The following is a 56,282-nucleotide window of genomic DNA, read 5'->3' on the forward strand; positions in this document are numbered from 1 at the left end:
CTCCTGAAAGCTCACAGCTAGGGCCGACGTGGGTGCGGCATGGAAGGCACCTCGTGGGAAAGCCTGAAGGGCTCCACGACAGCGGGTCAACATCAGTCTTGCCGAAGCGAGCCTTGATGACGCGACACAGGTCCGGCAGGGTCCAGCTGGCGGGTCCGCCGCGGTCGGGATCGGGACCCCGCAGGATGTGGTGAACCAGCACCGCCTGCTCGCCCTCGCTCAGACGCTCCGGTCGACGGCCGGGCGGGCGGTCGACCAAGCCGGCGAGCCCCTCGGCGTTGAAGCGCTTGACGGCGTCGCAGAGCGCCTGTCGCTCGATCCCGGCCGCCCGCCGCCTCGGCCCGGCTCATGCCGTCGAGGGCGTTGGCCACGGCCAGCAGGCGCAGGGCGGTCCGCCGGCGCGGCTCCCGCTTAGCCTGCCGTCGCAGGTCGGCGGCCATGGCGATGTCGCTCCGGATCTCGACGGCACGCGTCACAGGCTCCTCCCCGGTTCAGGGAAGCAGCGAATCACACGCACACGCCGGTGAAAACCCTCCACGAGTCAAAAGCTAAGCGCGGCGGTATGACATTGGCAGAATGCCCGACCAGGGAATGCGACCGACCCTCGGCATCGCGCTTTGCCCAGAGAACGTCCTGCGAAAGGCCAGCATGGATCGCCTCTCGATGCTCATGTGGGAATGCGCATCGTGGTCAGCCTCTGCCGGATCACGCCGCCAAGCGGCACGAACCGCCGGTCGAACTCGAGATCCCCGAATCGAAACGCTCGGCGCCGCCAGGGGCATCGGCTGGGCGAGCGGAGAGCAAGGCAGCGCGAGGAGAGACTCGTGTGCCCGTCGCGCCGGCACTCGCCGGGCCGCGCTGCACGACCCACCCGCTGCGCAATGACACGGAACGCGCGATCAGGACCGTCGTGCGGTCGTCGGCCTCGCCCGCCATGCCAGGTTGCCACCTTGTTCAACAAGTCGGAAGCAACGTATAGCTTAGTGGTGGGTCATTTTCTCTCTGCCAGTGAGCGCGTCGATGATGGGCAGAATGATTGGCTCGCAGCCGTCGCTGCTCTCAATCACCAGAACGCCCTCCGTCCACGGAATCCTGCTGTCGGCGAGCTCAAGGAGCGCCCGGGCGACTTGATGTGCTTTCTCTCGTGCGGCCTCACTGCCGACGAGCTCAAGACATTCGCTATGGTCTAGAAATTGACCGTGGAGTCTCAGTCTGAAGTGATAGCGCGGCATAAGTCAAGGATGTCTCGGCACCTGAAGGGCAAGTTACATGCCCAAGCGTATTGAATTGAACAACAAGCATATGGCCGGGGCTATCGACTCCTTGATTTTAGGGACGCTCCGCACATTTTTTGAGACATCTAGCGCGTGCGGCAGGGCGCGACCTGCTCACCTCGGGCCTCCCACCGCACAAGGCCGTCTCAGCCTCTGCCGGGCTCTCCTTGATCTGAGATGGATGACCCCTTGGGCAAGGAGCGGCCTGCCCTTTGACAGAGGAGTTACACTCCCCTCCGACGTCATGATACACGACAATGACCAGACCTTGCCGGAACGGCAGTCCAGCCAAGCTCCTCACTCTGTCCCGGATGATTGCAGCGGAGCGGAAGGAGATCCCGGATCCGGCAATTAGATTTCACGAAGCGACCGTGCGTCTGCAACGTTGTAGATATGAAGCCGCTTCGCGGCACATCCTGTGCCGGGTCCCGGATCTCCTTCCGCTGACGCTGCAGTCGTCCGGGAAATGGGTAAGAGCCTGACAAGTAGCGTCTCGCCGGTTCAATCCGGATGCCGCCAGTGTCGTGTACTGTGCGCAGACTTACAAATCCAGCAAAAAGGTCTTCCAATGATCAGGGTTCTGCCGCCCTCAAGGTATTGATTTTGCAAAACTATAGCCGTCCGCCCTTTCCGCGGGGCGCATCGACGCGGGACTTCGTCCATTCAGCGCAGGGGTGCCTGAGAGACTCGCACCCACCGGTCCGGCTTCGCCGCCCGGCCGAGGCCCGACGGCGCCTCGCCCGTATAGGCTGTCGCGCCGCGGCTGGTGTAACGAGTCCGCTGCAGATCTCACGCGTCGGACCGGGCGGATGGGCAGGGCTGTTGACGGGTTCAGGATTGTCGATGGCGTCGTGCGCGTCTCCGGTTGGACGAGCGGGTGGGCGCCGCGTCTTCTCCTCGACGGCAAACCCCTGAGGGCGCTCGTCGAGGTCGTCGCGCGCCAGGACCTCGTCGCCCTGTTCGGCCCGCGCGCGGCGCGGTGGGGCTTCCGGCTCGTGGCCTCGGTGGCGGCGCCCGACCTGCGGCCGGAGCGTCTCGCGGTCCGGTTCTCGCGGCGCGACGTCGCCTGCCTGACCGAGGCCGTCGACGAGGGGCGGGCGCTGCGGACGGTGAGTGTTCGCGACGGGGCCCCGCTCAGCGACCTGGACGGGGCGCTCCGGCGCGCCCGCGGCTACGTCCGATGCGGCGGGCCGGCCCTGCCCACGCAGAGCCTGCCCCTCCTGGCGTGGGGCGGCATGCCCGAGCCGGACGACATCGACGCCGTCAACGGCCGGGCCTACGAGATCCCCTCCGTCGGCTGCCGGATCCTGGGCGGGGCGAGCGTGTTCGGCCCCGGCCACGTCCTCGACCAGGGCGCCCTCGTGGTGGAGGGCAATGCCCTCGACGACGTACCCGTGACCTGGGCCCACGCGGCCTATCCGGGCCTCGGGCAGCGTCGGCGGCGCCGCATCGACGAAACCTGCATCGCCTTCGCGGGCCCGGGCCATCGGATCTACGGCCACTGGCTGGTCGACTTCCTGCCCCGGCTGCACGTCGCGCGGCTCACCCTGGGCGATCGCTTCGCCGACACGGCGCTGCTCTGGCCGGCCGATACGCCGGACTGGGCGGGCGAGCTCGTCACCCTGCTGTTCGGGCCGTGCCGGCGGATCGCGTACGATCCGGAGGCTGAGATCCTGGATTGCGGCCGGCTCGTCGTGCCGACCTACCCTCTCTCCTGCGACCACCACTTCCACCCGTGCGTTCAGAACCTGTATCGGCCGCTACGCACCACGAAGCCGGGCTGGCGGCGGCTCTGCATCTCGCGAAGCCGGATCGAGGGCAGGACGTCCGGCGCCCGCAAGGTCTTCCCGCAGCGCGCGGCCTTCGAGGAGGCCGCCCGGCGTTACGGCTTCGAGATCGTCCATCCCGAGGAGATGCCGTTGCGGGAGCAGGTCCGCCTGTTCAACCAGGCGGCCGTTATCGTGGGGGAGTTCGGCTCGGGTCTGCACGCCTCGGTCTTCGCGCCGGAGGGCACGGTCGTCGCGGCCATCGGCTGCTTCAACACCATCCAGTCGCGCCTCTGCGCCCTGTACGGCCAGCGCTGCGCCTACCTGCTCCCGCGCGACGTGCGGGTCGAGCCCGGCACCGTGTCCTTCTCCTGCGAACTGCCAGAGATCGAGCGCTTCCTGCAGGCCCTGCGCGACGGCGAGGCGTGACGCGGCCCGTCCGCGGCCACGGGGCGGTCGTCCACCGGGGCCTCGGCCTCCGCCCAGGACCGAGGCGACCGGACGTGTCTCGGCCGTCCCGCTGCCGCGCGCTCGGCCGAGCAGGCATCGTCCGGCGGCACCCGCTCGACCGGTGCCGTCCGTCGCGCCACGATCGCGGCCGGCCTCCCCTGCGCGATGGCGCCCGAGATGGCGTGGCGACCAGCGCGCCGGCGCCGGAGCGGCGCGCGGAGTCGGGGGCTCTCAGCCGCCGAGGGGCGAGGGCACCGGGGACACGCCCTGCTCCTCCGCCGCCCGCCGCTCGGCGGCGAGCGCCCGGGCGTAGGACGGCTCGGCCTTCAGGCCCTCCCAGTAGGCTTTTGCGAAATCCGGCAGCTGGTCGCCGAGGCCTGCGAACTCGGCCAGCATCAGGGCGTAGCCGACGCTGATATCGGCGGCGGTGAAGCGCCCCGCGCAGATATAGGACCGCCCGCCCAGAACCTCCCCGAACCCCTTGAGCCGGGACAGGAACCAGCGCGTGTAGTCCTCGACGATGCCGGGCGCGCGCCGCTCCGGCGGCTCGAAGCGGCCGTAGCGCAGCACCAGGGTCTGCGGGAAGGTCAGGGTCGCCTCGCCGAAATGGAGCGCGTTGAGGTAGCGGCCGTACTCGGCCTCGTCCGGCCGCACCCCGAGGGTGCCGGCACCGTGGCGGGCCGCCAGGTACTCGCAGATCGCCGCCGATTCGGTCATCCGCGTCGCGCCGTCCTCGAGCAGCGGGATCGTGCCGAGGGGGTTGAGGGCGAAGTACTCCTTGGCGCGGGCCCGCGGCGGGAAGGGCAGCATCGCGAGCGTGTAGGGCAGCTCCAGCGCCTCGAGGGCCCAGAGCGGGCGGAACGACCGCGCGCCGACGCAATGATGGAGCTTCATGGGCGGGACCTCAGGGCGATACCAGCGGGCAGTTGCCGGCCTTCAGCGGCCGGAAGGCCTGGTCGGCGGGGATCGTCGAGACCAAGCGGTAATAGTCCCACGGCCCCTTCGACTCGGCCGGCTTCTTGACCTCGAACAGGTACATCGGGTGGGTCACCCGCCCGTCGGCCCGCACCTCGGAGCGGCCGAACAGCGGGTCCTCCGCGGGCGTCCTCCGCATCTCGGCGGTCACCGTGGCCGGGTCCTTGCTGCCGGTCGCCTTCACGGCCTTGAGGTAATGCATCATGCCCGAGTAGACGCCAGCCTGGACCATGGTCGGCATCCGGCCCTTGTGGCGCTCGGCGAAGCGGCGCGACCAGGCGCGGGTGCCGTCGTTGAGGTCCCAGTAGAAGGCCTCCGTCAGCACCAGCCCCTGCGCCACCTTGAGGCCGAGGGAGTGGACGTCGCTCAGGAAGACCAGGAGGCCGGCGAGGCGCTGGCCGCCCTCGGCCACGCCGAACTCGGCCCCCTGCTTGATCGTGTTGATGGTGTCGCTACCGGCATTCGCCAGCCCGATCACCTTGGCCCGCGAGCCCTGCGCCTGGATCAGGAACGACGAGTAGTCGGTGGCCGCGACCGGGTGGCGGACCGAGCCCAGCACCTTGCCGCCGTTGCGCTCGACCACCTCCGAGACGTCGCGCTCCAGCGCCTTGCCGAAGGCGTAGTCGGCGGTGATGAAGAACCAGGTGTCGCCGCCGCTGCGCACCATCGCGCCGCCGGTGCCGTTGGCGAGCGCCCAGGTGTCGTAGGTCCAGTGAATCGTGTTAGGCGAGCACAAGGCGCCGGTGATCTCCGAGGCGCCGGCACCGGAATTGATCATCAGCCGGTTCTTCTCGCGCACGATCTGGTGCACCGCGAGCGCGACGGAGGAGAACGGCACGTCGAGCACCACGTCGATGTCATCGCGGTCGATCCACTGGCGAACGACGCCCGCCCCGACATCCGGCTTGTTCTGGTGGTCGGCGGACAGGACCCGGATGTCGAACCCGGGATTCTGCGCCTTGAAGTCCGCCGCCGCCATCTCGGCCGCCACCACCGAGCCCTCGCCGGCGAGGTCCGAGTAGGGGCCGGCGCGGTCGTTCAGCACGCCGAGGGTGACGCGGGTCGGGGGCGAGGCGGCGTGGGCCTGGGCGAGGGAGACGAGGGACGCGGCGGCGAGCGCCAGCAGGCGGAACGGTCGGCGGAATTGGCGTGTCGGCATGGTGTCCTCCCGGTGTCGTGGTGGCATCCGGTCGTTGGTCGCCGGATGTTCGATTGTTTTCGATCGGCATCCCGGGGCCGCGGAGCGGAACCCGGGATCCATAACCACTGATCCATGATGAAGCGGAACGTTGGTCGCCTGTTCCGCAACCGTCAGCGTTTATGGATCCCGGGTTCTCGCCTTTCAGGCGAGCCCCGGGATGACGACGTGTGTCTGATGCTGTGCGATTGTTCGATCGGCGGTCGAGAGAATCTTCACGCCCCTCCCCGTTCCCTGAGCGCCCGCCGGATGATCTTGCCCGTGGCGGTCATCGGCAACTCGTCCACGAAGGCGACGTGGCGGGGGTACTCGTGGGCGGCGAGCCGCGTGCGCACGAAGTCCTGGATCTCGCGCGCCAGCTCCGGCGTGCCCTCGACGCCGGCTTTCAGCACGATGAAGGCCTTCACCGCCTCGGTGCGGACCGGGTCCGGCACGCCGACGACGCCGCACATCGCGACGCCCGGGTGGCGCAGCAGGCAATCCTCGATCTCGCCGGGGCCGATGCGGTAGCCCGCCGAGGTGATGACGTCGTCGTCGCGCCCGACGAACCACAGGAAGCCGTCCGGGTCGCGCCGGCCGAGGTCGCCGGTGATCAGCCAGTCGCCGATGAACTTGCGCTCCGTCGCCTCCGGGTTCCGCCAGTAGCCGAGGAACATCACCGGGTCGGGCCGGCGCACCGCGATGTGGCCGGTGGTGCCGTCCGGCACCTCCCGGCCCTCCCCGTCGACCATCCGCACGTCGTGGCCGGGCACCGGCCGGCCCATGGCGCCGGGGCGGGCCGGAAACAGGTCGGCGCAGGAGGAGACGACGAGATTGCACTCGGTCTGGCCGTAGAACTCGTTGATCGGCACGCCGAGCACCGCCTCGCCCCAGGCCAGCATCTCCGCCCCGAGGCTCTCGCCGCCGCTGCCGACGGAACGGAGGTTCAAGCCCGGATAGGGCGTCGCGCGCATCTGGCGCATCAGCTTCATGGCGGTGGGGGGCAGGAAGACGTTGCGCACCTCCTGCTCGGCCATCAGCCGGAACGCCGCCTCCGGGTCGAATTTCTTCGCGCGATGCGACACGACCGGGACGCCGTGGTGCAGGGCCGGCAGCAGCACGTCGAGCAGGCCGCCGATCCAGGCCCAGTCCGCCGGGGTCCAGAACCGGTCGCCCGCCTGCGGCAGGAAGCGCTGGGGCATCTCGACGCCCGGCAGGTGACCGAGCAGCACCCGGTGGGCGTGCAGCGCCCCCTTCGGGTCGCCGGTGGTGCCGGAGGTGTAGATGATGACCGCCGGGTCGTCGGCGGCGGTGTCGACCGGCGCGAAGGCGTCCGAGGCGCGCGCGCAGAGGGCGTGGAAGTCCTCGGCCCCGTCGGCGGCCCCGTCGATGCAGTAGATCCGCTCGAGGTCCGGCAGCGCGTCGCGGATCCCGGAGAGCAGCGCGGCGCCGGCCCGGTCGGTCACCACGGCCTTCGCGCCGCTGTTGCCGAGGCGGTAGGCGAGCGCATCGGGCCCGAACAGCACGAAGAGCGGGATGGTGATGAGCCCGGCCCGGAAGCCGGTGATGTGGGCCACTGCCGTCTCGGGCGCCTGCGGCAGCAGCACGCCGATCCGGTCGCCGCGGGCGAGCCCGTGCGCGGCGAGCACGTTGGCGAAGCGGTTCGACAGGCGGCGCAGGTCGTCGAAGCCGTATCGCCGCACGCTGCCGTCGTGGTCGAGGTGGATCAGCGCGAGCGGGTTGCCCGGGGCGTGCCGGTCGCAGACGTCGGTGCCGATGTTGTAGCGCGCCGGGATCCGCCAGCGGAATTGCGCCACGAGGTCGGCATAGGTGTCCGCACGCTGCAGCATCGGCGTTTTCCACCCGTGATGTCGTTCTTGCCGGGGACCGTCAGGCGGTCCTTCGATTGAAACGATCGTTCATTTGTTTTTGAGTGTCAACAACGGCGCGGCGACCTCGCCGCGCCGTCGTGAAAGAGCGTCAGCCCCCCTTCACTGCCCCCGCCGTCAGCCCGGCGACGATCTGGCGCTGCGCGAACACCGTCAGCACCAGGACCGGCAGTGTGACGATCAGCGCCGCAGCGGCGAGCGGGCCCCAGCTCAGCTGGTCGAACGAGATCATGTTGTAGACCGCGACCGGCAGGGTGCGGGTCTCGCGCCCGGCGAGCACGATGCCGAACACGAAGTTGTTCCACGAGAAGATCACCGCCAGGATCATCGCGACCGCGATGCCGGGCTTGGCGATCGGCAGCGCCACGTGGCGGAAGACCTGCCAGCGGCTCGCCCCGTCGATGACAGCGGCCTCCTCCAGCTCCAGCGGCGTGGTCTCGAAGTAGCCGATCATGATCCAGATCACGATCGGCACGGTGACGACGAGGTGGATGATGATCTGCGGCCAGAGCGTGCCGAGGAGCCCGAGCCACTGGAACAGCAGGAAGAGCGGGATGAGGTAGGACAGGCCCGGCGTGATGCGGGCGACGAGGATCACCACCGCCGCCTTGGCGGCGCGCATCCGGGCGATGCCGTAGCCCGCCGGCACCCCGACGAGGAGCGCGAGCGCCGTGGCGGTGCCGGTGACCAGCAGGCTGTTGACGAAGTAGGTCGAGAACCGGTTCGACTCGAGCACGTCGAGGTAGTTCTTCCAGGCGAAGCGCTCGGGGATCAGGATCGGCGGGTAGGCGGCATTGTCGATCTCGTACTTGACCGAGAGCGACAGCATCCAGACGAAGAACAGGATCACCGGCGAGACGATCACCAGGACGGCGAACAGCAGGGCGGCCTGCTTGAGGAGCCAGCGCCCGTTCATCCGACGGCACCCTGCGTGCGGCGGCGCACCACCAGCAGGGCGGCGGCGAGCGCGATGATCAGGAGGAAGAACACCACCGCGATCGCCGAGCCGTAGCCGACGTCGTAATAGGCGAAGGCGACGCTGTAGAGGTAGATGTTGATCGTCTCCGACGCGGTGCCGGGCCCGCCTTGGGTGATGGCGAAGATGATGTCGAAGCTCTTCACGGCGTCGATCATCCGGATCATCGCGGCGACGAACAGGAACGGGGCGACGAGCGGCAGGGTGATGTGGCGAAACACCTGCCAGAGCGACGCCCCGTCGATCTGCGCGCTCTCGTAGGGCTCGGTCGGGAGCGCCGCGAGGCCGCCGAGCACGATCAGCATGACGAGCGGCGTCCACTGCCAGGTCTCGACCAGGACCAGGGACGGGATCACGGTGGAGGGATGGAACACCCAGAGCTGGGGCGGGATGCCGACGAGGGAGAGAAGGTAGTTCAGTACCCCGAGCTGGGGGTGGAACATCATCGTCCAGACCAGCGCGATCGCGACGGGCGTCGCCATCATCGGCAGGATGAACACGCCCCGCAGGAAGCCGCGCAGCGGGAACCTGGCGTGGAACACGCAGGCCGCGAGCGTGCCGAGGATCAGCGGCAGCACCACCGAGAGCGCGGTGTAGACGAGCGTCTGCCACACCGCGTCGAGGAAGCGCGGATCGGTCGGCAGGCGGGAATAGTTCGACAGGCCGACGAAGGCCGGCGCCGCGCCGACCTTCCACTCGTGCAGGCTCATCCACAGGGTGAAGGCCCAGGGAAAGACGATCACCCCGACGACGACGACGAGGGCCGGCAGCACGAAGGGCCAGTAGCCCGGCGGGCGCCAGCGGGCGGCCGGCGCCTCCTCGGCGGGCGCCCGCTCGCCGGCGGAGACGCCCGGCGGCGCGAGACCGGCCCGCGCCATCACGCCTTCTCGCTGCGCTCGAGGATCGGCCGGTACTGCTCGGCCGCCTTCTTCAGCTCGGCCGCCGGATCGGCGCCCGACAGGGTGGCGGTGATGGCGGAGCCGACGATGTCGCGGAACTCCGCCACCGGCACCACCACCGGCAGGCCGAGCTTGCTGATCTTCGCCGAGCCGATGGCCGAGTCGAGCCACTCGCGCGGCATCTTCACACCCTGCTGCACCTCGGCGTCGTTGAGGATCGAATCGCGGAACGGCACGCCGCCGCCGGCCTGGAGCAGGCGCGCGCCCATCAGCTTCGAGACCGCCCACTGGCAGTAGAGGTAGCCCGCCTCCTTCTTGGTGCTCGCCGCCGCGACCCCGATGCCGTCGCCGTAGGTGGCGGCGGCGTGGTCCTTCGGCCCCTTCGGCACCACGGCGTAGCCGACCTTGCCGACGACGCGCGACGCGTTGGGATCCTCGAGCGGCGGCGCCCAGCCGACGCCGTCGAGCCACATCGCCGCCCGCCCCTGCGTGAACGCCGCCATCGACTCCATCCAGTTGAAGCCGACGACGCCGGGAGGCGCGGTCTTGGTGAGCAGGCGCTGGTAGAGCTTCGTTGCCTCCACGGCCTCCGGGCCGTCGATCAGCAGGTTGCCCTTGTCGTCGAGGAAGCGACCGCCGTAGGCGAGGAAGAACGAGCCCCACAGCGCCATGTTGGCGTTGCGCAGGCCGCGGCCGACGAAGCCGTAGGTGCCGGCCTTCGGGTCGGTCAGGGTCTCGGCCGCCCGCATCATCTCGTCGAAGGTGGCGGGATACGCGACGTTCTTCTTCTGGAACAGTTCCTTGTTCCAGTACAGGATGAAGTAGTCGACCGAGAGCGGCAGCGAGCGCATCTCGCCGTTCGGCGTCTTGGCGTATTGCAGGCCGGCAGAACTGAAATCGGCCTCCTTGAGGGAGGGCTCGGTCAGATTCGGGTCCTTCATGTAGCCGGACAGGTCGGCGAGCCAGCCGGCCTTGTCGAACTGGCGCTTCTGCACGTGGTAGCTGAGGTGCACCACGTCGAAGCTCGGCCGGCCGGAGGTCAGCTCGATGACGATCTTCTGGCGCTGCTGCTGCTCCGGGATCACCTCGGAGGAGACCTTGATCCCGGTGAGCGCCGTGAACTCGGCGGCGCTACGGTGGAGCAGGTCGCCGCGCGGCCCCTTGATCAGGTTGACCTCGAGGGTGGTGCCCGCGTGGCGCTTCCAGTCCACGGCCGCGAGGGCCGGGCGCGAGCCCAGAAGGCTCCCGCCGGTCAGCCCGAGGCCGGCCGCGGCGGCGCCGGAGGCCAGGATGCGGCGGCGGGTCGGGCCGCCGCGGGAGAACTCGCCCATCGTTTCCACCCCTGCGGATCCGCCCGGATCTGTCGCCCGGGCTCCTTCGATGCGGGGCCGGTTCTCCGGTCCCCGCCGCGCTGCGCCGCTGATTGGCGTCGCGGAGCGGCAGCGCTGCCGCAAGCGTAGTGCAAGTCGTGAGGCCGTGGGAAGCGGGTCGCCGCGACGACCCCGAAAAATCCGCCGGCCGGGGTGCTTACGCCCGCTCGAGATCCAGCCTCAGGGCGAACCGCGCCCCGGCCCCGCTCGACACCGCGAGCTCGCCGCCGAGCTGGCGGGACAGGCCGTGGATCACCCGCATCCCGAGGCTGCCGCGGGCGGCGCCGGCGTCGAACCCCTCGGGCAGGCCGACGCCGTCGTCCGAGACGCTGAGCAGCACCCTGCTCGCACCGTCCGGGACCGCCTCCACCCGCACCGGGCCGTGGCGGCCCGGATAGGCGTGCTTGACCGCGTTGGTGACGAGCTCGTTGACGAACAGCCCCAGGGGGATCGCGAGGTCGGCCGGGATCGGCATCGCGGGGGCCGTGCAGGTGATGGCGTGGCCGGGGGCGCTCTCGCGCAGCTTCTCGCACAGGCTCTCGAGGAAGCCCGCCAGCTCCACCGCCGCGAGGTCGGGCTGGCGCCAGAGCTGGTCGTGCACCTGCGCCACCGCCTCGACCCGGGAGCGGGCATCGGCCAGGGCCTCGCGCACGTGGGCGCTCTCGGTGCCGCGCGCCTGGAGCGAGAGCAGGCCCGCCACGGTGGCGAGGCTGTTCTTGACCCGGTGGCTCATCTCGCGGGTGAGCAGCTCCTGCCGGTCGAGGGCGGCCTGGAGGCGGGCCTCGGCGCGCTGGCGCTCGATGGCGCCGCCGAGCAGGTTGGCGAAGCCCTGCATGAAGGCGATGTCGGCCTCGTCGAACTGGCCCTCGCGGGTGTCGTCGACCTCGAGCACGCCGAAATCGCCCTCGCGGTTGCGGATCAGCACGTTGAGGGCCCGGCGCACGCCGTGATCGGCCATCAGCTGCGGCGTGCGGAAGCGGCGCTCGTTCTCGAGGTGGTTCGAGATCACCGGCTGCCCGGTCTTGAGGGCGTAGCCCGCCGGCGAGGCGAGGTCGGCCCCGACGAGGGCCTGGCCGACCACGTTCGGTCCCCAGCCGACGCCGGCGATGACGAGGAGCGTGTCGTGGCCGGGCTTGTACTCCAGCGCCTTGCAGAACTGGGCCGACATCCCCTCCGCGCACAGCTCGGTCGCCCGCTGCAGCAGCCGGCCGAGGTCGTCGGCGCGCAGGGCCTCGACGCCGAACTCCGACAGGATCTTCTGCTGCTTCAGGCGGTAATCGAGGTCCGAACGGCTGAACTCCGCCATCGTCTGAGATCCTGTCCTTTCCCTGCGGAGGTGCGGGGTCTTCCGTGAGCCACGACCGGCCGCGTTGCCGGGGAACCAGTGCACGAGTGGGTTCACGTCTGCCGGAGCGGGTCAAGCGCGCCGGAGAGCGGAGCCAGGATGCCGCACGGTGCCGCCCCGAGGGCATCCCCCGTCAACACATCCCCCCTCCACCGAAGGCGGGTCTGTCGGCGCGCCGCGCGGGCCCCATATGGTGCGGTGCAGTGCACACAGGAGTACGGATCCGTGCTGCGCCTCGTCGCCCTCGGCATCATCCTGACGGCCACCGTGATGATCGGGGCCGCCATCCTCCGGCCGCCCGCGTCGCGGGCCCAGCAGGAGGGCTATTGCCGGCCGCCGCTGAAATTCGCGGCCGGCGCCTGCGTCGCCTCCTGCCCGGCGGGCTACGAGGATACCGGCCGAACCTGCGTCTTCCGCAACATGTCGCGTTGACGCGTCAGGCCGCCTCCGCCGCCGGCCCCGGCATGGCGTGGGTATCGCCCCAGGCCTTGAGCGCCCGGATCACGGGCTCGAGGGTGCGGCCGCGCTCCGTCAGGCGGTACTCCACCCGGGGCGGCACCTCGGCGTAGACCGTGCGGTGGACGAGGCCGTCCGCTTCCAGCTCCCGCAACTGGTTGGTCAGCATGCGCTGTGTCACGTTCGGCAGGCGGCGGCGGAGCGCATTGAAGCGCAGGGCGCCCTCCGGCGCCGGCACCTCCGCCAGCAGGTGATAGAGGATCACGCCCTTCCACTTGCCGTCGATCAGCTGGAGCGTCGCCTCGACGGCGCAGCCCGGGCTGCACGCCAGGCTGCGGTGCCGGATGCGGGCCATGACGGTATCCTTTTCGACACTATGGGCGCGAAATGTGCGTTCTTGCGCGCCGGGAGAGTAGCGGTCATCTCGGACTTCGTCACTCCCGAGCAAGCCTGCCCGTGCAGGTCGGCTCGGCCTCTTGTTCTTGCATCACTGCCTTCGCCGAACCGGTGACCACGTCGGCGACTGATGCAGAGGAGCCCGCAGATGCGCGCCGTCGGTTACCAGACCTCCCTGCCGATTGAGGACGAGGCCTCCCTGCAGGACATCACCCTGCCCCGCCCCGAGCCCACCGGGCGCGACCTCCTGGTCGAGGTCCGGGCGGTGTCGGTGAACCCCGTCGACACCAAGGTGCGCCGCCGCGCCGCCCCCGAGGCGGGCGGCTGGAAGGTGCTGGGCTGGGACGCGGCCGGCATCGTGGTGGCGGCGGGTCCCGAGGCGACGCGCTTCCGCCCGGGCGATGCAGTGTTCTATGCCGGCGCCCTGGAGCGGCCCGGCACCAATGCCGAGTTCCACCTCGTCGACGAGCGCATCGTCGGGCACAAGCCCGCCTCGCTCTCCTTCGCCGAGGCCGCGGCCCTGCCGCTGACCGCGATCACCGCCTGGGAGACGCTGTTCGACCGCCTCGACGTGCGAAAGCCCGTGCCGGGCGCGGCCAACGCCCTCCTGATCGTCGGCGGGGCCGGCGGCGTCGGCTCGATCGCGACCCAGCTCGCCCGCCAGCTCACCGACCTCACGGTCATCACCACCGCCTCGCGGCCGGAGACGCAGGACTGGAGCCGGGAGCTCGGTGCCCACCACGTGGTCGATCACGGGCGGTCGCTGGCGGCGGAGGTGGCGGCCCTGGGCCTCGGTGCCCCGGGCCTGGTCTTCTCGACCACGCACACCGACGCCCATCTGACGGCGATCGCCGAGTTGCTGGCGCCGCAGGGCCGGCTCGCCCTGATCGACGACCCGGCGACGCTCGACGTGTCGCTCCTCAAGCGCAAGAGCCTGTCGCTGCACTGGGAGTTCATGTTCACCCGGCCGATGTTCGGCACAGTCGACATCGCGGCGCAGGGCGCGCTGCTGGACGAGGTCGCGGGGCTCGTCGAGGCCGGGCGGCTGCGTACCACGCTCGCCGAGCATTTCGGCCCGATCACGGCCGCGAACCTCCGCCGCGCGCACGCGCTCCTCGAGAGCGGGCGTGCGAAGGGCAAGATCGTCCTGGAAGGGTTCGCCTGAGCGGGGCGCCCGTTAGAGCCTGGTCTGCTGACTCAGGCTTGAGACTCAGAGCCTGCCCGGCGTGCCCCAACAGAGCTGAAACCCGCCTCGTCATCCCGGGGCCGCGTAGCGGAGCCCGGGATCCAGACGCTCGGGTGGGACACACTGGAGCGGAACGCAGCCCGCCTCGTTCTTGAGCATCCGAGGTTCTGAATTCCGGGTTCCGCAACGCAGCCCCGGAATGACTTCGCCGGTGACGAAGACTCTCGTGCGAGCCTTCACACCCTCAGCGCATCACCTGCCGGTGGGTCCGGTGCACCTTGGTCCGGGCCTGCTGCCGGTGCTTGTAGATCTGCTTGGTCCGGGCGGTTCGCGCCCGCGGTGCGTAGGCCGGCTCCTCGTCGTAGCCCGGCTCGTAGGCGCGCACCGGCCGCAGCGGCCGCTGGAACGCCGGCCCCTGGACCGCGTCGTAGGGGCCGTGCCCGGTCCGGGCCCGGTAGGCCGCACCGGCGAAGTCGCCGGGTGTCGGCGGGACGCCGGGCTGGGAGAAGCTGGTCTCAGGCCGGTAGGCCGGGCCCCAGCCGATCCCGTCGTCGTCGGCCGGGTCCTTGCCCGGGAAGCCGGTGACGAAGCCGACGCTCTGGGCCGCGGCCGGTACGGCCGCCCCGAGGGTGACGAGGCCGACCAAGAGGCTGGCCGCGATCGTGCTCGCGCGCATGACGTTGATCCTCCGATCTGGTCAGTAGGCCCGGCTGCCGAGGATGTAGGTCGCCACGCGGCGCCCACCGTTGAGCGGCCCCTCGCTCACGCTGTCGCCGTAATAGCCGAACCCGGTCGGCCCGAAGCCGCCGCCGTTGGTGACGGCGGCGACCGGCACGGCGCGGATCGCCACGAGCCCTGCCCCGCCTGCCGGAAGCGGCCCGACGATGGCGCCGGGCGCGACCTCCAGCACGGTCGGGCCGCGGGCGGCGGCGCGGGCGTAGATATCCTGCTCGGCGGCGACCGGCGGGCGCACCCGCACCGTCAGGGGCGACTGCGCGAGGGCCGGGCCCGACAGGCAGGCCAGGGCGGCGAGGGGCAGGAGGAGACGGGGGCTCACGCGGGGCATCCTCTGGTGAACGGATGCCAGTCAACGCGCGGGCGGCGGCGCCCGGTTCCGGGGCGCGGCGTGCTGTCCGGGATGCGTGAGGCGCGGGGCCGCGATGGCTCCTCCGCGCCCGTCGTTCAGCCCTTGGTGCGGACCACCACCTCGGTCTCCCGGCGCACCCGCTCGCAATCGGCCCAGTAGCCGTTGAGGAGCGCCGGGGTCGAGCTGCAGCGATAGGCGACGTCGGGGCTCGGGGCCGGGACGGGGTCGCGGGCGATGATCGGGTTCGGCGCGCAGGCGGCCGGCAGGGTGGCCGCGGCGGCGAGAACGACGAGCTTCAGCGAGCGACGCATCGGATACCCAGGGTGGAGCGTGACCGTGGCTGCACCCTGACGCCGCGCACCGCCCGGATCAACCCGAAGCGGGACCGGGGGGCGACGGGACGGCACCTTTCCGCCCCCCTGTCGCCCCCCGGCCACAAGCCGCGATCCGTCGGCCGCGCCCTCATGGTCGAGGGCGCGGACGCGATCAGCCGGCCTTCTGCATCGGCACGATGTTGTGCAGGGTGCGGTCGGCGTTGTCGAAGAAGCGGCGGATGTTCCGGGCGGCCTGCCGGATGCGCTGCTCGTTCTCGACGAGGGCAATGCGCACGTAATCGTCGCCGTGCTCGCCGAAACCGATGCCCGGCGCCACCGCCACGTCCGCCTTCTCGACCAGGAGCTTCGAGAACTCGAGGCTGCCGAGGCTGCGGAAGCGCTCCGGGATCGGCACCCAGGCGAACATCGAGGCCGACGGCACCGGGATGTCCCAGCCGGTCTTCTGGAACGCGTCGACCATGGCATCGCGGCGGCGGCGATAGGTGGCGCGCATCTCGTGGATGCACTCCTCCGGGCCGTTCAGCGCCGCGGTGGCGGCGACCTGGATCGGCGTGAAGGCGCCGTAATCGAGGTAGGACTTCACACGGGTCAGCGCCGCGAGCAGCCGCTCGTTGCCGACCGCGAAGCCCATGCGCCAGCCGGCCATCGAGAAGGTCTTCGACAGGGAGGTGAACTCCACCGTCACGTCGATGGCGCCCGGCACCTGCAGCACGGAGGGCGGCGGGTTGGCGTCGTCGAAGTAGACCTCGGCGTAGGCGAGGTCGGACAGCAGGATCAGCTCGTGCTTCTTCGCGAAGGCGACGAGATCGCGGTAGAAGTCGAGGGAGGCGACATAAGCCGTCGGGTTCGACGGATAGCAGACCACCAGCGCCACGGGCTTGGGGATCGAGTGCTGCATCGCCCGCTCGGCCGCCGGGAAGAAGGCCGGGGTCGGCTCGGCCGGGACCGAGCGGATGACGCCGCCGGCCATCAGGAAGCCGAAGGCGTGGATCGGGTAGCTCGGATTCGGCACCAGCACCACGTCGCCCGGCGCCGTGATGGCCTGCGCCATGTTGGCGAAGCCCTCCTTCGAGCCGAGGGTCGCCACCACCTGGGTGTCGGGGTTGAGGGAGACGCCGAAGCGGCGCTTGTAGTAGTTCGCCTGGGCGCGGCGCAGGCCGGCGATCCCCTTCGAGGCCGAGTAGCGGTCGGTGCGCGGCTTGCCGGCGGTCTCGACCAGCTTCTCGATCACGTGGCGGGGCGCCTCGAGGTCGGGATTGCCCATCCCGAGGTCGATGATGTCGGCGCCGTTGGCGCGGGCGGCGGCCTTGATCCGGTTGACCTGCTCGAAGACGTAGGGGGGCAGTCGCTTGATGCGGTGAAAATCGGTCATGGCCGGGTCCTGATCGGCGCCGCCGCTGCGACGCGCGTGTCACATACGCTGTCTAGAGGGGTTTGCGGTCGAGAGGAAGATTCGAGGGTGCCACACAGCCGGGGGACTTGCGTCGCTCACGCGGACTTGCGTCACTCGGCGGGCGGGACTTTCGGGGGAGCCGGCGGCTTGACCGCCCCGCCGACCTTCGCGGCGTCCCGGCCCCGGGCCTCGTTGCGCTGGCGCGAGGCGTCGAGCTCGGCCTCGAGCGCCTTCACCCCGGCGGCCGACTTGGCGCGGATCTCGCGAGGCGGCGCCGAGACCCCGACCGGCAGGAAGTCCCCGCCCTGGCGGCGGGACTGGGCCACGAAGTCGGGGGCCGCCACCTCCTTGGGGCCGAATCCGGCCGACTTCGCGGCGTCGCGGACGGAGGCGCCGTCGAGGACGCAGCCGCCGACGGCGAGGCAGGCGATCAGGGGCGCGACGGCCCTCATAATCGCGGAGCTGCGGGTCGGGCCGAGCGGAACAGCGGGGAACGTGGGCATGGACGTTGGGGAACCTTGCGCGAGGAAACCGTAGCGGCGAGGAAACCCGACCCGGTCATCTGGCGGAACCGGCGGTTTGGGACGATATTTTGTCGGAAAGGCGGCTCGTCACGGCGGGACGCCGCCATCGAGGGAGGAGAACGCGCGTGACACTTGAGAGGAGTACGGCGCCGGTCGCGGATGTGGAGGCCTTGTCGCGCAACGCAGGCCTGATGACCGAGCAGTTCAGCCGGGCGCTCGCCGCCTACGCCAAGCCCCTCGAGGAGGGCAAGCCGAACACGGCGCTGGCCGAATCGGTCACCGAGGTGGTGCGGACCCTCGGCACCGTGGCCGAGAAGTGGTTCACCGATCCCCAAAAGGCTCTCGAGGCCCAGACCCTGATCGGCGGCCAGTTCATGGCCCTGTGGGGCTCGACCCTGCAGCGGATGCAGGGCGAGCAGGTGCCGCCCGTCGCCCTGCCCGATCCCAAGGACAAGCGCTTCGCCGCGCCCGAATGGTCGTCGAACCCGGTCTTCGACTTCCTCAAGCAGGGCTACCTGATCACTACCCGCTGGGCCGAGATCCTGGTCGACGAGGCCGAGGGGCTCGACGACCACACCCGCGCCAAGGCGCAGTTCTACGTCCGGCAGATCTCCGGCGCGCTCTCGCCGTCGAACTTCCTGGCGACCAACCCGGAGTTGATCCGCGAAACCTTCCGGGAGAACGGCGCCAACCTGGTGCGCGGCATGAAGATGCTGGCCGAGGATGTCGAGGCCGGCGGCGGCGAATTGCGCGTGCGCCAGACCGACCAGGGCCAGTTCAAGGTCGGCGTCAACATGGCGAGCACCCCCGGCGAGGTGGTGTTCCGCAACGACCTGATCGAGCTGATCCAGTACGCGCCGCAGACCGACACGGTGCTCAAGCGCCCGCTGCTGATCGTGCCGCCCTGGATCAACAAGTACTACATCCTCGATCTCAACAAGGACAAGAGCTACATCGGCTGGGCGGTGAGCCAGGGCCTGACGGTGTTCGTGATCTCGTGGGTCAACCCGGACGCGCGCCACGCGGCCAAGGACTTCGAGAGCTACATGCGCGAGGGCATCTTCGCGGCGCTGGAGGCGATCGAGCGGGCGACCGGCGAGCGGCAGGTCTCGGCTGTGGGCTACTGCGTCGGCGGCACCCTGCTCGCCGTGACCCTCGCCTACATGGCGGCGGTCGACGACGACCGCATCGCCAGCGTGACCTTCCTGACGACGCAGGTCGACTTCACCCATGCCGGCGACCTCAAGGTGTTCGTCGACGAGCCGCAGATCCGCGCGATCGAGGCCGGCATGAAGGAGCGCGGCTACCTCGAAGGCGCCAAGATGGCCAACGCCTTCAACATGCTGCGGCCGAACGACCTGATCTGGCCCTACGTCGTCAACAACTACCTGAAGGGCAAGGCGCCGCTGCCCTTCGACCTTTTGTACTGGAATTCCGACGCGACCCGGATGCCGGCCGCCAACCACTCGTTCTACCTGCGCAACTGCTACCTCGACAACAAGCTCTCCCGCGGCGAGATGGTGCTCGGCAACGTCCGCCTCGACCTCGGCAAGGTGACGATCCCGGTCTTCAACCTCGCGACGCGGGAGGACCACATCGCCCCGGCGATCTCGGTCTTCGAGGGCTGCCGCGCCTTCGGCGGCCCGGTCGACTACGTGCTGGCGGGTTCCGGCCACATCGCCGGCGTCGTCAACCCGCCGGCGAAGCCGAAGTACCAGTACTGGACCGGTGGGCCGGCCCACGGCACCCTCTCCGAGTGGATCTCCGCCGCGACCGAGCATCCGGGTTCGTGGTGGCCGTACTGGTTCTCCTGGCTCGAGCAGCAGGACGGCGAGCGGGTGCCGGCGCGCCAGCCCGGCGGCGGGGTGCTGCCGTCGCTCGGTCAGGCGCCTGGGACCTACGTACTCGAGAAGGCGTGAGGTGAGGGAAGCCCCCGGGTAGTGATCCCGGGGGCTCTCATCCGAAGCGGCGTTCTGGTCGCTCGACGGCGTTGCCTCCTTCTGCGTCGTCACGGGGCCGCGCAGCATAACCCGGGATCCATGAACGCTGACGGATTCGGGGCGAGGCAGCAACCGGCTCATCCATTCTCAAGCGTGAGGCGTGAGTTTTATAAAATCAAACATGAGAAAATCCCTCGAATAAGCGGATCAAATCCTGGAAGTGCTTGTCGTTTAGAAATTAGTGATATTTATCTTCCATCATGCCTCGATGTCTTGAGGTGGCAACGATGGACGATCCAAGCCTTGAAGAGTGCGAGCGCGAGCGGGACGCCGATAACATCGCCTGGCTTCAACGGGCTGGGCCGGACGACTGGCATCGGGCCGCACTGGATTTTAACTGGGGGAACCCCCTTTACGTGATCGACTGGATAGTCAGGCAGGACGATTGCGATATCGCAACGGCACTGACCATCTTCTGGCTGGGTGAGCCCACCTACTTCATCGAAGAGATGCAGGCGCGGACCGGAGAGCCCGACGGGTACTCCGACCTCAATCGATCAATCTGCGCCTACGTGGCTCACCGGGTTGCAGCTGGAGGCTATAAGCGGTCGAGGATCGCCTTCACGCCGGACGTTTTCACGAAGCAAGAGTACATGGAGCTTGTCGCCGCGGAGAAAGCTCTTGCTTGTCCGAACTTCCGCGCGCACCGCAGCCTAATCTGCAAGCGCCGCGGCCGTGAGGTCGTCAATGACAGGCCCTTCTACGATCGATACCCGGAACGCTTTCACTGCACCGTTCTCATCGATCTGGCTCCCCCTGACTCTCGCACCGCCGCGTTGATGGCATCAGTCAGGTCGATCGAGGAGAAGACGCGGAAGTTACTTCCCGCGTGGCTCCGTAAGTGAGGAGGCGACGAAGAAATCAGCCACGCGACTGACGTCGGAGTCGACGCGGGGCGGCAGCGGCTCCTCGCATGGGCAAGCCGATCGAGTTTTGACCTCGGCAGCCATGAATCCCGGGTTCTCGCCTGCGCAGAGACCCGGGATGACGGCCAGGCGTGACGATGACGGCGGGATTCCGCCGCCCTCCCCTCAGTACTTGCGCACCAGCGGCACCGGGATCGGCGCCGGAGCCGGCGGGGTGTCCCAGCGGTACTTCAGGCCGACCGAGACGATGTCGGCGCTGGCGTCGGCGGTGGCCAGGAAGGCGAGCGGCGGGGTGTAGAGCGGCTCGCCCGGCACGATCGCGATCCGGTTGCGGCCGCCGACGGAGAACAGGTGCTGGTAGGAGACGTCGAACTGGATCTTCTCGCTGTAGCGGTAGCTCGCGCCGACCGAGGCGAAGTAGCGGTCGCCGTCGGGCAGGCGGGTCGAGCGGTTCGAGATGTCGATCGGCGACTGCTCGTAGGCGAACCCGACGCGGCCGGTCCATTGCGGGGTGAAGTCGTACTCGGCGCCGAGCGAGTAGTAGAATCCGTGCTTGTAGTTCAGCGGCAGCGCCGTCACCGGCCGGCCGAGCGCCAGCGACACGATCGCGGGCGTGCCGATCCTCGTCCAGTTGTCCCACTCGAAGCCGAAGTTCAGGCGGAAGTCCTGCGTGATCGCCTGGGTCAGGCCGACCGAGACCTTCTCGGGCGTGTTCAGGCTCGCGCGCACCTGGCCGATGCCGAAGGCCGAGCCCTCGATCTGGTGGTTGATCGAGGAGCGGTAGCCGACGCCGACCGTGGTGCCTTCCGAGAGCCTGGCCACCACGCCGGCGGTGAAGCCCCAGCCCCAATCATCCCCCTTGAGGAACGCCGTCGGCGCGCCCGGGGTGATGCCGGTGGCCTGGCGCAGGGTGAGCTTGAAGTATTCGAGCACCGGACCGGCCGCCACCGACAGCCAGTCGTTCACCTTGTAGCCGATCACCGGGTTGAAGTTCAGGCTGAAGATCTTCGACGAGCGGCTGTAGGTCTGGCCGGCCCAGACCGAGTTGGGCTTGGTGATCAGCCCGAACGGCGCGGCGCCGGACAGGCCGATGAACAGCTGGTCGTTGATCTGGTAGTTCGAGTAGGTCGCCGGCAGCACCGCCGCCTGGCCGATATCGCCCGAGCCGCCGAGCCCGATCAGCGGCGGGAAGGTGCCGGTCGTCGGCGTGATGGTGGCCGAGGGAGCCACCAGGGTGGCGTTGAAGTCCGAGTTCCAGCCCGGCTTCATCGTGACCACGGCCGGGTTCCAGAACATCGACGACAGGCCGCCCGAGCCTGATGCCGCGCCCGCGAAGGCCATGCCCATCGCCTGGGCGCTCTGCTCGCGCAACCCGAACGCCCCCGCCTGCGCCGCCCCGCTGGCGCCGGCCAACAGCGCCGCCGACGCGCCGGCCAGCAGCGTCGCCCTCCACAATCCCGTCATGGCGTGACCTCGACACCCAAATCCGTGCTGCGTGGCTTCGTGGCGCCCGCAACTTGGGCGGGATGATGCGGCAGCGGGCAGCCGCGACGCAATCCCGCCGCGGCGCCGGCTCGCCGCCGCCGAGTCCGATCGCGACAGGTCATCGATCGACCGATGCGTGTATATCGGGACGTGTCCGGGAATGATCCCGGCCCGATCGATGCATAGGCGTGCATAGTCGCAGTTGCCGCTGCGGCTTGCCTCCGACGGCGCCGACACGCTTTCGCCCAGAATGTGACGAAACTGCAACGGGCGTTGCGCCCCGCCCGCGCGCGTGCCGGCTTGCGGCGGCACCGCGCGGGCGCCAATGTCCCGCCCCGCGTGGATTTCTGGGAGACGACCAATGAAGCTTGTGCGCTGGGGCGAGAGCGGGGCGGAGAAACCGGGCCTCGTGGACCAGGGCGGCGCGATCCGCGATCTGTCGGGCGTGATCCGCGACATCGCCGGCCCGTTCCTCGCCGCCGACAGCCTCGAGAACTTGCGCCTGATCGATCCCGCCACCCTGCCGCAGGTTCCGGCCGGGACCCGGCTCGGCCCCTGCGTCGGCCATGTGCGCAACTTCATCGCCATCGGCCTCAACTACGCCGACCACGCCGCCGAGACCGGCTCGCCGATTCCGTCCGAGCCGATCATCTTCAACAAGGCGCCCTCCTGCATCGTCGGCCCGAACGACGACGTGATCCTGCCCAAAGGCTCGGCCAAGACCGACTGGGAGGTCGAGCTCGCCATCGTGATCGGCAAGCGCGCGTCCTACGTCCACGCCAACGAGGCCCTCGACTACGTCGCCGGCTACTGCGTCTGCCACGACGTCTCCGAGCGCGAGTTCCAGCTCGAGCGCGGCGGGACCTGGACCAAGGGCAAGGGCTGCCCGACCTTCGGCCCCCTCGGGCCGTGGCTCGTCACCCCGGACGAGATCGCGGACGTGCAGAACCTCGGCATGTGGCTCGACGTCGACGGCGTGCGGATGCAGACCGGCTCGACCCGCACGATGATCTTCGACTGCCGGCAGATCGTCTCGTACCTCTCGCACTTCATGCTGCTGGAACCCGGCGACGTCATCACCACCGGCACGCCCCCGGGCGTCGGCATGGGCATGAAGCCGGCCCGCTTCCTCAAGGCCGGGGAGGTCGTCACCCTCGGCATCGAGGGTCTGGGCGAGCAGCGCCAGACCATCGTGCCCTTCGACGACTGGACCGCCAGGGTGTCGGCCGGCCAGCCGACGAACTGAGGTGATCCGGGCCCGCGGAGTTCCGCCGCGGGCCCGAGCCGGAGGGGACGCCCCGTGAACGTGCTCGTCGTCGACGACCATCCGATCGTGCTGCAGGGCTGCCGCCGGGTGCTGGAGGATGCCGGCGTCGGGACGGTGCACGAGGCCACCGGCATCGCCGCCGGCTACCGCTGCTTCCGCCGCCACCGGCCCGAGATCGTGGTGGCCGACCTCACCTTCCAGGGCGCGTCCCTGAGCGGCCTCGCCCTGATCCGGCGCATCCGGACGGTGGCGCCGCGGACCCGGATCCTGGTCTTCAGCATGCACGACGATCCGGAGATCGTCGCCCGCGCCTTCGAGAGCGGCGCGGCCGGCTACGTCCTGAAGGACACCGCCTCGGCGGAGCTGCACCTCGCCTTCGAGCGGGTCCGCGACGGCGGCACCTACGTCGCGCCCTCCCTCGCCGTCGAGGTCACCTGGTTGCGGCGCGAGGCGCCGGCCGTCGCTCCCCTCACCCCGCGCGAGCGGCAGATCCTCGAGCGCCTCGGCGCAGGCCGCTCCCACGGGGCGATCGCCGAGGAGCTCGGCCTGAGCTACAAGACCATCGCCAATGCCTGCACGCAGATGCGCCGCAAGCTCGGCGCCCGCACCCTCGCCGACCTGATCCGCATCGCCCTGCGGGAGTCGGCGCGGGCCTCGTGACCCGGCGCAGCCGCGGAACCTTGGCCGCACCGTGGCGCCGGTGCGCCGCGCGGCTCGACCTGCGAAATCAGTTAACGAATGTAAATGCCGCCCAGACGTGAAACAAACATCGCCGAAGATACGCGAGAAGATCTCGATTTTCACTGTTCCATAATGTCGCCTTGTTCCGTTTTATGTTGCACCGCGTCAAAGCAACAAAACGGGAATGCGAAATGGTTTCGAAGGCAAAGCTGGCGATCATTGGTCTCGTGGCGGCGGGTGCCGTCGGTGTGACGCTACAAGCCAGCACGCCCGCCGAAGCCCAGTCCGGCGGCGCCTCTTGGTACGGCCCCGGATTTCAGGGCCGGCGCACTGCGAATGGCGAGCGCTTCAACACGCACGCCTTCACGGCGGCGCATCGCCGCCTCCCCTTCGGCACGCGGGTGCGGGTCACCAACACGGCGAACGGCCGCTCGGTGGTGGTGCGCATCAACGACCGCGGGCCCTATGTCGGCGGCCGCGTGATCGACCTGTCCCAGGCCTCGGCTCGGGCGATCGGCATGTCGGGCGTCGCCCGGGTGCGCGTCAGTCGTCTCTGAGCGCGTCCGCGACGCCGACGCGGCCCCGGCTGCCCGGACATCCGCGATCGCGAGCGCGCACGGCGCGGAGGTCCGGGCCGGCTCAGTCGAGACGTAGTCGAGGGCCGCGCCGGACGGGGCCGGCGAGGCTATCGCCCGTCGCGATTGCAGGATTTTCCTAACAGGATCATGCTTTCGTCCCCCGGGTCGCCGAGGCCGCCGAACGGCCGAGGCAACCCAATGCGGCCAGAGTTCTCTGGCACGTGCCTGCCCGAACCCGCTCTCTCTTGGAGGAACATCTTGCTCCTGCGCTCCACCCTCATCCTCGTCCTGACGACGGGCGCCGCCCTCGCCGAGCCGGTCGTGGCCGACCGCGCGGTGCTCAAGCAGTACTGCACCGGCGATTACCTGACCTATTGCGGCAACCTCGCGCCGGACGGGCCGGAGGTGCAGGCCTGCTTCCGCCAGAACAAGGCCAAGCTGTCGCCGAACTGCCAGGCGGCGATCGCGAGCTACGTCAAGGCCCAGCGGAAGGGCTGAGAGCGCCGGCAGGCGCGGTTCCGGCGGCTTCGGCCGCCGGGCCGGAAGGATCCCGGGCCCGCCGGAGCCGATCCCAGTTTTCCATCGGCCGCGAAATAATCGCCCGCCTCAGGCCCCGCCGGCGGGCGGGCCTGCTGCAAGGTCAGGATGGACCTCGCGTCCGGCTCAAGTGTTCCAGCGTGCCGGTCGCGCATGGGCGCCGATCCGATTGTGCGGCTAGTCGCTGCCCGAACTCGGCGCGCTGCCGCGACAGCAAGGAAGCAGTTTCGGTCTTGCTCAAGGTCCGTTCGCGCCGGCATTCGGGCAGCCGCGGTGCTCTTTAATATTATCTAGCTTACTCTAGGTATATATTCATATTCGATGTTGTCCGAGGAAGGGTCTAACTCTTCATTTTTCCCTAATCTTCTCACGGCATCGTGCGAGCAGACGCCGCAAGAGGCTGCAACCGTGTCCCTCCTCCACTCGAATCGCGCCGCGCTGCTCGCGGCCGTGGACCGATCCCAAGGCCGGATCGAGTTCGACCTCACCGGGACGATCCTGGACGCGAATGCCTGTTTCCTCGACGTGATCGGCTACACCCTCGACGAGATCCGGGGCCGCCATCACAGCATGCTGGTGCCGCCGGCCGAACGCGAGGGCGCGGATTACACCGCCTTCTGGGAGAACCTGCGCCAGGGCCGGTTCGAGGCCCGGGAATTCCGCCGGATCGGCAAGGGCGGACGGGTCGTCTGGATCCAGGCCACCTACAACCCGGTGCTCGACCGGCGCGGCCAGCCGGTGCGGATCGTGAAGCTCGCCTCCGACATCACCGCGCGCAAGGAGCGCGACGCCTACAACGAGGGGCAGATCGCGGCCCTCGACCGTTCGCAGGCGGTGGTCCACTTCACCCCGGACGGCCGGATCACAGAGGCCAACCCGAACTTCCTCGCGGTGATGGGCTACACCCGCGACGAGGTGGTGGGACGCCACCACAGCCTCTTCGTCCCTGAGGCCGAGCGGGGAAGCGCCGAGTACGCCGCGTTCTGGCAAGGTCTGGCGGCGGGCGGCTACCGGGCCGGCGAGTTCCATCGCGTCGCCAAGGGCGGCCGCGACGTGTGGATCTTCGGCGCCTACAACCCGGTGCTCGACGCCGAGGGCAAGCCCTGCGCGGTGGTGAAGTTCGCCACCGACATCACGCAGCGGGTGCTCGACCGCGAGCGTCGTGCCGCCGGCCAGCGCGCCATCGAGGCGGACATCGCGGCGATCACGGTGGCGGTCTCCGAGGTGTCGGGCCAGGCCCGCGCCACCACCGAGCAGACGGTCCAGACCTCCGGCAACGTCGAGGCGGTCGCCGCCGGCACGGAGGAGTTCGCCGCCTCGATCGCCGAGCTCGGCCGCCACGCCTCGGAGGCCCGCCAGGCCTCCGACGAGGCGGTGCGCAAGGCCCAGGACGCCGGCAGCATCGTCGCGAGCCTGACCCAGGCGGCCGACCGGATCGGGGAGGCGGTGTCGCTGATCCGCTCGATCGCCGACCAGACCAACCTGCTCGCGCTCAACGCCACCATCGAGGCCGCCCGCGCCGGCGCCGCCGGCAAGGGGTTCGCGGTCGTCGCCGCCGAGGTCAAGGCCCTCGCCGGCCAGTCGGCCCGGGCCACCCAGGAGATCGGCACGCAGATCAACGCCGTGCAGGGCGCGACCTCCGAGGCGGTCACCGCGATCGAGGCGATCGTCGCGGCGATCGGCTACGTCAGCGAGATCTCCGTCGGGGTGTCCTCCGCCATCACCCAGCAGGCCGCGGTGACCCGCGACATGTCGGTCAACATGCAGGACGCCGCCCACAGCGTCGCGTCGATGCGCCGGAGCATGGAGCGGATCACCGGATCGGCCGGCGAGGTCGACGCCTCGATCCGCAAGGTGGCGCAGGCCGCACGGGCGCTGCTCTGAGCGGACACGGCGTCGGCCTGCCCGCGCGGATCCGCCTGGAGCGAAAGGCCTCCGGTCAGGCGCTCAGCCCGAGGAGCACCACCAGGGCGATCCCGAGGGCGAGGCACGAGGCGGCGGCGAGCACGACGGGCATCGGGAAGTCTCCAGGGAGCGGCGGCGGCGGTGATAGGGCCGGAGTGCGGCCTCACCGTGACCACGGGGCAGGAGCGGGCGGGCGGCCCGACTCGCCCCGGCAGGCATGTTCCTGTAGTATGCCTTCGCGCATAAACAGGGAGACCCATGCATCTCGTCGTGACGGCCCACACCCCGGACGGGCACCTCTCGTACCAGCGTACCTCGCCCGAGGCAGCGCTGGAGAAGGCCGACGAACTCGCGGCGGATGGCCACGAGCGCGTCGTCATCACCGATATCACCGGCCGCGACTACGAGCCCGGCGAGTTCGACAGCCTGTTCGTGCATCCGGGCCGCTGAGGCGGCGCCGGATCCCGGCCTCAGGCCTCCAGGGCCAGGGAGGTCCTGGCCTGCGCGGCCTCGGCCAGCGCCAGCCGGGCCATGGCCAGCGGCCGGGCCGGGAACGCGATGATCTGGCACCGGCTCTCCGACTCCGCCGCGTCGGCCCGGCGGCGGGCCGTGCGTTCGCAGGCACCGGCGACCGCGAGCTTCGTGCGCCGCGAGTACCCGCGGCGGCGCAGCCAAGCCGGAATCGGAAGGGACATTTTCTTCGACATCGTCCGTGAGCCGGGAAGGAGGACAAGGGCCTAAGGACAAACACGGATGCGGAATGCGGGAAACGCCCGGATGTCTCATTCTCTTGCCTGAGCGTCCCGTCCGCCCAGGACGGCACCTTGATACCGGCCGCTGGTGCCTAAATATCATTCCCCCTCAGGCTTCGGCCCGCCGGCGCCGGGCGGTCAGCCGCCGCAGCCGCGCCAGGGCGGCCGGGGGCAGGAAGCACGCCAGCGTGCTGCGCGCGAGCCGGGCCCCGCATCCCGACGATGCCCCGGCCGCTCCCGCGAGCGCCAGCCACAGCCGCAGCCGGGCCGTCAGGGGATAGATCCGCAGCTGCTGGGCGATCGCCTGCTCCGGAGCGTGGCCCTGGAGGCAGACCTGCGGCACGACCAGGTCGACCGGATCGAAGGCCGGCGCGTCGTCGGGCCGGGGCGCCCGGAACGGGCCGTGCTCCCGCGCCGCGACGGCGTAGGCGTGCTCCAGGGCCGTCTGCCACCCCTGTCCCGTGTGGGCGGCGGCGATCGAGGCCCGGGTGCGCAGCCCGAGGGCGCGCCGCTCCGCCCCGTCCGCCAGCAGGCTGCCTAGGATCGCGTGGTACTCGGGCCAGTTGCCGGCCCGCCGCAGGCAGCCGGTCAGCCCGGGCATGTCGGCCCCGAAGATCTCGGCCTCGGGCGCGTGCGGAAAGCAGCTCACCAGGGGCAGGCCCCGGCTCCCGGCCTCGAGCAGGGAGGTGATCGACACGAAGGGGAACGAGTCGACGTAGATGTCGGCCGCGTCGTAGAACAGGCCGGTGTCGGGCCGCTCGTCGAGGGCGACGATCCGTCCCCCGGTCCGCCGCACGGCGTCCTGCCAGTCGGGCCTCGGGCCCGCGCCGACCACCACCAGGATCGCCTCCGGATCGGCCTCCAGCACCGGCCGGTGCAGCTCGGCGAAGTTCGGCCCGCCGGGCGCTCCGAACTTCGCGCCACGGGCGATGCTCAGGAGGATCCGCGCCCCGGCCGGGAGGCCGAGGGCCCGGCGCGCCTCGATCTGCGGGCCGACCTCCGGCGCCTCCTCGAGCAGGGTCGGCAGCAGGGGGTTGCGGGCCGGGTCGACGTCGCGCCGGCGGCGGGCGAGGCGCTGGCCGGATTCGCGCATGCTCGCCACCGCGGTGGCCGCCGAGAGGCCGAGCCGGAACTTGTGGTCGCCGTGATCGACGAACAGGATCGGCGGCGAGCGGGCCGGATCGGCGAAGGCGAGGAGCGGCACGGCGTCCTGCTCGGTGTGCAGCACCGCCACGTCCGCCTCCCGGCCGAGCGCCGCGAGCTGCCGGGCCCGGGCCAGCAGGCCCGCCCCGTCGAGGCGGTGGATCGCGCCGCCGCTCGCCAGCACCGCCGCGACCAGGGGCGCCGGGAGTGGCGCGCCGTCCTGGCGGGTGAGTGCCACGGAGTGCCGCCGCCCGCGGTCCTGCGCGATCCAGCGCCAGGCCATGCGGGTGCTGCCGCCGACCGCGCCCGCCTCGGTGCAGACGTGCAGGACCTCGGTGGGTTCGGGGCGCGGCGGCCCGTGCGGCGCCGCCGGGCGCTCGAGGCGCCGGCCCAGGGTCGTCACCAGCCGCTCGAGTTCGGGGCTGGAGAACAGGCCGCAATGGTTGGCCATCGCGAAGGCCGCCGCCGCCTCGCACAGGACGGCCGCCCGCTCGTCCCGTCCCTCCGCCGCCGCGCGGCGCGCCCGGGCGAGGAGGTGGCGGAAATCCACGAGGTTGCGCGCCAGCGCCGCCCGCAGGCGCCGCTCCTCCGGGTCGCCGCCGGCGCCCGCTCCCGCCCGGAACGCTTCTGTCATCGCGAGACGCCTCCTGCAGCCGTCAGGCTAGCGGAGGCTCCCGACCGCAAAAGCGCCGCCTTCGGCCAGGGACGCCCTCCGCCGATAGCCGTAGGCTACAGCCCCCAGGGCCGGAGGCGCCAGCGCCGGAAGGGGCGGATCCGGCGCGCGCACCGGTTTGATAAGCAGGGACGCGATGCGGCGCGGCCCCGGCGCGCCGACCCGGGAGGCCGACCGTGCTGCCGCTCATCTCCGTCGTGATCCCGCTCTACCAGAAGGCGGACGTGATCGCCGAGACCGTCGAGGCGGTGCTCCGCCAGACCTACGCCCATTTCGAGCTGATCGTCGTCGACGACGGCTCGACCGATGGCGGCGGCGACATCGTGGCGGCCTTCTCCGACCGGCGCATCCGCGTGGTGCGCCAGCCCAACGGAGGCGAGGCGGCGGCCCGCAACCGCGGCATCGCCGAGGCCCGGACCGACTGGATCGCCTTCCTGGACGCCGACGACCTCTGGGCCGGCCGCCACCTCGAGAACCTCGTGGCCGCCGCCGTCCAGGGCGACGCGGTCCTGGTGTTCAGCAACTACCTGCTCGCCAGCCGCGCCGCGCCGGTGCTGCCGGCGCACGTGCCGGCTCAGCGCACCGACGACTTCTTCGCCTTCGCGCTCGCGAACTACCCCTACGCCGTGCATCCGAGCGCGGTGATGATCGAGCGGGCCGCCCTGCGGCGGGCCGGCCTGTTCCCCCTGGGCGCCACGATGGGTGGCGACACCGACACCTTCTGCCGCCTCGCCCTCGAGGGCGCCTTCCGCTACGTGGCGGAGCCGACCGCCGTCTACCGCGACGGTCATCCGACCAGCGTGCTGGCCCACCAGCTGCGCAAGCGGCCGCTGCCGCCGCCCTTCGACCGGACGCTGACGGCCCTCCTGCGCCACGGCGCCGTCCCGTCCCGTCTGGTCCGTTCCGCCGGCCGCTACCGCAACTTCCTGATGCTCGAATACGCCCGCCAGCTCCTGGATTTCGGCGACCCGGAGGCGGCCCGGGACATCCTGCGCCGGCACTGCCGCCTCGCCGACGACCCCGTGCGCTACGCCAAGCGCTTCCTGCGCACCTGGTCCTTCGGCCACCGGCTCTACGCGCTGTCGCGGCAGGTCGTGCCGCAGCGGTGAAACTCCTGGCTGCGGACGGGAGCGGAGCCGCCGATCGCTCCCGCGCCGCGCAAGGACCATCCCGGGGCCGCCTGAGCCCCGACTGACCATGGAGGGAATGAGACCCGCACTCGCCCGGCCCCGGCGCCCGCCCCCGCGCGGCGCCGGAAAACTCCTGTGCCCATCCCATACCTGTCCCAATTGACGGACAGCAAGCTGTCTGCATAATCGGACAGGTGAGCGCCCGTCGATTCCTCGCGGGCGGCTCATGCAAGCCACGAGCCAGGGATGGCCCCGTGACCTCCGCGATCGAGCCCCACAAGGCGCGCCGGCTCTACCTGCTGCTGCGCGACCAGATCTCCAGCGGCCGGCTGCCGCCCGGCGCGCGCCTGCCGGGCGAGCCGGTGCTCGCCGCCGAGCACGGGCTGGCGCGGGTGACGGTGCGGCGCGCCCTCGACCTGCTGGCGAGCGAGGGGCTGGTGCGCCGGCGCGCGGGGTCGGGCACCTTCGTGCAGGGGCCGGCGGGCGCCCGACCCGTGGTCGGCGACCTGCCGAACCTGCTCTCGGGGCTGATCGCCATGGGGCGGGCCACGGGCGTGCGGATCCTGTCGTTCGAGTACGTCGCGGCCCCGACGCCGATCGCCGAGGCGCTGCTGCTCGAGCCCGGCGAGCGGGTGCAGCGCTCGGTCCGGGTCCGGCTGATCGACGGACAGCCCTTCTCCTACCTCACCACCCACGTCCCCGAGCGGGTCGGCCTGTCCTACTCGGAGGCGGACCTCGCGGCGACGCCGCTGCTGTCCCTGATGGAGCGCTCCGGCGTCACCGCCGACCGGGCCACCCAGGCGATCGGCGCGACCCTGGCGGGTCCCGAGGTGGCGCAGGCCCTCGACCTCGAGGTCGGCTCGGCCCTGATCGACCTGACCCGGGTGGTGTTCGATCCCTCCGGCCGCGGCGTCGAGCACCTGCACGCCCTCTACCGGCCGGACCGCTACGCCTTCCAGATGGATCTCGTCCGCACCGGCGACGCCGGGGAGCGGCGCTGGACCCCGGCGGTCCCCCGCCCGGTCAAGGCCGAGATCAAGTCCCGTCCCGCCGCCCACAGGAGACCCGCGCCGTGATCCCGACCCTCTCTCCGTCCCGCCGCGCCGTCCTGCGCAACGGCCTCGCCGCGACGTCCCTGGTGGCGATGCCCGCGGTCCTGCGGGCGCAGGGCTCGGCGGTGAAGCTCGGCATCATCCAGCCGGTGACGGGGGCGCTGGCCAACGACGGCGACCTCGGCAAGCTCGGCGCCGAACTCGCGGTGCAGGACATCAACGCGGCCGGCGGCCTGAAAGGCTTAGGCGGCGCCAAGCTCGAGCTCGTCTTCGCCGACAGCCGCTCCAACCCCGAGACGGCGGCCCAGGAGACCGAGCGCCTCAACGGCGAGGGCGTCGCGGCGATCGTCGGCGGCTTCGCCAGCGGGCTCTGCGCCACCGCGAGCCAGGCGGCGTCGCGCTACGACCTGCCCTACCTGATCGACGTCGGCGTCGCCGACCAGCTGACGCAGCGCGGCCTCAAGAACACCTTCCGGTTCTCGCCGAGCTTCGGCATGGTGACGAAGAGCGCGCTGGAGCGCCTCGTGGCGCTGAACGACGGCGCCGGAAAGCCGGCCCGCACGGTGGTGATCGTGCACGAGGACGGCCTGTTCGGCTCCGGCCTCGCCAAGTTGCTCCAGGCGGAGCTGCCGAAGCTCGGCTTCGAGATCCTCGAGACCGTCTCGCATCCGAGCCCGGCCCGCGACATGGCGAACGTCGTGCTGCGCATCCGCTCGCTCCAGCCCGACCTCGTCATCCCGTCGAACTACTACGGCGAGTTCGTGCTCCTCGCCCGCACGCTGCTCCAGCAGCGCGTCCGGCCGAAGGGGATCTACGCGATCCTCGGCGGCGGCGCCTCCTCCCTGCGCTTCGTGAAGGAGTTCCCGCAGGCCGCCGAGGGCGTGATGGACTGCAACCACTGGCCCGACCCGAAGAACCCGCTGACCGCCGACCTGCGCCGCCGCACCGAGGCGACGGGCCGCGCCTTCGCCTACAACGTGCCGATGAACTACTCCGCCGTGCGGCTGATGGCCGAGGCGATCGAGAAGGCCGGCGCGCCCGACCGCCTCAAGATCATCGAGGCCCTGTCGACCCAGAGCCTTGCCAGCGGCGTGATGCCCTACGGCCAGTCGAAGTTCGCGAACGGCCAGAACACCAGCGCCGTGCCGCTCAACACGCAAGTGCAGGGCGGCGACGTCAAGGTGATCGCGCCGGAGGCCTTCGCCGAGGCCAAGGCGAACTTCCCCCTGAAGGCGTGACCATGTACGCGCCCCAGATCCTGATCGAGGCGGCCCTCAACGGCCTGATGACGGGGGCGGTCTACGCCCTCATCGCCCTCGGGCTGACCCTGGTCTACGGGGTGCTGCACATCATCAACTTCGCGCACGGGGCGCTCCTCACCGTCGCGATGTTCGCGGTCTGGGGCGCCTTCGCGCTGTTCCACGTCGATCCCTACCTGGCGATGCTCGGGATCGTGCCGCTGATGTTCGGCGCCGGCTACGCGCTCCAGCGCTTCGTCATCGGGCCCGCGAGCCACGGCAGCGACAACAACGTGCTGCTCGTCACCCTCGGCCTGTCGATCGTGCTCGAGAACGCGCTGCTCGCGCTGTTTCGCTCCGACACGCGGGCGCTCGATTCGGACGCCGCCCTCCAGGTGGTGGAGCTCGGTCCCCTGCTCCTCTCGACGCCGCGGCTGATCGGCTTCGTGGCGGCCCTCGCGGTCACCGGGCTGCTCTGGCTCCTCCTCGAGCGCACCGATACCGGCCGGGCGATCCGGGCGGTGGCGCGGGAGAAGCTCGGCGCGCGCCTCGTCGGCATCGAGGTCGACCACGTCTACGCCGTCACCTTCGGGCTCGGCTGCGCCTGCCTCGCCGTCGCCGCCTGCCTCCTGATGCCGACCTACTACGTCAACCCGCGCTCGGGCGCCGCCTTCGTGCTCGTCGCCTTCACCATCGTGGTGCTCGGCGGCATGGGGTCGATCGCCGGCGCGCTCGTCGGCGGCCTCGTCATCGGCGTGGTCGAGAGCTTCTCGGGCCTGCTGCTGGGCGACAGCCTCGGCCAGATCGGCATCTTCCTGATCTTCATCCTGGTGCTGCTGGTGCGCCCGACCGGCCTGTTCGGAGCCCGCGCATGAACGCCCGCGACCTCCTCCCCCTCGGGATCGCCCTGGCGCTCCTCGCCGCCCTGCCCTTCCTCGGGCTCTCCGGCAGCGTCCTCAACTTCCTCGTCACCACGCTGATCATCGCGCTCGCCGGCCTCGGCTGGAACGTGCTCGGCGGCTTCGGCGGCCAGTACTCCTTCGGCCACGCCGCCTTCTTCGGCACCGGCGCCTACGCCACCGCGGTGCTGCAGCTGAAGTTCGGCTGGAATGCCTGGGGCGCGCTCGCCGCCGGGATCGGGCTCGGCACGCTGGTGGGCCTCGCCATCGGCTACCTGAGCTTCCGGGCCGGCCTGCGCGGCTCGTACTTCGCCCTCGTGACGCTGGCCTTCGCCGAGGTGTTCCGCATCCTCGCCAACACCGCCGACATCACCGGCGGTGCGGCCGGCCTGCTCCTGAAGCTCCAGCCGGGCTTCGCGACGCTGCAATTCTCCGACCGGCGCGTCTTCTACCTCCTCGTCCTCGCCTTCGTCGGCCTGGCGCTCCTCGCCTCGCGCTGGCTCGAGCGCTCGCGCTTCGGCGCCCACCTGATCGCGGTGCGCGAGAACGAGGAGGCGGCCCGCGCGCTCGGGGTCGACGCCCTCTCGGTGAAGCTGCGCGCCATCGCGCTCTCGGCGGCGATCACCGCGGCGGCGGGCGGGCTCTACGTGCAGTACTTCCTCTACCTCGACGCGGGCGTGGCCTACGGCACCTGGATCTCCGTCGAGGCGCTGCTCGCCCCGATCGTCGGCGGCATCGGCACCGCCTTCGGGCCCCTCGTCGGGGCGCTGGCGCTTCAGGGTCTCGGCGAGGTCACCAAGCACCTCGCCGGCGGCATCCCGGGGGTCGATCTCGTGGTGTTCGGGGCCTGCCTGATCGCCGTCATCGCCTTCGCGCCGCAGGGCCTCCTCGGGCTGCGCGTCGCGCGCCGCCGGCGCGCCGCGGCGGGAGCCTGACCGATGCTCGCCGTCGATTCCCTCACCAAGCGCTTCCAGGGCCTCGTCGCGGTCAACCAGGCCTCGCTCACCGTCCCGGCCGGCTCGATCACCGGGCTCATCGGCCCGAACGGCGCCGGCAAGACCACCCTGTTCGGCATGATCTCGGGCTTCCTCGCCCCGAGCGAGGGCCGGGTGCTGTTCGAGGGGCAGGACGTGACCGGGGAGGCGCCGCATCTGCGGGCGCGCCGCGGCATCGCCCGCACGTTCCAGATCGTGCAGCCCTTCGCCGGGCTGACGGTGGCCGAGAACATCGCCGTCGGCGCCTACCTGCGCCACCCGCGCCGCGCGGACGCCGTCGCCAAGGCCCGCGAGGTCGGGACCCGGGTGGGCCTGGGCGACCAGCTCGACAAGCCGGCCGCCGACCTCACCGTCGCCGGGCGCAAGCGCCTGGAGGTGGCCCGGGCCCTCGCCACCGAGCCCCGCCTCCTCCTCCTCGACGAGGTGCTGGCCGGGCTCAACCCGTCGGAGATCCGCGACATCCTGCCGGTGGTGCGGGCGATCCGCGACGGCGGCGTCACCATCCTGATGATCGAGCACATCATGCAGGCGGTGATGACCCTGTGCGAGGAGGTCTACGTCCTCGCCGAGGGCCGGATGGTGGCGTCGGGGCCGCCGCGCCAGGTCTGCGCCGATCCGCAGGTCATCGAGGCCTATCTCGGCAAGGGCGCGGCCGCCCGCATGACGGCGCAAGGCTCCACCAGTGACGAGGTCGCGCATGCTTGAGATCTCGGGCCTGCGCGCCGGCTACGGCGCCACCGAGGTGCTGCGCGGCATCGACCTCGCGGTGCGCGAGGGCGAGGTCGTCGCGGTGCTCGGCGCCAACGGCGTCGGCAAGACGACGCTCAACAAGGTCCTGTCCGGGGTCGTGCCGGCGCGCGCCGGCGAGATCCGCTTCGACGGCCGGCCGATCGCGAAGGCGTCGGCCGCTTCCATCGTCGAGGCCGGGCTGATCCACGTGCCGGAAGGCCGCAAGATCTTCCCGAACCTCAGCGTGCGCGAGAACCTCGTGCTCGGCAGCTATCGCCGCGGCCGGGCGCGGCGAGCCCAGAATCTCGATCGCGTCTTCTCCACCTTCCCGCGCCTGCGCGAGCGCGCCAGCCAGGCCGCCGGCACCCTCTCCGGCGGCGAGCAGCAGATGCTCGCGATCGGCCGCGGCCTGATGGCCGAGCCCCGCCTCCTCATCCTCGACGAGCCCTCGCTCGGGCTCTCGCCGCTCCTCGTCGAGGAGATGTTCGCCCTCGTGCGCACCCTCAACAGGCAAGGACTGCCGATCATGCTGGTGGAGCAGAACGTGGTGCAGTCGCTCGATCTCGCGACCCGCGCCTACATCCTGGAGAACGGCACCGTCGCACTCGAAGGCGACGCCGCGACCCTCGCCGCCGACCCGGCCCTGCGCCGGGCCTATCTGGGGCTGTAAGCCATGGGCATCGTCACCCCCGGCATCGTCCCGGCCACCACGCTGCTGGCCGAGCCCGCCCCGGCCTGGCTCGGCCGCTGGACCGCCTTCGCGGCGGGCCTCGCCCCCGCCGACATCCCGGACGCGGCGGTCGACCGCGCCCGCCTCGTCCTCCTCGATTGCCTCGGCGTCATCGCCGCCGGGATGCGCGAGCCGGAATGCCGGGCGCTGGCCGAGCGCCTCGCCGCCCGCCGCCAGGGCCCGGCCCCGGCGATCGGCAGCGGCCTGTCGCTCGATCCCCGCGACGCCGCCCTCGTCAACGGCGCCGCCGGCACCACGCTCGAGCTCGACGAGGGCAACCAGTACGCCCGCGGCCACCCGGCGATCCACGTCGTGCCGGCGGCGCTGGCAGCCGCGCAGGACGTCGGCGCATCCGGCGCCGACCTGATCGCGGCGCTCGTCCTCGGCTACGAGATCGGCGCGCGGATCGGCATCGCCTCGCGCCTGCGCGTGACGATGCACCCGCACGGCACCTGGGGCACGGTGGGCGCGGCGCTCGCCGTCGCGAAGCTCTTTCGTGCCGACGCCGCCGGGATCGGCCGGGCGATCGGGCTCGCCTCGTCCCTGGGCTTGAGCACCAGCCGGCGCACGATGCTGGAGGGGGCGACGGTGCGCAACACCTACGCCGGCTTCTCAAACCAGCTCGGGCTCACCGCCTGGGACCTCGCAGAGAGCGGCTTCCTGCCCGAGCGCGACGGGATCGGCACGGTCTATGGCGGCATCCTAGCGGACGACTTCTCGCCCGAGGCGATGACCGAGGACCTCGGGGTGCGCTGGGAGATCGCCCGCAACTACTTCAAGCGCCACGCCGCCTGCCGCTACACCCACGGCGCCCTCGACGCCCTGGCGCAGATCCGCGCCGAGGCCGGCCCGCTCGACCCGGACTCGGTGCGCTCGGTCGAGGTCGCGACCTATGTCTGGGCGGCGCAGCTCGACCACCCGGCGCCCGAGACGATGCTGGCGGCGAAGTTCTCCCTGCCCTTCGCCCTCGCGGCCGCCCTGGTGCGGGGCGCGGCCGACACCGACGCCTTCCGCGACGAGGCCCGGTCCGACCGCCGCATCCTGGCGCTCGCCCGCCGGGTGATGGTGCAGGAGGACCCCACCATGACCGCGCAGCTGCCGGGCCTGCGCCCGGCCAAGGTCACCCTGACGCTGGCCGACGGCCGCAAGCTGTCGGCCCAGGCGCTCACCAACCGCGGCGACACCGAGGACCCGTACTCGGACGACGACGTGCGGGAGAAGTTCCGGGCGCTCGCCGGGCCGGTCTGGGGGGCGGAACGGAGCGAGGCGATCGTCCGGGCGGTGGCGGGGATCGACCGGGCGGAGGGGATTGGGGAGCTGCTGGCGTTGGTCGGGTAGCCCCGACCCGTTCCCCGAATGGTTGCGAGCACCGTCACACCCACCGCGTCATTCCGGGGCCGCGCAGCGGAGCCCGGAATCCAGAAGCACAGGTGATCCAGAAGAGTTCGGAACGCACCCCGCTCCGTTCTGCACGGGAAGCGGTTCTGGATCCCGGCTCTCGCCGGCGGCGAGCCCCGGGATGACGTGGAGATCCTTCATCGACCAGGCATCTCGCCGAGAAGAGAAAGCCTGCTCAACAGTCATCGTACCAGGAAGACTTTCGTCATGTCCCTGAAGTCCCGCCTCGCCGAGGATCGCGTCCTCGTCGCTCCGGGCGTCTACGACGCCCTCACGGCCTCGCTCGCCACGGATGCGGGCTTCGAGGCCCTGTACCTCTCCGGCGCGGCGATCGCCTACACGCGGCTGGGCCGGCCCGATATCGGCCTCGTCTCGATGAGCGAGGTTGCCGAGACGGTGACGCTGGTGCGCGACCGGGTGGCGACGCCCCTCGTGGTCGATGCCGACAACGGCTACGGCAACGCGCTCAACGTCGAGCGCACCGTGCGGCTGTTCGAGCGCGCCGGCGCCAGCGCGATCCAGCTCGAGGACCAGAGCTACCCGAAGCGCTGCGGCCACCTGCAGGACAAGACGCTGATCGGACAGGGCGAGATGGTCGGCAAGATCCGCGCGGCGCTCGACGCCCGCGCGAGCGCCGAGACCCTCATCATCGCCCGCACCGACGCGGTGGCGGTGGAAGGCTTCGAGCGCGCGGTGGAGCGGGCTGAGGCCTACGCCGAGGCCGGGGCCGACGTGCTGTTCGTCGAGGCGCCGCGCTCCGCCGACCAGCTCGCCGCGGTGACGAAGGCGCTCGGGACGAAGCGCCCCCTCGTCGCCAACATGGTCGAGGGCGGCGACACGCCGCTCGCCTCCGCCGCCGACCTAGGCGGCTTAGGCTTTCGCCTGGTGATCTTCCCGGGCGGCATCGTGCGGGCCCTCGCCCGCACCGCGAAGGATTACTACGCGTCGCTCGCCAAGGCCGGCACCAACGCCCCCTTCGCCGACCGGATGTTCGATTTCGGCGCGCTCAACGCGCTGATCGGCACCCCCGAGATGCTGGCCCGCGGCCGCGCCTACGAGGGGAGCGATCGATGAACCCGATCGATCCCGTCACCCTGGCGGTGCTGAAGGGCCGCCTCGAGCAGATCGCCGACGAGATGGACGCGACGCTCTACCGCTCGGCCTTCAACCCGATCATTGCGGAAGCCCGCGACGCCTGCCACGGCCTCTACCACGCCACGACCGGCGACACGCTGGTCCAGGGCACCAAGGGCCTGCCGATCTTCGTCGGCGCCATGGCCTTCGCGGTGAAGGCGGTGATCGCCAAGGTCGAGCGCGAGGGTGGATTGGAGCCCGGCGACACCTTCCTGTTCAACGATCCCTATAGCGGCGGCACCCACCTCAACGACTTCCGGCTGGTCCGCCCGGTCTTCCGCGATGGCAAGCTGTTCTGCTGGCTCGCCTCGGTCGGCCACTGGCTCGACATCGGCGGCAACGTGCCGGGGGGCTACAACCCGAAGGCGACCGAGAGCTTCCAGGAGGGCGTGCGCTTTCCCCCGGTGAAGCTCTTCTCCGCCGGGCGCCTGAACCAGGACATCGTCGACATCCTGGCCGCCAACACCCGGGTGCCGACCTCGAACTGGGGCGACCTCAACGGCCAGCTCAACGCCCTCGACCTCGGCGAGCGCCGCTTCACCGCCCTCCTCGACGAGTACGGAGACGCGACAGTGGACGCCGCCTTCGCGGCCTTCTCCGACCGGGCCGAGGCGCTGATGCGCGCCGCGATCCGCGCCCTGCCGGACGGCCGCTACAGCTTCGCGGACGTGCTCGACAACGACGGCATCACCGACGAGCCGCTGACCATCGCCCTCGACCTGACGATCGAGGGCGACCGCATGGCGCTCGATTTCTCGCGCTCCTCGGCGCCCGCGCAGGGGCCGATCAACATCTCGCACGCCACGACCGTCGCCGCCTGCTACGTGGCGTTGAAGCACGTCTTCACCGAGGTTCCGGCCAATGCCGGCTGCCTGCGGCCGATCACCTTCACGGTGCCGGAGACAACGCTTCTCGGCGCCGGGGCCCCGAAGCCCATGGCCGGCTACACCGAGACGATCCTGCGGCTGATCGGCGTGGTGCTCGGCGCCCTCGCGGCGGCTGATCCGGAGCGGGCGACCGCCGCGCCCTTCGGCACCATCAACGCGCTCTCTCTTGCCGGCCACCGGCCGGACGGCTCGCGCTGGGTGATGTTCTCGTTCTTCGGCGGGGGCTTAGGCGGCAACCCTGAGACCGACGGCCTGAGCCACGCCAACAACCCGATCTCGACCGCGACGATCCCGCCGGTGGAGATCCTGGAGGCCGCCTATCCGGTGGTCTTCACCCAGTGGGCGTTGCGGCCCGACAGTGCCGGGGCCGGGGCGCATCGCGGCGGGCTGGGTGCGGTCTACGAGATCGAGACCCTGACCGATGCCGACGTGTTCCTGCTCGGCGAGCGCGGCAAGGTGGCGCCGTTCGGGGTCAAGGGCGGGCGGCCGGCGGCGCTCAACCGCTTCGCCTGGCAGACGCCTGAGGGCTGGGCGAGCCCGCCGATGATCTCGAAGGTCACCGACGTGCGCGTCAAGGCCGGCGAGCGGGTGCGGCTCGAGACCCCCGGCGGCGGCGGCTTCGGCCATCCGGCGGAGCGCGACCGCGACGCCCTGCAACGCGACCTGCGCCTCGGCTACGTGACGCCGGAGGCCGCCACCCGCGACTACGACCTCGCGTCCGGAGACGAGAAATGACCCCCCGCGCCATCGTCGGCGTCGATGTCGGCGGCACCTTCACCGACCTCTTCTACTACGACGAGGCCGCCGGCCGCTTCCAGACCGGCAAGGTCCCGTCGAACCGCGGCGACGAGGCGGTCGGCTTCCTCGCCGGGCTGAAAGGCTTCGGCCCGGTCGCGAACCTCGCCTCGATCGTCCACGGCACGACCGTCGGCACCAACGCGCTCCTGGAGCGGAAAGGGGCGCGCATCGGCCTCATCACCACCCGCGGTTTCCGCGACGTGCTGGAGATGCGCCGGCGCGACCGGCGCCATACCTGGGGCCTGTGGGGCGACTTCGTTCCCGTGGTCGACCGCGACCTGAGACTGGAGGTCGACGAGCGGACGCTCGCCGACGGCACGATCCGCCAAGTGGTGGATCCGGACCAGGTCGCCGAAGCGGCCCGGGCGCTGCTCGCGAACGGTGCCGAGGCCCTGGCGATCTGCTTCGTCAACGCCTATGCCAACCCGGAGAACGAGCGGGTGGCGATGGAAGCGGCCTCCGCCGTGTGGCCGAACGCCAATGTCGAGCGCTCCTCCGGCATCCTGCCGGAGATCCGCGAGTTCGAGCGCACCTCGACCACGGTGCTCAACGCCTACCTCCAGCCGGTCGTCGGCAGCTATCTCGGCAAGCTCGACCGGGCCTTGGACTCCGAAGGATTCTCCGGCCGCTTCCACATCGTCCAGTCGAATGGCGGCGTGATGTCCACCGCCACCGCCCGGCGGCTCCCGGTTCGCACCGCCCTCTCGGGGCCCGCCGCCGGCGTGATCGCGGCGGCCGCCATCGCCAAGGAGGCCGGCTTCCCTTACGTGATCACCGGCGATCTCGGCGGCACCTCGTTCGACGTGTCGCTCGTGGTCGAGGGCGAGACGGCGCTCGCCGCGCAGACCACCATCGATTTCGGCCTCGTCATCCGCACGCCGATGATCGAGATCAGCACCATCGGGGCCGGCGGCGGGTCGATCGCCCACGTCGATGCCGGCGGGCTGCTCCAGGTCGGGCCGGAGAGCGCGGGCTCGCGGCCGGGCCCGGTCTGCTACGGCCAGGGCAACACCCGGCCGACGCTGACCGACGCCAACGTCGTGCTCGGGCGCATCAACGCCGAGCGGCCGATCGGCGGGGCGTTGAAGCGCCTCGACGTCGAGGCGGCGAAGGCGGCGATCCGGGAGCACGTCGCCGCGCCCCTCGGCCTCGACGTGATGGCGGCGGCCGAGGCCATCGTGCGCGTCGCCGACGGCAAGATGGCCGGCGCGATCCGCCTCGTCTCGATCGAGCGCGGCCACGACCCCCAGAAGTTCGCCGCGGTGCCGTTCGGCGGCGGCGGCGCGCTGCATGTCGGGGCGCTGATCAAGGATGTGGGCCTGCGCGGCGCCCTGGTGCCGCGCTATCCGGGCGTCACCTCGGCGCTCGGCTGCGTCATCGCCGACATCCGGCACGACCAGGTCCAGACCCTGAACCTGTCGCTCGCCGGCCTCGACGCCGCCGCCCTCGACCGGCGCATGGTGGCGGAGGCCGAGAGCGCCCGCGCGGTCGTCGAGGCCGCCGGCCTCACCGTCTCGCGGATCGACACGGTGTTCGAGCTCGACATGCACTATGTCGGCCAGACCCACACCGTCGCGGTGGCGTTGCCCGTGACGGTCGAGAACGGCACCACCGGCATCACGACGGCGATCATCCAGGCGGCGTTCGAGGCGGCCTACCGCACCTCGTTCAGCCGGCTGCTGCCGGGCCTCGGCACCCGGATCGTCAACCTGCGCACCGCGGCGATCGGCCGGCGACCGCACTTCGACCTCGCCGCGCTCGCGCCGGGGGCGGATGCCTCGCTCGAGGCCGCCCGCCTTGGCAGCCGGCCGGTCTGGTTTAATGGCGCCTGGCACGAGGCGGCGGTCTATGCCCGCCTCGCGCTCCCCGTCGGTTCCGAGATCCCGGGCCCGGCGATCCTCGAGCAGCCGGACGCCACCACCGTGGTCGATCCCGACCTGACGGCGCGGGTCGACCGGCTCGGCAACGTCGTGGTCACCCGCACGGGAGAGCCCGCATGAGCCATTCCGCGATCCCGCTGGAGCGCACCGCGCTCCTGATCTGCGACCTGCAGAACGACTTCCTGCACCCGGACGGCGCCTACGGCCGCGCCGGGCAGGCGGCGCCCGAGATCGCCGCCGTGCCGGCCCGCGTCCGACCGCTCGCCGAGCTGATCCGGGCCAAGGGAGGGTTCATCGTCTCGACCCACTTCACCCTGGTGCCGGGCAAGGGCGGCGAGCCCTTGATCTCGCCCCACCTGCGCGAGCTGCGGCCGTTCCTGAAGAAGGGCGACTTCCTGCCCGGGGCCTGGGGGCATGCGCTCGTGGACGAGCTGCAGCCCGCCGATCTCTCGGTCGAGAAGGTCGCCTACTCGGCCTTCTACATGACCCGGCTCGAATGGGTCCTGCGCAAGGCGGGGATCGAGCGGCTGATCGTGTCGGGCATCGTCACCAACGGTGGCGTCGCCTCGACGGTGCGCGACGCCCATGTGCGCGACTTCTCGGTCACCGTCCTGGCGGATGGCTGCGCCGCCTTCTCACCGGCCGTGCACCAGACCGCGATCGAGGCGCTCAAGCCCGTCTGCCGGGTGGCCGACGTCGCCGAGATCGTCCGGGAGCTCTCGGCATGAGGGTCGAACCGGCTGCTGCCGTCGCCTTCGATATCGACATCGCCGTCGCCGTGATCGGCGCGGGGGCCGCCGGGCTTGTGGCGGCGCTCGCCGCCCACGAGGCCGGGGCCGAGGTGCTGGTGGTCGAGCGCGATCCGGTGCCCCGCGGCTCCACCGCCCTCTCGGCCGGTCTGGTCCCGGCGCCGGGCACCCGCTGGCAGCGCGAGGCGGGGCTCGACGACAGCCCGGAGCTGTTTTCCGCCGACATCATGGCGAAGGCCAAGAACGAGCCGGATCCGGCCCTCGTCGCGCGCCTCGCCGGCGCCGTGGGTCCTGCCCTCGAATGGCTCGCCGACCGCCACGGCCTGCCCTTCTCGGTCATCACCGATTTCCGCTACCCGGGCCACTCGGCCAACCGCATGCATGGCCTGCCGAGCCGCTCTGGCGAGGAGCTGGTCGACCGCCTGGCACGCGCGGTCGAGGAGGCCGGCATCCCGGTCCTGTGCGAGGCGACCGTCGACACGCTCTACGCGGCGGACGGCGCGATCCGGGGCATCGGCCTTCACCGCCCCGACGGCTCGCGCGAGCGCGTCGCCTGCCGGGCGCTGGTGCTGGCCTGCAATGGCTACGGCGGCAACAAGGCGCTGGTGGCGCAGCACGTGCCGGAGCTGTCGGGCGCGCTGTATTTCGGCCACGAGGGCAACCAGGGCGATGCGCTGCTCTGGGGCGAGGCGCTCGGCGCCGCGACCCGCCACCTCTCGGGCCACCAGGGTCACGGCTCGGTGGCGCACCCGCACGGCATCCTGATCACCTGGGCCACGGTCACCGAGGGCGGGTTCCAGGTGAATGCAGAGGGGCGCCGCTTCTCCGACGAGAGCCGCGGCTACTCCGAGCAGGCGGCGGAGGTGCTGCGCCAGCCCGGCGGCACCGCGGTCACGGTCTTCGACGCCCGCATCGCCGGCATCGCCCGCCAGTTCGAGGACTTTCGGCGCGCCGAGAGCGCCGGGGCGATCGTGGCGGCGGACACGGTGGCGGAACTGGCGGCGCGGCTGCACCTGCCGGCGTCCGCCCTGTCCGCGACGCTGGCCGAGGTCGAGGCGCTCAAGCGCGACGGTGGCCGCGACGCGTTCGGGCGCTCCTTCGCGGGCGTGCCGGCGCTCGCGGCGCCGTATCGGGCGGTGCGGGTGACCGGCGCCTTGTTCCACACGCAAGGGGGTCTCGTGGTCGACGACGACGCCCGGGTGCTGACGGCGGCGGGCGCGCCGATCCCGAACCTGTTCGCGGCGGGCGGAGCGGCCTGCGGCGTGTCGGGGACGGGGCCGGGCGGATACCTGTCGGGCAACGGGCTGCTGGCGGCCGTGGCGCTCGGGCGCATCGCCGGGCAGGCGGCGGGGGCGACGGGGTGTGTTAGCTCCTAGCCCTCACCATCTCTCATTCACACATCATGACACCCTCCCCTTTCCCGGACGACTGAAGCGCCAGCGGAAGGAGATCCGGGAATCCAGCATAGGAAGTGCCGCGAAGCGGCTCTGCATGTTGCACCGTTGCAGACCTAGAGACGATTCGCGAAGTCTTATTTCTGGATCCCGGATCTCCTTCCGCTGACGCTCCAGTCGTCCGGGAAAGGGAATTGGAGTTCGTAGTTTCGATTCCAACGACAAGACGGAGGACGCCCGATGACCCCGCAACCCCGCACCCTCCTCGACAAGGTCTGGGACGCCCACGTCATGGCGACCCGCCCCGACGGGCAGGCCCTGCTCGCCATCGACCGGCACCTGCTGCACGAGGGCTCGTTCCACGCCTTCGGCATGCTCGACCACGCCGGCCGACAGATCCGCCGGCCGGAGCTGACCTTCGCGGTCGCCGACCACTACGTGCCGTCCCGCGACCGCAGCGGACCGATCCCCGACCCCGAGATCGCCAACATGGTGTCGATGCTGGCCGACAATGCCGGCCGGCACGGCATCCGCCATTTCGGCCTCGACGACCGCGCGCAGGGGATCGTCCACGTCCTGGCGCCGGAGCAGGGCCTGACGCTGCCCGGCCTCACCATCGTCTGCGGCGATTCCCACACCTCGACGCACGGCGCCTTCGGGGCGCTCGGCTTCGGGATCGGCGCGACGGAAGTCGCGCACGTGCTGGCGACGCAAGCCCTGTGGCAGCGCCGGCCCAAGACCCTGCGGGTCGGCATCGACGGGCAGCTCGGGCCCCACGTCACCGCCAAGGACGTGATCCTGGCGATCATCGCGGCGATCGGCGCCGGCGGCGCGGTCGGGCACGTGCTCGAATATGCCGGCAGCGCGATCCGCGGCCTGTCGATGGAGGGGCGGCTCACCATCTGCAACATGTCGATCGAGGCCGGCGCCCGGGCCGGGATGATCGCCCCCGACGACACCACCTTCTCCTTCCTCAAGGGCCGCGCTTACGCCCCGAAGGGCGCGCTGTTCGAGCGGGCGGTCGCGGCCTGGCGGCAGCTCCCGAGCGACGAGGGCGCGCGGTTCGACCGCGAGGTGACGCTGGACGCATCCAGCATCGCCCCGACCGTGACCTGGGGCACCAGCCCCGAGACCGCGCTTCCCGTCACCGCCGCGGTGCCGGATCCGGGCCAGGAATCCGACGCCACCAAGGCCGGGCAGATGCGGGCCATGCTCGACTACATGGGCCTCACCCCCGGCACGCCGCTCGAGGCGGTGGCGGTCGACCGGGTGTTCATCGGCTCCTGCACCAATTCCCGCATCGAGGACCTGCGCGCCGCCGCCGGCGTGCTGCGCGGGCACAAGGCGGCGGTGCCGGGCCTCGTCGTGCCGGGCTCCGGCCCGGTGCGGCGCCAGGCCGAGGCCGAGGGGCTCGACCAGGTCTTCCGCGAGGCCGGCCTCGAATGGGGCGAGCCGGGCTGCTCGATGTGCGTCGGCATCAACGGCGACCTCGTGCCGGCGGGCGAGCGCTGCGCCTCGACCACCAACCGCAACTTCCCGGGCCGCCAGGGCCCGAACGCCCGCACCCACCTGATGAGCCCGGCGATGGCCGCCGCCGCCGCGCTGACCGGCCGCCTCACCGATATCCGCCGGCTCGGGAGCCGCTGACCATGCAGCCCTTCACGACTCTCACGGCGGTCGCGGTGCCGCTCGACGTGGCGAACGTCGACACCGACCAGATCCTGCCGGCCCGCTTCCTGAAGAAGCCGCGCAGCGCCGGCTACGGCAACTTCCTGTTCCACGACGAGCGCCGCCGGAGCGAGGCCGTGCCCCTCGACGCAGCCCCTTACGCGGGCGCCGGCATCCTGGTGGCTGACCGCAACTTCGGCTGCGGCTCGTCGCGGGAGGGCGCGGTCTACGCCCTGGTCGATGGCGGCCTGCGCTGCGTCGTCGCCCCGAGCTTCGGCGACATCTTCGCCTCGAACGCGGCCAAGAACGGGCTCCTCACGGTGACCCTGCCGGAGGAGGCGGTGGCGTCCCTGCGGGCCCGCCTCAAGGCCGAGCCCGGCGCGACCGTGACGGTGGACCTGCCGGCCCAGACCGTGACCGACCCGGACGGCACCGCGATCCCGTTCGAGATCGACCCGTTCAAGAAGCGCTGCCTCGTCGAGGGGCTGGACGACGTCGCGCTCACCCTCGAGCACGCCGACGCCATCGCGGCCTTCGAGGCCAGGGTGGCGGCGGAGGAGCCCTGGCGGGTGCCCGTCGTGGAGGCGTGAGCGTGGGGCGCACCGTTCCTTCGAGAGTCCGAGGGACGGCAGAGGCGAGTGGGACATGCGGGCGGCTTCCGCCCCACGGGATCATCCCGGGCTCCGCTGCGCGGCCCCGGAATGACGTTGCCGCGTTTCCGTTTCACCGCGGGAGTCGATCGGGCGATCGACTGGTCAGGTTGTACGGCGCGAGGGCACCGTCGATGCGCCGCTTCTTCTGCGGCTGCCCCAACGACGCGCCGTTGAGGAAGCAGCCCGCGGTCCCATGACGTCCTCGGGCCAGCAGCCATGCGCCCACGTGATGGCTCGCCGTATAATCCCCCTTCCCCGCCGCGCACCCGCGATCGGCACCTTGTGGTCTAACAAGCTCCCGCTAAACTCCCGCTCCGAGCCGCGACGCCACCAATCAAACAGCGGCCGGAAGAGGGAACGTCATGCTGGAGTGCGCACCCGTCGCAAGGCGACGGCTCGTCCAGGCGTTGCTTGGTTCGACCATCCTGTTGGCCGCCAATGCCTCGCTCTCAAGCGTTCAGGCCGCGGACCCGATCCGCATCGCGGTGATCGCGGAGGCGCAGGCGATCGCCGGGGCCTCGATCCCGCAGGCGGCCCAGCTCGCCGCCGACGAGATCAACGCCAAGGGCGGGATGGACGGCCGCAAGATCGAGATCATCACCTACGACAACAAGAGCTCGGCCGCCGACTCGGTCCGCGCCTTCCAGCGCGCGGCGAGCGAGGACAAGGCCCATGCCGTCATCGCGAGCTACATCAGCGAGGTGGTGCTCGCCCTCCAGCCCTGGTCGGCGCGGCTGAAGCTGCCCTTCATCACCCCGGGCGCGGCCTCGAACGAGATCCCGCTCAACGTCCACAAGGACTACGCCCGCAACAAGTACTCCTTCCACGGCTACCTGACCTCGAAGGCGCAGTCGCAAGCCGTCTGCGACGCCGCCAAGGCGATCCTCGTCGAGGGCCGCCAGATGAAGACCGCCGTCATCATGAGCGAGGACGCGGCGTGGACGAAGCCGCTGGACGAGGGCTACAAGGAGTGCCTGCCGAAGGTCGGCCTCAAGGTGCTCGACCACATCCGGTTCTCGCCGAGCACCACCGACTTCAACCCGATCTTCAGCCGCATCGAGGGCGCCAAGCCCGACGTGATCGTCACCGGCATCTCGCATGTCGGCGTGCAGCCGACGGTGCAGTGGCGCAGCCAGCAGGTGCCGATCCCGATGATCGGCATCGCCTCGCAGGCGACCAACGCCACCTTCTGGAAGGAGACGAACGGCGCGACCGAAGGCGTGCTGTTCGAGATGTTCGCCGCGCCCGGCACCAACGTGACGCCGAAGACCGCGCCCTTCGCCGAGGCCTTCAAGGCCAAGTACGGCAGCTACCCGGGCTATGCCGGCTACACCGCCTATGACGAGGTCTACTACATCGCCGACGCGGTGAAGCGGGCGGGCTCGACCGATCCCGACAAGCTCGTCGAGGCGCTGGAGAAGACCGACTGGGAGGGCACCCTCGGGCGCATCCAGTTCTACGGCAAGGACGACGAGTTCACCCACTCGATCAAGTACGGCCCGGGCCTCGTCTCCGGCATGATGATGCAGTGGCAGGACGGCAAGCAGCTGGCGATCTGGCCGCCGAACGTCGCCAACGGGAAGATCGGCTTCCCGAGCTTCGTCAAGGCGGGGACCGCCGCGAACTGACCGCAACCATCGGACTGACCCCGATCCAGCAGGCGCGGGATCCCCTCCCCCGAGTGGGAGAGGGGTAGGGGTGAGGGTGCGACGGTTCTGGTTCTAGCTCTGACCGTCCTGCTGTCAGCACCACGCTCAGCGATACACACTGAACCGTAGCACCCTCACCCCCCAACCCCTCTCCCACTCGGGAGAGGGGGTCTAGCGCGCGCCTCGCCCCTTCTCATCCCCCACGCGAGCCCCATGACCGCGATCCAGATCCTCATCGACGGCTTCGCCATCTCGGCACTCTACGCGCTCGGCGCCACCGGCTTCACCCTCATCTTCGGCGTCTCGGGAGTTCTCAACCTCTCGCACGGCGCCCTCATGGTCACCGCCGCGGTGGTGGCCTGGGCGGCGTCGAGCGAGCTGGGCCTGGGCTCCTACGCGGGCGCCGCGGTCGGCGTCGCGGTCTGCACCGGGCTGACGCTCGCCACCTACGGCGCCGTGGTGCGCCCCATCGACCGCTCCCGGGCGATCCCCCCGGAGGAGAAGGAGATCTTCATCCTCACCGGCACGCTCCTGTGGGGCATCATGATCCAGGAGTTCATCGCCTACCTGTTCACCAGCAACGCCAAGACCGTGATGCCGATCGTCGAGGGCGTCGTCACCATCGCGGGCGTGCGCACGCCGTGGAACCAGGTCTTCACGGCGGTCGTCTGCTGGGGCGTGATCGGGCTGCTCTGGCTCCTCGTGAACCGTACCCGCACCGGCAAGGTGGTCCTCGCCGCGTCGATGAATCCCCGCGGCGTCACCCTGCTCGGCTTCGAGCTGTCGAAGATCTACGTCGCGATCTGGCTGATCTACGGCGTGCTCGCCGGCATTGCAGGCGTGCTGCTCGGCCAGTTCCTCGGCGTGTCGAGCTACAGCGTCGGCCCGCTCACCGCCAGCGCCTTCTCGATCGTGGTGCTGGGGGGCTTGGGCAGCGTCTCGGGATCGCTGATCGCCGCCTACGTCGTCGGCTACCTCGAGACGCTGACCGCCTACCTGGTCTCCCCGGCCTACCGGACCATCCCCGCGCTGCTGCTGCTCGTGGCGGTGATGTACGTCCGCCCGCAGGGCCTGCTCGGGCGCCGCTGACGCCCGGCCTCACGCAGACATCTCATCAGAGGCCCGCATGCTCGCCAAGACCTTCCGCAACCCGCTGTTCTGGCTCTGCCTGATCGGCCTCGCGCTCGCCAGCGTGCTGCCGTTCTGGGTATCGGGCTACATCCTCGGGCTCCTCACCGTCGCGTACTTCTTCGGCGTCTTCTCGATGGCCTGGGACCTGCTGTTCGGCTTCGCCGGCGAGGTCAATTTCGGCCCGACCTTCCTGATCGGCTTAGGCGCCTACACGGCCGGCATCCTCAACGGCCACGGCGTCGGCATCCCCTTGTGCCTGCTCGCCGGCACGGTCGCGGCGGTGATCGGCGGCCTCGTCCTGGCGCTGCCGGCGCTCCGGGTGCGGGGCCCGTATTTCGGCCTCACCACCGTGGTGGCGGTGCTGATCCTGCAGAACCTGATCGTCGTCTTCGCGGAGACCACCGGCGGCGAGATCGGGCTCACCGTGCCGGACGTCATCAGCATCGACGCGGCCACCAACTACTGGATCGCGCTCGGCTTCATGGCGGTGAGCGGCGCCATCCTCTACGCCATCGCGATCTCGCCGGTGGGGCTGATCCTCCAGGCGAGCGGGCAGGACCCGGTCGAGGCAGGCGCGCTCGGCTTCAACGTCGCCAAGCACAAGCTCGCGGCGTTCTGCGTCAGCGCGGTCTTCTCCGGCCTCGCGGGGGCGCTGTTCGTCTTCTACATGGGCACCGCCTCGGTCGGCACGCTGGTCGACGTCTCGGTCGGCGTCCAGGTCATCATCGGGGCAGTGCTCGGCGGGCGGCGCACCATCGTGGGCGGCGTGCTTGGCGCGGTGTTCCTGATCGCCGCCGGCGAGTTGCTGCGGCCGCTCGGAGCGCTCTCGACCTTCGTGGTCTCGGCGGCGGCGCTGGCCGTGATCCTGTTCGTCCCGGCAGGCCTCCTCGGAATCCTCACCCGGCAGGGGCAGCGCGCCTGATGCCCGCCCCCTCCCCGTTCCCGTCTCGCAAGGTGCGTTCATGAGTGCGGCCGTCCTCGCCCAGCAAACCGCGTCCATGCCCGCCGCTCCCGGGTCCGACACCGTCCGGCCGCTGCTGGCGGTCGAGGGGCTGACCAAGCGCTACGGCGGCCTCGTCGCGGCCAAGTCGATCGGCTTCTCGGTCAAGCCCGGCGAGATCCTCGGGCTGATCGGGCCGAACGGCTCGGGCAAGTCGACGGTGATGAAGCTCATCATGGGCCTCGAGCGGCCGAATGCCGGCAGCGTGAAGCTCGACGGCACCGAGATCGCCGGCTGGCCCTCGCACCGGGTCGCGCGGGCCGGCATCGGCCTGGTGTTCCAGCACTCGCGGCCCCTGCACCGCCAGACCGTGCTCGAGAACATCAAGCTCGCGCTCCTGCCCGACAGCCTGCTGCGCCTCTTCGCCGATCCGGGCGTCGAGGCGCGGGCCCGGGCGATCGCCGAGCGGGTGGGCCTGGGCGCCGTGATGGACCGGCGCCCCGGCACCCTGCCCTTCGCGGATCTCCGCCGGATGGAGCTCGCCAAGGCCATCGCCCGCGACCCGAAGGTGGTGCTGGTGGACGAGCCCTTCGCGGGCCTGACCTCCGGCGAGGTGGCGGATTTCTCCGCCCTGATCCGGGGGTTTCGCGATGAGGGCAAGGCGGTGCTCCTCGTCGACCACAACGTGAAGAGCGTCGCCGCCCTCGTCGACCGGGTCTTCGCGATGTATCTCGGCGAGCGCGTCGCCGAGGGCTCGGCCGCCGAGGTGATGCGCAACGAGACCGTGCGCCGGGTCTATCTCGGCGGCAGCATCGAGACCGCGGCGCGGCCGGAGGCGAGCTTCTCCGGCGCGCCGCTCCTCAAGGTCGAGGGGCTCGACGTGCTCTACGGCAAGGCCCAGGCCCTGCGCGGCGTCAACCTGCACGTGCACGAGGGCGAGTTCGTCTCGGTGGTCGGCCTCAACGGCGCCGGCAAGACGACGCTGTTCAACGCGATCTCCGGCCTCGTCCCGCATTCCGGCCGGATCGACTTCTCCGGCGAGTCCCTGGCGAGGCGCACGCCCGCGAGCATCGCCCGCGGCGGCATCGTCCAGGTGCCGGAGACGCGCGAGCTGTTCGGCGAGATGAGCGTGCGCGAGAACCTCGATCTCGGCGGCCAGCACCTGCCCAAGGCCGAGAGCGCGCGCCAGCTCGAGTGGCTGTTCGAGCTCTTCCCGATCCTGAGGAGCCGCGGCGGCCAGATGGCCCGCACCCTGTCGGGGGGCGAGCAGCAGATGCTCACCATCGCCCGCGCGCTGATGATGAGGCCGCGCCTGCTGATCCTCGACGAGCCGACGCTTGGCCTCGCCCCGGTGATCCTGGAGCAGCTCTCGAAGGCGCTCGAGCGCCTGCGCCAGACCACGCCGATCACGGTCCTGCTCGGCGAGCAGAACGTCACCTTCGCGCTGCCCCACGCCGACCGGGTCTACGTGCTCGAGCATGCCCGCATCGTCTGGGAGGGCCCGCCCGACCGCTTCGCCGCCGAGGCCGGCACCGGCTATCTCTGAACGGACGAAGCGTTGCAGGCCAAGGCTTCGTCCGTTCAGGCCCCTGCTTGGGCGCAGGTTTCGCAAAACCGGCGGCCATTCCTGCGAAACCCAGCGCGGTCATCGCGGCACGAGACGGCCGCGCTCGCTCTCGCGACGACGTGGCGCATCGGCCGCCGATACTCGCCGGGGTTGCAAAGACCGAATCGCTTGACTCGGGTTAAGGCGGCCGGGGACCTGTGGCCGTAAGGTTGCAGGATAGCCACTCCAGGGGGAGAGCGGAATGTCCTGCTACTACTTCCACTTCCAGGTCGGCAGCAGAATCATAAGGGACACGCGCGGCGTCGAGCTCAAGGAACCTCACGAGATCATCACTTGCTCGGCGCATATTGCGGTGCTGCTGAAGCGGCGAGCCTGCCGGGAGCCCGAGTGGAAGGAGGCGATCATCCACGTCGAGGACAAGGAGCGCCGCTTCAGCCTCTTCCTGCCGATCGCCCGCTTCGCCGACGCGATCCCGCGCTTGCAGGCGAACTGACGACGAACGGTTGCATCGGCGGAGCGGTGGTCCAGGCTCCACTGTCGTTCCGGGGCGGCGCTCCGGGTCCCGGAAAGGGCACGGAGCGGCCGACGGCCCGTCGGGTAAGCCGACCGCGCTCACGCTCGGGGCGGCCCGGGAATGACCCGGGCGAGATCGAGCCCGTCGACGATCTCCCCGCGACGGGCGCCCCCGGGAGTCCTACGCCGCCTTGATCTCGGCGACGAAGCCGCCGATCTCGCGCTCGAGCGTCGCGGCCTGATGCGCGAGGTCCCGGGCGGCGCGCAGCACCTGGTCGGCGGTGCCGCCGGTGCGGTCGGCACCCTGCTGCACCGCGTCGATGTGGCCGGACACCACCTGGGTGCTGTGGGCGGCGTCCTGCACGTTGCGGGCGATCTCGCCGGTGGCGGCGCTCTGGCGCTGCATCGCCGTCGCGACGCTGGTCGCGATGGCGTTCATGTCCCGGATCGTCCCGCCGATCGTCTCGATCGCCTGCACGGCCTGGGCGGTCTGGGCCTGGATGCTGCCGACCTGCCCGGCGATCGCCTCCGTCGCCTGAGCCGTGCGGGTGGCGAGGTCCTTCACCTCGGCCGCCACCACGGCGAAGCCGCGGCCCGCCTCCCCGGCCCGCGCCGCCTCGATCGTCGCGTTCAGGGCCAGCAGGTTGGTCCGGCCGGCGATGCTGGTGATGAGCTGGACCACGTCGCCGATCTGCTGCGCCCCTGCGGCGAGCGCCCGGATCGTCGCTTCCGTGCGGGCGGCCTCCGCGTCGGCGCGGCCCGCGATCACCGAGGAGTGCCCGACCTGCTGCACGATCTCGCGGATGCTGGCGGAGAGCTCGTCCGTCGCGCTCGCGACGCCGCTGACGTTGGCGGAGGTCTGGCTCGCGGCCTCCGCCACGCCGGCCGACAGGCTCGAGGCCTGGGCGGCCGAGGTCGACAGGTTGTGCGCCGCGCCCTCCATCTCGCCCGCCGCGGCGGTCAGGGTCGCGATCAGCGCCGAGACCTTGCCCTCGAAGCCGCGCGTCAGCTCCTCGAGGAGCCGCGCCCGGTGCACCTTCGCGTCGGTGTCCTGGCGCTGCAGGGCGTCGCGGTGCTCGGCCTCGACGAGCCCATCGCGGAACTGCGCGACGGTGCGCGCCATGGCGCCGATCTCGTCGGCCCGGTCGGTGCCCGGCACCTCGACCGCCCGCGCGCCGCCGCCGAGCGCCGCCATGGCCCCCGACAGGCGGTGGAGCGGCCCAGCGATCGAGCCGGCGAGGCGGAGCGAGATCCCGATCCCGAGGAGCACGATGCCGGCCGCCTTGGCGAGGAAGGCCGTGGTGCCCTGCTCCACGCTGCGGGCGAAGGTCTGCTCGTGCTCCAGCGCGCCGCGGTTCACCGCCGCCAGCAGCGCCTGGGACGCCTGCATCGACTGGTCCCGGGCGGCGCGGGAGAGCGTCAGGTGCTTGCCCCACTCCGCCGAGAGTGCGGAGGCGCGCTCGAGGCCGGCGCGCCAGGCGGTCAGCTTCGCGGCGAGGTCGGCATTCGCCTGGAGCCGGGCCTGGCCCGCCGCCGCGGACTGGCCCGCCGCCGCGGCGTGCTTCACCTCGCCCGCGGCCCTGAACAGCGCGACCTGCTCGCGGGCGGACTGGAACGCCTCGGCGACGCCGTTCAGCATCCGGGCCTGCTCGAGGTCGCCGGCCTCGAAGGCGCGGGTGCGCCGCTGCGACAGGGCCTGGGCGATCCGCTCGCCTGCCTGATCGATCTCGCGGCCGAGGAGCGCCGCCTCCTCCTCCTTGATCCGCGCGAGGGTGGCGTATTCGGCGCCGTAGCTGCGCAGGGCCGTGGCGATCGTGCCGCTGAGGGCGAGCTCGTCGGGCGCGAGCCCGACGGCCGCGCCGCGCTCGATCAGGCCGACGGACTTGTCGAGGAGGTCGCGCGCCGTCTTGAAGACCGCCGGATCGAAGCGCTGGAGCCAGCGGCTCAGCTCGAACCGCGCCTGCATCATCGCCATGTCGACGGCGCGGACGTGCTCGATCTTGGCCCGGTTGTGCTGGTACTCGGCGAAGCTCGCGTTCACCTGCGCCACCAGCACGTAGCCGGAGACCGCCACCCCGACGGTGGTCGCCAGGATCACGCCGAAGCCGGCGAAGATTCGCGCCTTGATCGACAGGCGCGCCAGGCGCCCGCTCCTGAACCACGTCCGCATCGGTCCCGTCGCCCCGCTTTCGGCCCACGTCGGCGGGAAAATGACTACTTTCCGCTAAGGCAGGCTTAACGGGCTGAACGATGGGCTGTTTTCGATTTCGCCGCATTGATCGACCGGTGAACGGCGAGTTCGGCTTGCAGCCGCCGAGACGACGGAGCGATGACAGTGTGACGACGTCGGCTATAGTTCCGGATCATCCACCCTCACGGCTTCCGGCCGCGTCGAAGCCGGCGACGTACCGCCTCGGCGCGATCGCGCGCCAGCGGCGCAGCAGGAACGGGGACAGCTGCGCCGGCGCGAGGGGACCGAGCCGCGCCAGCACGCTCGAATAGCCTTCGTAGTGCGGTGTCGTGTGGAAGACCCGGGGATCGGCCTCGATCAGCATGTCCCGTTCGTCCGCGCCCACTCCGGGGAGCACCAGGCTGTCGTCCTCGCGGCGCAGCCGGGTCAGGAGCTTGCGCCTCACCTTCAGCGCCGGGGTGCCGTAGGACGTCGCGACCTCGACCTCCGGGAGCCTCCGGCCGAGCGCGACCACGTCCTCCCACGTCATCGCCGTCCCTCCTCCGCCCATCCCGGATCGCCGCCCCGGCGGTCAGCCATAGGCTGCGAGCGCCCGGGTGTGGCCCGGCTCGGCGACCGGGATGCCGGCACCGGTATACTCGTTGAGCTTGTTGCGCAGGGTACGGATCGAGATGCCGAGGATCTTGGCGGCGTGGGTGCGGTTGCCGAGGCAGTGATCGAGCGTGTCGAGGATCAGGTCGCGCTCGACCTCCGCCAGGGAGCGGCCGACGAAGCCCCGCGTCACCGCCTCGGCGGCCTGCACCGCCCGGGCGGCGGCCGTGGCCGGACCGCTGAGGGCCTCGCCCTCGGGCGAGCGGATGGCGTCGGTGTCGATCTCGGGCCCGCTCGCCAGCAGCACCGCCCGGTGCAGGGTGTTCTCCAGCTCGCGCACGTTGCCGGGCCAGGGGCTCTGGGCGACGAGGCGGCGGGCCTCGGCGGAGAGCGGCCGGGGCTCGAGCCCGTTGGCTTCGGCGTACTTGCGGGCGAAGTGGCCGGCGAGCTCGAGGATGTCGGCCGGGCGGTCGCGCAAGGGCGGCAGGCGCAGGTGCACCACGTTGAGGCGGTAGAGCAGGTCCTCCCGGAAGGTGCCCTTGCGCGCCTCCTCGGCCAAGTTGCGGTTCGACGTGGCGAGCACCCGGATGTCGACCTTGACCGGCTGGGTGCCGCCGACCCGGTCGATCACCCGCTCCTGCAGCGCCCGCAGCAGCTTGGCCTGGAGGCGGACGTCCATCTCGGAGATCTCGTCGAGGAGCAGCGTGCCGCCGTTCGCTTCCTCGAACCGGCCGATGCGCCGGGCGACCGCCCCCGTGAAGGCGCCCTTCTCGTGGCCGAACAGCTCGGATTCGAGCAGCGCGTCGGGGATCGCTGCGCAGTTCACGCTGACGAAGGGCTTCTGGGCCCGGTTCGAGCGGACGTGGACGTGGCGCGCCAGCACCTCCTTGCCGGTGCCGCTCTCGCCGGTGATCAGCACCGAGGCGTCGGAGCGCGCCACCTGCTCGGCGAGCTTGACCACCCGCTCCATCGCGGGATCGC

52 protein-coding genes (1 of these 52 running past the window's edge) are annotated in these 56,282 nt (G+C 71.1%); 31 read left to right on the top strand and 21 right to left on the bottom strand.

Going from position 1 to position 56,282, the window contains the following annotated elements:
* Both VQ02_RS39985 and VQ02_RS39990 read right to left on the bottom strand, forming a co-directional pair.
* Window positions 1–319: helix-turn-helix domain-containing protein (locus VQ02_RS39985; RefSeq protein ID WP_157080544.1), on the bottom strand; the 319-nt coding region annotated here is incomplete at its 3' end.
* 661 nt (window positions 320–980) lie between these two features.
* The gene (locus tag VQ02_RS39990; RefSeq protein WP_048443539.1) at window positions 981–1,232 is read right to left on the bottom strand and encodes a DUF6894 family protein; all 252 of its coding nucleotides are present in this window, start codon (window positions 1,230–1,232) and stop codon (window positions 981–983) included.
* Window positions 1,233–2,125: 893 nt separating this feature from the next.
* Between VQ02_RS39990 and VQ02_RS07440 the strand changes: the two genes are divergently transcribed.
* A complete protein-coding gene (locus VQ02_RS07440) occupies window positions 2,126–3,469 on the top strand; it encodes a glycosyltransferase family 61 protein (protein WP_048443540.1) in 1,344 nt (447 codons plus the stop codon).
* 252 nt (window positions 3,470–3,721) lie between these two features.
* Here VQ02_RS07440 and VQ02_RS07445 read toward each other — a convergent pair whose 3' ends face one another.
* From VQ02_RS07445 to VQ02_RS07475, 7 genes are all read right to left on the bottom strand, one after another.
* Window positions 3,722–4,384, bottom strand: coding sequence for a glutathione S-transferase family protein (locus VQ02_RS07445; RefSeq protein ID WP_048443541.1), 663 nt, complete (start codon window positions 4,382–4,384; stop codon window positions 3,722–3,724).
* A 10-nt stretch (window positions 4,385–4,394) separates the two neighbouring features.
* Window positions 4,395–5,624 (bottom strand): ABC transporter substrate-binding protein, encoded by a 1,230-nt coding sequence (locus tag VQ02_RS07450; RefSeq protein WP_048443542.1) that lies wholly within the window; start codon window positions 5,622–5,624, stop codon window positions 4,395–4,397.
* A gap of 254 nt (window positions 5,625–5,878) precedes the next feature.
* Complete coding sequence (locus tag VQ02_RS07455) at window positions 5,879–7,492, bottom strand: acyl-CoA synthetase (RefSeq protein ID WP_048443543.1); 1,614 nt, start codon at window positions 7,490–7,492, stop codon at window positions 5,879–5,881.
* A gap of 130 nt (window positions 7,493–7,622) precedes the next feature.
* Window positions 7,623–8,447 (bottom strand): carbohydrate ABC transporter permease, encoded by an 825-nt coding sequence (locus tag VQ02_RS07460; RefSeq protein ID WP_048443544.1) that lies wholly within the window; start codon window positions 8,445–8,447, stop codon window positions 7,623–7,625.
* Window positions 8,444–9,385, bottom strand: a complete 942-nt coding sequence (locus VQ02_RS07465; protein WP_048443545.1) for a carbohydrate ABC transporter permease — start codon at window positions 9,383–9,385, stop codon at window positions 8,444–8,446. The genes VQ02_RS07460 and VQ02_RS07465 overlap by 4 nt, the downstream gene beginning before the upstream one ends.
* Complete coding sequence (locus VQ02_RS07470; protein ID WP_048443546.1) at window positions 9,385–10,737, bottom strand: ABC transporter substrate-binding protein; 1,353 nt, start codon at window positions 10,735–10,737, stop codon at window positions 9,385–9,387. Before VQ02_RS07470 ends, VQ02_RS07465 begins: the two co-directional genes overlap by 1 nt.
* 196 nt (window positions 10,738–10,933) lie before the next feature.
* Window positions 10,934–12,082 (bottom strand): sensor histidine kinase, encoded by a 1,149-nt coding sequence (locus VQ02_RS07475; RefSeq protein WP_048443547.1) that lies wholly within the window; start codon window positions 12,080–12,082, stop codon window positions 10,934–10,936.
* Between the two features lie 264 nt (window positions 12,083–12,346).
* Between VQ02_RS07475 and VQ02_RS07480 the strand changes: the two genes are divergently transcribed.
* Window positions 12,347–12,553 (top strand): hypothetical protein, encoded by a 207-nt coding sequence (locus VQ02_RS07480; protein WP_048443548.1) that lies wholly within the window; start codon window positions 12,347–12,349, stop codon window positions 12,551–12,553.
* Window positions 12,554–12,557: 4 nt separating this feature from the next.
* Here the strand turns inward: VQ02_RS07480 and VQ02_RS07485 are convergent, their stop codons facing one another.
* On the bottom strand, window positions 12,558–12,932 hold the full coding sequence (locus VQ02_RS07485) for a winged helix-turn-helix transcriptional regulator (protein ID WP_048443549.1): 375 nt from the start codon (window positions 12,930–12,932) through the stop codon (window positions 12,558–12,560).
* A gap of 189 nt (window positions 12,933–13,121) precedes the next feature.
* Between VQ02_RS07485 and VQ02_RS07490 the strand changes: the two genes are divergently transcribed.
* Complete coding sequence (locus VQ02_RS07490) at window positions 13,122–14,138, top strand: zinc-binding alcohol dehydrogenase family protein (protein ID WP_048443550.1); 1,017 nt, start codon at window positions 13,122–13,124, stop codon at window positions 14,136–14,138.
* A 265-nt stretch (window positions 14,139–14,403) separates the two neighbouring features.
* On the opposite strand, the gene VQ02_RS07495 is transcribed toward VQ02_RS07490, so the two are convergent.
* The 5 genes from VQ02_RS07495 to VQ02_RS07515 form a co-directional block, all read right to left on the bottom strand.
* Window positions 14,404–14,835 (bottom strand): hypothetical protein, encoded by a 432-nt coding sequence (locus VQ02_RS07495; RefSeq protein WP_048443551.1) that lies wholly within the window; start codon window positions 14,833–14,835, stop codon window positions 14,404–14,406.
* 21 nt (window positions 14,836–14,856) lie between these two features.
* Window positions 14,857–15,216, bottom strand: a complete 360-nt coding sequence (locus tag VQ02_RS07500; protein WP_425339883.1) for a hypothetical protein — start codon at window positions 15,214–15,216, stop codon at window positions 14,857–14,859.
* A 125-nt stretch (window positions 15,217–15,341) separates the two neighbouring features.
* The gene (locus tag VQ02_RS07505) at window positions 15,342–15,557 is read right to left on the bottom strand and encodes a hypothetical protein (RefSeq protein WP_048443553.1); all 216 of its coding nucleotides are present in this window, start codon (window positions 15,555–15,557) and stop codon (window positions 15,342–15,344) included.
* A gap of 175 nt (window positions 15,558–15,732) precedes the next feature.
* Complete coding sequence (locus VQ02_RS07510; RefSeq protein WP_048443554.1) at window positions 15,733–16,953, bottom strand: LL-diaminopimelate aminotransferase; 1,221 nt, start codon at window positions 16,951–16,953, stop codon at window positions 15,733–15,735.
* Between the two features lie 131 nt (window positions 16,954–17,084).
* Window positions 17,085–17,426 carry a hypothetical protein gene (locus VQ02_RS07515; protein ID WP_157080545.1) on the bottom strand — a complete coding sequence of 114 codons (342 nt, stop codon included), beginning with the start codon at window positions 17,424–17,426 and terminating at the stop codon, window positions 17,085–17,087.
* Between the two features lie 197 nt (window positions 17,427–17,623).
* Here VQ02_RS07515 and phaC point away from each other — a divergent pair, with 197 nt between their 5' ends.
* Complete coding sequence (phaC, locus tag VQ02_RS07520; RefSeq protein ID WP_048443556.1) at window positions 17,624–19,417, top strand: class I poly(R)-hydroxyalkanoic acid synthase; 1,794 nt, start codon at window positions 17,624–17,626, stop codon at window positions 19,415–19,417.
* Window positions 19,418–19,725: 308 nt separating this feature from the next.
* Entirely contained in the window at window positions 19,726–20,343 is a 618-nt protein-coding gene (locus tag VQ02_RS07525) for a DUF4274 domain-containing protein (protein ID WP_048443557.1), read from the top strand.
* A gap of 186 nt (window positions 20,344–20,529) precedes the next feature.
* On the opposite strand, the gene VQ02_RS07530 is transcribed toward VQ02_RS07525, so the two are convergent.
* Window positions 20,530–21,828 carry an OmpP1/FadL family transporter gene (locus VQ02_RS07530; protein WP_048443558.1) on the bottom strand — a complete coding sequence of 433 codons (1,299 nt, stop codon included), beginning with the start codon at window positions 21,826–21,828 and terminating at the stop codon, window positions 20,530–20,532.
* 382 nt (window positions 21,829–22,210) lie between these two features.
* On the opposite strand from VQ02_RS07530, the gene VQ02_RS07535 reads away from it, so the two are divergent.
* From VQ02_RS07535 to VQ02_RS07560, 6 genes are all read left to right on the top strand, one after another.
* Complete coding sequence (locus tag VQ02_RS07535) at window positions 22,211–23,095, top strand: fumarylacetoacetate hydrolase family protein (RefSeq protein WP_048443559.1); 885 nt, start codon at window positions 22,211–22,213, stop codon at window positions 23,093–23,095.
* 54 nt (window positions 23,096–23,149) lie between these two features.
* Window positions 23,150–23,776 carry a response regulator transcription factor gene (locus tag VQ02_RS07540; protein ID WP_048443560.1) on the top strand — a complete coding sequence of 209 codons (627 nt, stop codon included), beginning with the start codon at window positions 23,150–23,152 and terminating at the stop codon, window positions 23,774–23,776.
* A 212-nt stretch (window positions 23,777–23,988) separates the two neighbouring features.
* Window positions 23,989–24,354 (top strand): septal ring lytic transglycosylase RlpA family protein, encoded by a 366-nt coding sequence (locus VQ02_RS07545; protein ID WP_048443561.1) that lies wholly within the window; start codon window positions 23,989–23,991, stop codon window positions 24,352–24,354.
* A gap of 279 nt (window positions 24,355–24,633) precedes the next feature.
* Window positions 24,634–24,873, top strand: a complete 240-nt coding sequence (locus VQ02_RS07550) for a hypothetical protein (RefSeq protein WP_048443562.1) — start codon at window positions 24,634–24,636, stop codon at window positions 24,871–24,873.
* A 447-nt stretch (window positions 24,874–25,320) separates the two neighbouring features.
* Entirely contained in the window at window positions 25,321–26,796 is a 1,476-nt protein-coding gene (locus VQ02_RS07555; protein ID WP_048443563.1) for a methyl-accepting chemotaxis protein, read from the top strand.
* A 279-nt stretch (window positions 26,797–27,075) separates the two neighbouring features.
* Window positions 27,076–27,267 carry a hypothetical protein gene (locus VQ02_RS07560; protein ID WP_048443564.1) on the top strand — a complete coding sequence of 64 codons (192 nt, stop codon included), beginning with the start codon at window positions 27,076–27,078 and terminating at the stop codon, window positions 27,265–27,267.
* 20 nt (window positions 27,268–27,287) lie between these two features.
* Here VQ02_RS07560 and VQ02_RS07565 read toward each other — a convergent pair whose 3' ends face one another.
* Together VQ02_RS07565 and VQ02_RS07570 are read right to left on the bottom strand one after the other, a co-directional pair.
* Window positions 27,288–27,512 carry a hypothetical protein gene (locus VQ02_RS07565; RefSeq protein ID WP_048443565.1) on the bottom strand — a complete coding sequence of 75 codons (225 nt, stop codon included), beginning with the start codon at window positions 27,510–27,512 and terminating at the stop codon, window positions 27,288–27,290.
* Between the two features lie 166 nt (window positions 27,513–27,678).
* Complete coding sequence (locus tag VQ02_RS07570) at window positions 27,679–29,346, bottom strand: glycosyltransferase family protein (RefSeq protein WP_053080275.1); 1,668 nt, start codon at window positions 29,344–29,346, stop codon at window positions 27,679–27,681.
* 215 nt (window positions 29,347–29,561) lie between these two features.
* Between VQ02_RS07570 and VQ02_RS34655 the strand changes: the two genes are divergently transcribed.
* The 20 genes from VQ02_RS34655 (at window position 29,562) to VQ02_RS07670 (ending at window position 52,499) form a co-directional block, all read left to right on the top strand.
* Window positions 29,562–30,494, top strand: a complete 933-nt coding sequence (locus tag VQ02_RS34655; protein WP_053080276.1) for a glycosyltransferase family 2 protein — start codon at window positions 29,562–29,564, stop codon at window positions 30,492–30,494.
* Between the two features lie 275 nt (window positions 30,495–30,769).
* A complete protein-coding gene (locus VQ02_RS07580) occupies window positions 30,770–31,591 on the top strand; it encodes a GntR family transcriptional regulator (RefSeq protein ID WP_048443566.1) in 822 nt (273 codons plus the stop codon).
* Window positions 31,588–32,805 carry an ABC transporter substrate-binding protein gene (locus VQ02_RS07585; RefSeq protein WP_048443567.1) on the top strand — a complete coding sequence of 406 codons (1,218 nt, stop codon included), beginning with the start codon at window positions 31,588–31,590 and terminating at the stop codon, window positions 32,803–32,805. Before VQ02_RS07580 ends, VQ02_RS07585 begins: the two co-directional genes overlap by 4 nt.
* A 2-nt stretch (window positions 32,806–32,807) precedes the next feature.
* Window positions 32,808–33,680 carry a branched-chain amino acid ABC transporter permease gene (locus VQ02_RS07590; RefSeq protein ID WP_048443568.1) on the top strand — a complete coding sequence of 291 codons (873 nt, stop codon included), beginning with the start codon at window positions 32,808–32,810 and terminating at the stop codon, window positions 33,678–33,680.
* Window positions 33,677–34,639 carry a branched-chain amino acid ABC transporter permease gene (locus VQ02_RS07595; RefSeq protein ID WP_048443569.1) on the top strand — a complete coding sequence of 321 codons (963 nt, stop codon included), beginning with the start codon at window positions 33,677–33,679 and terminating at the stop codon, window positions 34,637–34,639. Before VQ02_RS07590 ends, VQ02_RS07595 begins: the two co-directional genes overlap by 4 nt.
* Window positions 34,640–34,642: 3 nt before the next feature.
* Entirely contained in the window at window positions 34,643–35,404 is a 762-nt protein-coding gene (locus VQ02_RS07600) for an ABC transporter ATP-binding protein (protein WP_048443570.1), read from the top strand.
* A complete protein-coding gene (locus tag VQ02_RS07605) occupies window positions 35,397–36,098 on the top strand; it encodes an ABC transporter ATP-binding protein (protein WP_048443571.1) in 702 nt (233 codons plus the stop codon). The genes VQ02_RS07600 and VQ02_RS07605 overlap by 8 nt, the downstream gene beginning before the upstream one ends.
* Before the next feature lie 3 nt (window positions 36,099–36,101).
* The gene (locus tag VQ02_RS07610) at window positions 36,102–37,496 is read left to right on the top strand and encodes an MmgE/PrpD family protein (protein ID WP_048443572.1); all 1,395 of its coding nucleotides are present in this window, start codon (window positions 36,102–36,104) and stop codon (window positions 37,494–37,496) included.
* Window positions 37,497–37,763: 267 nt separating this feature from the next.
* On the top strand, window positions 37,764–38,630 hold the full coding sequence (locus VQ02_RS07615) for an isocitrate lyase/PEP mutase family protein (RefSeq protein ID WP_048443573.1): 867 nt from the start codon (window positions 37,764–37,766) through the stop codon (window positions 38,628–38,630).
* A complete protein-coding gene (locus VQ02_RS07620; protein ID WP_048443574.1) occupies window positions 38,627–40,312 on the top strand; it encodes a hydantoinase B/oxoprolinase family protein in 1,686 nt (561 codons plus the stop codon). Before VQ02_RS07615 ends, VQ02_RS07620 begins: the two co-directional genes overlap by 4 nt.
* On the top strand, window positions 40,309–42,375 hold the full coding sequence (locus VQ02_RS07625) for a hydantoinase/oxoprolinase family protein (protein ID WP_048443575.1): 2,067 nt from the start codon (window positions 40,309–40,311) through the stop codon (window positions 42,373–42,375). The genes VQ02_RS07620 and VQ02_RS07625 overlap by 4 nt, the downstream gene beginning before the upstream one ends.
* Window positions 42,372–42,983: a cysteine hydrolase family protein gene (locus VQ02_RS07630; protein WP_048443576.1), complete on the top strand. Its 612-nt coding sequence runs from the start codon at window positions 42,372–42,374 to the stop codon at window positions 42,981–42,983. The genes VQ02_RS07625 and VQ02_RS07630 overlap by 4 nt, the downstream gene beginning before the upstream one ends.
* Window positions 42,980–44,380 carry an FAD-dependent oxidoreductase gene (locus VQ02_RS07635; RefSeq protein ID WP_048443577.1) on the top strand — a complete coding sequence of 467 codons (1,401 nt, stop codon included), beginning with the start codon at window positions 42,980–42,982 and terminating at the stop codon, window positions 44,378–44,380. Before VQ02_RS07630 ends, VQ02_RS07635 begins: the two co-directional genes overlap by 4 nt.
* A 258-nt stretch (window positions 44,381–44,638) precedes the next feature.
* Complete coding sequence (gene leuC / locus VQ02_RS07640) at window positions 44,639–46,045, top strand: 3-isopropylmalate dehydratase large subunit (protein ID WP_048443578.1); 1,407 nt, start codon at window positions 44,639–44,641, stop codon at window positions 46,043–46,045.
* A gap of 2 nt (window positions 46,046–46,047) precedes the next feature.
* Window positions 46,048–46,656, top strand: coding sequence for a 3-isopropylmalate dehydratase small subunit (gene leuD, locus VQ02_RS07645; protein WP_048443579.1), 609 nt, complete (start codon window positions 46,048–46,050; stop codon window positions 46,654–46,656).
* A gap of 425 nt (window positions 46,657–47,081) precedes the next feature.
* Window positions 47,082–48,347, top strand: a complete 1,266-nt coding sequence (locus VQ02_RS07650; RefSeq protein ID WP_048443580.1) for an ABC transporter substrate-binding protein — start codon at window positions 47,082–47,084, stop codon at window positions 48,345–48,347.
* Window positions 48,348–48,581: 234 nt separating this feature from the next.
* Window positions 48,582–49,457 (top strand): branched-chain amino acid ABC transporter permease, encoded by an 876-nt coding sequence (locus VQ02_RS07655; protein ID WP_048443581.1) that lies wholly within the window; start codon window positions 48,582–48,584, stop codon window positions 49,455–49,457.
* A gap of 37 nt (window positions 49,458–49,494) precedes the next feature.
* Entirely contained in the window at window positions 49,495–50,421 is a 927-nt protein-coding gene (locus VQ02_RS07660; protein ID WP_048443582.1) for a branched-chain amino acid ABC transporter permease, read from the top strand.
* A gap of 76 nt (window positions 50,422–50,497) precedes the next feature.
* Complete coding sequence (locus VQ02_RS07665; RefSeq protein ID WP_209436981.1) at window positions 50,498–51,985, top strand: ATP-binding cassette domain-containing protein; 1,488 nt, start codon at window positions 50,498–50,500, stop codon at window positions 51,983–51,985.
* A gap of 262 nt (window positions 51,986–52,247) precedes the next feature.
* Window positions 52,248–52,499 carry a hypothetical protein gene (locus tag VQ02_RS07670; protein WP_048443584.1) on the top strand — a complete coding sequence of 84 codons (252 nt, stop codon included), beginning with the start codon at window positions 52,248–52,250 and terminating at the stop codon, window positions 52,497–52,499.
* A gap of 201 nt (window positions 52,500–52,700) precedes the next feature.
* Here the strand turns inward: VQ02_RS07670 and VQ02_RS07675 are convergent, their stop codons facing one another.
* The 3 genes from VQ02_RS07675 to flbD form a co-directional block, all read right to left on the bottom strand.
* On the bottom strand, window positions 52,701–54,689 hold the full coding sequence (locus tag VQ02_RS07675) for a methyl-accepting chemotaxis protein (protein WP_053080277.1): 1,989 nt from the start codon (window positions 54,687–54,689) through the stop codon (window positions 52,701–52,703).
* 193 nt (window positions 54,690–54,882) lie between these two features.
* Window positions 54,883–55,239 (bottom strand): MmcQ/YjbR family DNA-binding protein, encoded by a 357-nt coding sequence (locus VQ02_RS07680; RefSeq protein WP_048443585.1) that lies wholly within the window; start codon window positions 55,237–55,239, stop codon window positions 54,883–54,885.
* 42 nt (window positions 55,240–55,281) lie between these two features.
* Window positions 55,282–56,282, bottom strand: the 3' portion of a protein-coding gene (gene flbD / locus VQ02_RS07685) for a sigma-54-dependent transcriptional regulator FlbD (RefSeq protein WP_048443586.1). Its footprint extends 364 nt past the window's final position; 1,001 of the gene's 1,365 nt are visible here — the last part of the coding sequence; its start codon lies beyond the right edge, outside the window; it ends in the stop codon at window positions 55,282–55,284.

It is taken from the genome of Methylobacterium variabile (assembly GCF_001043975.1).
GTDB lineage: Bacteria > Pseudomonadota > Alphaproteobacteria > Rhizobiales > Beijerinckiaceae > Methylobacterium > Methylobacterium variabile.

Bases quoted from the DNA above. Each gene is read 5' to 3' on its own strand.
- VQ02_RS07605 (WP_048443571.1), top strand. From the start codon at position 35,397: ATGCTTGAGATCTCGGGCCTGCGCGCCGGCTACGGCGCCACCGAGGTG.
- VQ02_RS07665 (WP_209436981.1), top strand. From the start codon at position 50,498: ATGCCCGCCGCTCCCGGGTCCGACACCGTCCGGCCGCTGCTGGCGGTC.
- VQ02_RS07600 (WP_048443570.1), top strand. From the start codon at position 34,643: ATGCTCGCCGTCGATTCCCTCACCAAGCGCTTCCAGGGCCTCGTCGCG.
- VQ02_RS07545 (WP_048443561.1), top strand. From the start codon at position 23,989: ATGGTTTCGAAGGCAAAGCTGGCGATCATTGGTCTCGTGGCGGCGGGT.
- VQ02_RS07670 (WP_048443584.1), top strand. From the start codon at position 52,248: ATGTCCTGCTACTACTTCCACTTCCAGGTCGGCAGCAGAATCATAAGG.
- VQ02_RS07470 (WP_048443546.1), bottom strand. From the start codon at position 10,737: ATGGGCGAGTTCTCCCGCGGCGGCCCGACCCGCCGCCGCATCCTGGCC.
- VQ02_RS07490 (WP_048443550.1), top strand. From the start codon at position 13,122: ATGCGCGCCGTCGGTTACCAGACCTCCCTGCCGATTGAGGACGAGGCC.
- leuC (WP_048443578.1), top strand. From the start codon at position 44,639: ATGACCCCGCAACCCCGCACCCTCCTCGACAAGGTCTGGGACGCCCAC.
- VQ02_RS07495 (WP_048443551.1), bottom strand. From the start codon at position 14,835: ATGCGCGCGAGCACGATCGCGGCCAGCCTCTTGGTCGGCCTCGTCACC.
- VQ02_RS07620 (WP_048443574.1), top strand. From the start codon at position 38,627: ATGAACCCGATCGATCCCGTCACCCTGGCGGTGCTGAAGGGCCGCCTC.
- VQ02_RS07635 (WP_048443577.1), top strand. From the start codon at position 42,980: ATGAGGGTCGAACCGGCTGCTGCCGTCGCCTTCGATATCGACATCGCC.
- VQ02_RS07625 (WP_048443575.1), top strand. From the start codon at position 40,309: ATGACCCCCCGCGCCATCGTCGGCGTCGATGTCGGCGGCACCTTCACC.
- VQ02_RS07445 (WP_048443541.1), bottom strand. From the start codon at position 4,384: ATGAAGCTCCATCATTGCGTCGGCGCGCGGTCGTTCCGCCCGCTCTGG.
- VQ02_RS39990 (WP_048443539.1), bottom strand. From the start codon at position 1,232: ATGCCGCGCTATCACTTCAGACTGAGACTCCACGGTCAATTTCTAGAC.
- VQ02_RS07610 (WP_048443572.1), top strand. From the start codon at position 36,102: ATGGGCATCGTCACCCCCGGCATCGTCCCGGCCACCACGCTGCTGGCC.
- VQ02_RS07510 (WP_048443554.1), bottom strand. From the start codon at position 16,953: ATGACCGATTTTCACCGCATCAAGCGACTGCCCCCCTACGTCTTCGAG.
- VQ02_RS07570 (WP_053080275.1), bottom strand. From the start codon at position 29,346: ATGACAGAAGCGTTCCGGGCGGGAGCGGGCGCCGGCGGCGACCCGGAG.
- VQ02_RS07455 (WP_048443543.1), bottom strand. From the start codon at position 7,492: ATGCTGCAGCGTGCGGACACCTATGCCGACCTCGTGGCGCAATTCCGC.
- VQ02_RS07565 (WP_048443565.1), bottom strand. From the start codon at position 27,512: ATGTCCCTTCCGATTCCGGCTTGGCTGCGCCGCCGCGGGTACTCGCGG.
- VQ02_RS07460 (WP_048443544.1), bottom strand. From the start codon at position 8,447: ATGAACGGGCGCTGGCTCCTCAAGCAGGCCGCCCTGCTGTTCGCCGTC.
- VQ02_RS07660 (WP_048443582.1), top strand. From the start codon at position 49,495: ATGCTCGCCAAGACCTTCCGCAACCCGCTGTTCTGGCTCTGCCTGATC.
- VQ02_RS07560 (WP_048443564.1), top strand. From the start codon at position 27,076: ATGCATCTCGTCGTGACGGCCCACACCCCGGACGGGCACCTCTCGTAC.
- VQ02_RS07450 (WP_048443542.1), bottom strand. From the start codon at position 5,624: ATGCCGACACGCCAATTCCGCCGACCGTTCCGCCTGCTGGCGCTCGCC.
- VQ02_RS07650 (WP_048443580.1), top strand. From the start codon at position 47,082: ATGCTGGAGTGCGCACCCGTCGCAAGGCGACGGCTCGTCCAGGCGTTG.
- VQ02_RS07485 (WP_048443549.1), bottom strand. From the start codon at position 12,932: ATGGCCCGCATCCGGCACCGCAGCCTGGCGTGCAGCCCGGGCTGCGCC.
- VQ02_RS07680 (WP_048443585.1), bottom strand. From the start codon at position 55,239: ATGACGTGGGAGGACGTGGTCGCGCTCGGCCGGAGGCTCCCGGAGGTC.
- VQ02_RS07615 (WP_048443573.1), top strand. From the start codon at position 37,764: ATGTCCCTGAAGTCCCGCCTCGCCGAGGATCGCGTCCTCGTCGCTCCG.
- VQ02_RS07595 (WP_048443569.1), top strand. From the start codon at position 33,677: ATGAACGCCCGCGACCTCCTCCCCCTCGGGATCGCCCTGGCGCTCCTC.
- VQ02_RS07590 (WP_048443568.1), top strand. From the start codon at position 32,808: ATGTACGCGCCCCAGATCCTGATCGAGGCGGCCCTCAACGGCCTGATG.
- VQ02_RS07525 (WP_048443557.1), top strand. From the start codon at position 19,726: ATGGACGATCCAAGCCTTGAAGAGTGCGAGCGCGAGCGGGACGCCGAT.
- VQ02_RS07655 (WP_048443581.1), top strand. From the start codon at position 48,582: ATGACCGCGATCCAGATCCTCATCGACGGCTTCGCCATCTCGGCACTC.
- VQ02_RS07535 (WP_048443559.1), top strand. From the start codon at position 22,211: ATGAAGCTTGTGCGCTGGGGCGAGAGCGGGGCGGAGAAACCGGGCCTC.
- VQ02_RS07630 (WP_048443576.1), top strand. From the start codon at position 42,372: ATGAGCCATTCCGCGATCCCGCTGGAGCGCACCGCGCTCCTGATCTGC.
- VQ02_RS07475 (WP_048443547.1), bottom strand. From the start codon at position 12,082: ATGGCGGAGTTCAGCCGTTCGGACCTCGATTACCGCCTGAAGCAGCAG.
- leuD (WP_048443579.1), top strand. From the start codon at position 46,048: ATGCAGCCCTTCACGACTCTCACGGCGGTCGCGGTGCCGCTCGACGTG.
- VQ02_RS07675 (WP_053080277.1), bottom strand. From the start codon at position 54,689: ATGCGGACGTGGTTCAGGAGCGGGCGCCTGGCGCGCCTGTCGATCAAG.
- VQ02_RS07465 (WP_048443545.1), bottom strand. From the start codon at position 9,385: ATGGCGCGGGCCGGTCTCGCGCCGCCGGGCGTCTCCGCCGGCGAGCGG.
- VQ02_RS07505 (WP_048443553.1), bottom strand. From the start codon at position 15,557: ATGCGTCGCTCGCTGAAGCTCGTCGTTCTCGCCGCCGCGGCCACCCTG.
- VQ02_RS07515 (WP_157080545.1), bottom strand. From the start codon at position 17,426: ATGAGGGCCGTCGCGCCCCTGATCGCCTGCCTCGCCGTCGGCGGCTGC.
- VQ02_RS07530 (WP_048443558.1), bottom strand. From the start codon at position 21,828: ATGACGGGATTGTGGAGGGCGACGCTGCTGGCCGGCGCGTCGGCGGCG.